The sequence below is a fragment of the Pseudomonas rossensis genome (genome assembly GCF_039888995.1).
GTDB classification, from domain to species: domain Bacteria; phylum Pseudomonadota; class Gammaproteobacteria; order Pseudomonadales; family Pseudomonadaceae; genus Aquipseudomonas; species Aquipseudomonas rossensis.
The window spans coordinates 1-51,630 of record NZ_JBBWCB010000032.1 but is presented as its reverse complement, the minus strand read 5'-3'; the positions used below and the strand labels follow the sequence as shown (position 1 = coordinate 51,630).

The 51,630-nt window shown below is 59.7% G+C and carries 54 protein-coding genes; 32 read left to right on the top strand and 22 right to left on the bottom strand.

Features of this window, described 5'->3' with window-relative positions; genetic code table 11:
* Positions 1-469: sulfite exporter TauE/SafE family protein (locus WLY71_RS11440; RefSeq protein ID WP_347803626.1), on the bottom strand; the 469-nt coding region annotated here is incomplete at its 3' end.
* Positions 470-581: 112 nt separating this feature from the next.
* On the opposite strand from WLY71_RS11440, the gene WLY71_RS11435 reads away from it, so the two are divergent.
* The 4 genes from WLY71_RS11435 to WLY71_RS11420 all read left to right on the top strand — a co-directional run bounded on the left by WLY71_RS11435 (position 582) and on the right by WLY71_RS11420 (position 3,882).
* Positions 582-1,538 carry a LysR family transcriptional regulator gene (locus WLY71_RS11435; protein ID WP_347803625.1) on the top strand — a complete coding sequence of 319 codons (957 nt, stop codon included), beginning with the start codon at positions 582-584 and terminating at the stop codon, positions 1,536-1,538.
* Positions 1,539-1,607: 69 nt separating this feature from the next.
* Positions 1,608-2,069, top strand: a complete 462-nt coding sequence (locus tag WLY71_RS11430; protein WP_347803627.1) for a MarR family winged helix-turn-helix transcriptional regulator — start codon at positions 1,608-1,610, stop codon at positions 2,067-2,069.
* A 345-nt stretch (positions 2,070-2,414) separates the two neighbouring features.
* Positions 2,415-2,834 carry an organic hydroperoxide resistance protein gene (locus tag WLY71_RS11425; RefSeq protein WP_347803624.1) on the top strand — a complete coding sequence of 140 codons (420 nt, stop codon included), beginning with the start codon at positions 2,415-2,417 and terminating at the stop codon, positions 2,832-2,834.
* 34 nt (positions 2,835-2,868) lie between these two features.
* Positions 2,869-3,882 carry an alpha/beta hydrolase gene (locus tag WLY71_RS11420; RefSeq protein ID WP_347803623.1) on the top strand — a complete coding sequence of 338 codons (1,014 nt, stop codon included), beginning with the start codon at positions 2,869-2,871 and terminating at the stop codon, positions 3,880-3,882.
* 164 nt (positions 3,883-4,046) lie between these two features.
* Here WLY71_RS11420 and WLY71_RS11415 read toward each other — a convergent pair whose 3' ends face one another.
* Positions 4,047-4,616 (bottom strand): elongation factor P, encoded by a 570-nt coding sequence (locus WLY71_RS11415; protein ID WP_028619992.1) that lies wholly within the window; start codon positions 4,614-4,616, stop codon positions 4,047-4,049.
* A gap of 48 nt (positions 4,617-4,664) precedes the next feature.
* Positions 4,665-5,807 (bottom strand): elongation factor P maturation arginine rhamnosyltransferase EarP, encoded by a 1,143-nt coding sequence (gene earP / locus WLY71_RS11410; protein ID WP_347803622.1) that lies wholly within the window; start codon positions 5,805-5,807, stop codon positions 4,665-4,667.
* Between the two features lie 124 nt (positions 5,808-5,931).
* Here earP and WLY71_RS11405 point away from each other — a divergent pair, with 124 nt between their 5' ends.
* Together WLY71_RS11405 and WLY71_RS11400 are read left to right on the top strand one after the other, a co-directional pair.
* On the top strand, positions 5,932-6,342 hold the full coding sequence (locus WLY71_RS11405; RefSeq protein WP_347803621.1) for a hypothetical protein: 411 nt from the start codon (positions 5,932-5,934) through the stop codon (positions 6,340-6,342).
* 14 nt (positions 6,343-6,356) lie between these two features.
* Positions 6,357-6,839, top strand: a complete 483-nt coding sequence (locus WLY71_RS11400) for a GreA/GreB family elongation factor (protein ID WP_347803620.1) — start codon at positions 6,357-6,359, stop codon at positions 6,837-6,839.
* A 9-nt stretch (positions 6,840-6,848) separates the two neighbouring features.
* On the opposite strand, the gene cysB is transcribed toward WLY71_RS11400, so the two are convergent.
* From cysB to WLY71_RS11375, 5 genes are all read right to left on the bottom strand, one after another.
* On the bottom strand, positions 6,849-7,823 hold the full coding sequence (gene cysB / locus WLY71_RS11395) for an HTH-type transcriptional regulator CysB (RefSeq protein ID WP_008148549.1): 975 nt from the start codon (positions 7,821-7,823) through the stop codon (positions 6,849-6,851).
* Between the two features lie 113 nt (positions 7,824-7,936).
* Positions 7,937-8,440: a universal stress protein gene (locus tag WLY71_RS11390; protein WP_129436980.1), complete on the bottom strand. Its 504-nt coding sequence runs from the start codon at positions 8,438-8,440 to the stop codon at positions 7,937-7,939.
* 94 nt (positions 8,441-8,534) lie between these two features.
* The gene (locus tag WLY71_RS11385) at positions 8,535-9,440 is read right to left on the bottom strand and encodes a 5'-nucleotidase (protein WP_008148545.1); all 906 of its coding nucleotides are present in this window, start codon (positions 9,438-9,440) and stop codon (positions 8,535-8,537) included.
* 25 nt (positions 9,441-9,465) lie between these two features.
* On the bottom strand, positions 9,466-10,422 hold the full coding sequence (locus WLY71_RS11380; RefSeq protein WP_347803619.1) for a putative 2-dehydropantoate 2-reductase: 957 nt from the start codon (positions 10,420-10,422) through the stop codon (positions 9,466-9,468).
* The gene (locus WLY71_RS11375) at positions 10,419-10,805 is read right to left on the bottom strand and encodes a thioredoxin family protein (protein ID WP_347803618.1); all 387 of its coding nucleotides are present in this window, start codon (positions 10,803-10,805) and stop codon (positions 10,419-10,421) included. The genes WLY71_RS11380 and WLY71_RS11375 overlap by 4 nt, the downstream gene beginning before the upstream one ends.
* On the opposite strand from WLY71_RS11375, the gene WLY71_RS11370 reads away from it, so the two are divergent.
* Complete coding sequence (locus WLY71_RS11370) at positions 10,804-11,247, top strand: PilZ domain-containing protein (RefSeq protein WP_347803617.1); 444 nt, start codon at positions 10,804-10,806, stop codon at positions 11,245-11,247. The genes WLY71_RS11375 and WLY71_RS11370 overlap by 2 nt on opposite strands.
* A gap of 182 nt (positions 11,248-11,429) precedes the next feature.
* Positions 11,430-12,506, top strand: coding sequence for a 3-deoxy-7-phosphoheptulonate synthase (locus tag WLY71_RS11365; protein ID WP_007899930.1), 1,077 nt, complete (start codon positions 11,430-11,432; stop codon positions 12,504-12,506).
* Positions 12,507-12,577: 71 nt separating this feature from the next.
* Here WLY71_RS11365 and WLY71_RS11360 read toward each other — a convergent pair whose 3' ends face one another.
* The gene (locus WLY71_RS11360) at positions 12,578-12,865 is read right to left on the bottom strand and encodes a GNAT family N-acetyltransferase (protein ID WP_008057026.1); all 288 of its coding nucleotides are present in this window, start codon (positions 12,863-12,865) and stop codon (positions 12,578-12,580) included.
* A 638-nt stretch (positions 12,866-13,503) separates the two neighbouring features.
* On the opposite strand from WLY71_RS11360, the gene oprI reads away from it, so the two are divergent.
* Entirely contained in the window at positions 13,504-13,755 is a 252-nt protein-coding gene (gene oprI / locus WLY71_RS11355; RefSeq protein ID WP_002553018.1) for an outer membrane lipoprotei OprI, read from the top strand.
* A 124-nt stretch (positions 13,756-13,879) separates the two neighbouring features.
* Here the strand turns inward: oprI and WLY71_RS11350 are convergent, their stop codons facing one another.
* The 3 genes from WLY71_RS11350 to WLY71_RS11340 all read right to left on the bottom strand — a co-directional run bounded on the left by WLY71_RS11350 (position 13,880) and on the right by WLY71_RS11340 (position 15,912).
* Positions 13,880-14,854, bottom strand: a complete 975-nt coding sequence (locus WLY71_RS11350) for a L,D-transpeptidase family protein (RefSeq protein ID WP_347803616.1) — start codon at positions 14,852-14,854, stop codon at positions 13,880-13,882.
* Positions 14,855-14,956: 102 nt separating this feature from the next.
* Positions 14,957-15,250, bottom strand: coding sequence for a hypothetical protein (locus WLY71_RS11345; RefSeq protein WP_123432651.1), 294 nt, complete (start codon positions 15,248-15,250; stop codon positions 14,957-14,959).
* A gap of 56 nt (positions 15,251-15,306) precedes the next feature.
* Positions 15,307-15,912 (bottom strand): arylesterase, encoded by a 606-nt coding sequence (locus tag WLY71_RS11340; protein WP_347803615.1) that lies wholly within the window; start codon positions 15,910-15,912, stop codon positions 15,307-15,309.
* Between the two features lie 10 nt (positions 15,913-15,922).
* Between WLY71_RS11340 and WLY71_RS11335 the strand changes: the two genes are divergently transcribed.
* Genes WLY71_RS11335 through greB form a run of 3 tightly spaced genes read left to right on the top strand, consistent with a single transcriptional unit; the run spans position 15,923 to position 19,642 of the window.
* Positions 15,923-16,606, top strand: coding sequence for an ABC transporter ATP-binding protein (locus tag WLY71_RS11335; RefSeq protein ID WP_033057202.1), 684 nt, complete (start codon positions 15,923-15,925; stop codon positions 16,604-16,606).
* Positions 16,606-19,110 carry an ABC transporter permease gene (locus tag WLY71_RS11330; RefSeq protein WP_347803614.1) on the top strand — a complete coding sequence of 835 codons (2,505 nt, stop codon included), beginning with the start codon at positions 16,606-16,608 and terminating at the stop codon, positions 19,108-19,110. The genes WLY71_RS11335 and WLY71_RS11330 overlap by 1 nt, the downstream gene beginning before the upstream one ends.
* Before the next feature lie 34 nt (positions 19,111-19,144).
* Positions 19,145-19,642, top strand: coding sequence for a transcription elongation factor GreB (greB, locus tag WLY71_RS11325; protein WP_347803613.1), 498 nt, complete (start codon positions 19,145-19,147; stop codon positions 19,640-19,642).
* Positions 19,643-19,660: 18 nt separating this feature from the next.
* Here greB and WLY71_RS11320 read toward each other — a convergent pair whose 3' ends face one another.
* From WLY71_RS11320 to WLY71_RS11310, 3 genes are all read right to left on the bottom strand, one after another.
* Complete coding sequence (locus tag WLY71_RS11320; protein ID WP_046056997.1) at positions 19,661-19,969, bottom strand: hypothetical protein; 309 nt, start codon at positions 19,967-19,969, stop codon at positions 19,661-19,663.
* Between the two features lie 1,004 nt (positions 19,970-20,973).
* Entirely contained in the window at positions 20,974-21,408 is a 435-nt protein-coding gene (locus WLY71_RS11315; protein WP_347803612.1) for a DoxX family protein, read from the bottom strand.
* A gap of 103 nt (positions 21,409-21,511) precedes the next feature.
* On the bottom strand, positions 21,512-22,933 hold the full coding sequence (locus WLY71_RS11310; protein ID WP_347803611.1) for an MltF family protein: 1,422 nt from the start codon (positions 22,931-22,933) through the stop codon (positions 21,512-21,514).
* 236 nt (positions 22,934-23,169) lie between these two features.
* On the opposite strand from WLY71_RS11310, the gene WLY71_RS11305 reads away from it, so the two are divergent.
* Positions 23,170-23,976, top strand: a complete 807-nt coding sequence (locus WLY71_RS11305) for a TatD family hydrolase (protein ID WP_347803610.1) — start codon at positions 23,170-23,172, stop codon at positions 23,974-23,976.
* A gap of 42 nt (positions 23,977-24,018) precedes the next feature.
* Here WLY71_RS11305 and WLY71_RS11300 read toward each other — a convergent pair whose 3' ends face one another.
* Complete coding sequence (locus WLY71_RS11300; RefSeq protein ID WP_033057213.1) at positions 24,019-25,248, bottom strand: acyl-CoA dehydrogenase; 1,230 nt, start codon at positions 25,246-25,248, stop codon at positions 24,019-24,021.
* Between the two features lie 165 nt (positions 25,249-25,413).
* Here WLY71_RS11300 and WLY71_RS11295 point away from each other — a divergent pair, with 165 nt between their 5' ends.
* The 3 genes from WLY71_RS11295 to WLY71_RS11285 all read left to right on the top strand — a co-directional run bounded on the left by WLY71_RS11295 (position 25,414) and on the right by WLY71_RS11285 (position 27,886).
* The gene (locus WLY71_RS11295; protein WP_046047541.1) at positions 25,414-26,343 is read left to right on the top strand and encodes a LysR family transcriptional regulator; all 930 of its coding nucleotides are present in this window, start codon (positions 25,414-25,416) and stop codon (positions 26,341-26,343) included.
* Positions 26,344-26,437: 94 nt separating this feature from the next.
* Positions 26,438-26,839, top strand: coding sequence for a MerR family transcriptional regulator (locus WLY71_RS11290; protein ID WP_347803609.1), 402 nt, complete (start codon positions 26,438-26,440; stop codon positions 26,837-26,839).
* 147 nt (positions 26,840-26,986) lie between these two features.
* A complete protein-coding gene (locus tag WLY71_RS11285; protein WP_347803608.1) occupies positions 26,987-27,886 on the top strand; it encodes a hydroxymethylglutaryl-CoA lyase in 900 nt (299 codons plus the stop codon).
* A 679-nt stretch (positions 27,887-28,565) separates the two neighbouring features.
* Here the strand turns inward: WLY71_RS11285 and WLY71_RS11280 are convergent.
* Entirely contained in the window at positions 28,566-30,263 is a 1,698-nt protein-coding gene (locus WLY71_RS11280; RefSeq protein ID WP_347803607.1) for an AMP-binding protein, read from the bottom strand.
* A gap of 204 nt (positions 30,264-30,467) precedes the next feature.
* On the opposite strand from WLY71_RS11280, the gene WLY71_RS11275 reads away from it, so the two are divergent.
* Genes WLY71_RS11275 through WLY71_RS11260 form a run of 4 tightly spaced genes read left to right on the top strand, consistent with a single transcriptional unit; the run spans position 30,468 to position 36,035 of the window.
* Positions 30,468-31,631, top strand: a complete 1,164-nt coding sequence (locus tag WLY71_RS11275; RefSeq protein ID WP_129436997.1) for an isovaleryl-CoA dehydrogenase — start codon at positions 30,468-30,470, stop codon at positions 31,629-31,631.
* 12 nt (positions 31,632-31,643) lie between these two features.
* Entirely contained in the window at positions 31,644-33,251 is a 1,608-nt protein-coding gene (locus tag WLY71_RS11270; RefSeq protein ID WP_347803606.1) for a carboxyl transferase domain-containing protein, read from the top strand.
* A 13-nt stretch (positions 33,252-33,264) separates the two neighbouring features.
* A complete protein-coding gene (locus WLY71_RS11265) occupies positions 33,265-34,080 on the top strand; it encodes a gamma-carboxygeranoyl-CoA hydratase (RefSeq protein WP_347803605.1) in 816 nt (271 codons plus the stop codon).
* Positions 34,080-36,035 (top strand): acetyl/propionyl/methylcrotonyl-CoA carboxylase subunit alpha, encoded by a 1,956-nt coding sequence (locus WLY71_RS11260; RefSeq protein ID WP_347803604.1) that lies wholly within the window; start codon positions 34,080-34,082, stop codon positions 36,033-36,035. The genes WLY71_RS11265 and WLY71_RS11260 overlap by 1 nt, the downstream gene beginning before the upstream one ends.
* A 39-nt stretch (positions 36,036-36,074) precedes the next feature.
* On the opposite strand, the gene WLY71_RS11255 is transcribed toward WLY71_RS11260, so the two are convergent.
* A complete protein-coding gene (locus WLY71_RS11255; RefSeq protein ID WP_149629367.1) occupies positions 36,075-36,725 on the bottom strand; it encodes a LexA family protein in 651 nt (216 codons plus the stop codon).
* A 129-nt stretch (positions 36,726-36,854) separates the two neighbouring features.
* On the opposite strand from WLY71_RS11255, the gene WLY71_RS11250 reads away from it, so the two are divergent.
* Both WLY71_RS11250 and WLY71_RS11245 read left to right on the top strand, forming a co-directional pair.
* Positions 36,855-37,196, top strand: coding sequence for a DUF6124 family protein (locus WLY71_RS11250; protein ID WP_347803603.1), 342 nt, complete (start codon positions 36,855-36,857; stop codon positions 37,194-37,196).
* Positions 37,197-37,679: 483 nt separating this feature from the next.
* Entirely contained in the window at positions 37,680-38,831 is a 1,152-nt protein-coding gene (locus tag WLY71_RS11245; RefSeq protein WP_347803602.1) for a M14 family metallopeptidase, read from the top strand.
* A 41-nt stretch (positions 38,832-38,872) separates the two neighbouring features.
* Here the strand turns inward: WLY71_RS11245 and WLY71_RS11240 are convergent, their stop codons facing one another.
* On the bottom strand, positions 38,873-39,319 hold the full coding sequence (locus WLY71_RS11240) for a winged helix-turn-helix transcriptional regulator (RefSeq protein WP_347803601.1): 447 nt from the start codon (positions 39,317-39,319) through the stop codon (positions 38,873-38,875).
* A 96-nt stretch (positions 39,320-39,415) separates the two neighbouring features.
* On the opposite strand from WLY71_RS11240, the gene WLY71_RS11235 reads away from it, so the two are divergent.
* Positions 39,416-40,618 carry an MFS transporter gene (locus tag WLY71_RS11235; protein ID WP_347803600.1) on the top strand — a complete coding sequence of 401 codons (1,203 nt, stop codon included), beginning with the start codon at positions 39,416-39,418 and terminating at the stop codon, positions 40,616-40,618.
* A gap of 1 nt (position 40,619) precedes the next feature.
* On the opposite strand, the gene WLY71_RS11230 is transcribed toward WLY71_RS11235, so the two are convergent.
* On the bottom strand, positions 40,620-41,165 hold the full coding sequence (locus WLY71_RS11230) for a cytochrome b (RefSeq protein WP_347803599.1): 546 nt from the start codon (positions 41,163-41,165) through the stop codon (positions 40,620-40,622).
* Entirely contained in the window at positions 41,162-42,250 is a 1,089-nt protein-coding gene (locus WLY71_RS11225; protein WP_347803598.1) for a catalase family peroxidase, read from the bottom strand. Before WLY71_RS11225 ends, WLY71_RS11230 begins: the two co-directional genes overlap by 4 nt.
* Positions 42,251-42,392: 142 nt before the next feature.
* Here WLY71_RS11225 and WLY71_RS11220 point away from each other — a divergent pair, with 142 nt between their 5' ends.
* A complete protein-coding gene (locus tag WLY71_RS11220) occupies positions 42,393-42,899 on the top strand; it encodes an RNA polymerase sigma factor (RefSeq protein WP_347803597.1) in 507 nt (168 codons plus the stop codon).
* Positions 42,896-43,648 carry an anti-sigma factor family protein gene (locus WLY71_RS11215; RefSeq protein WP_347803596.1) on the top strand — a complete coding sequence of 251 codons (753 nt, stop codon included), beginning with the start codon at positions 42,896-42,898 and terminating at the stop codon, positions 43,646-43,648. Before WLY71_RS11220 ends, WLY71_RS11215 begins: the two co-directional genes overlap by 4 nt.
* Before the next feature lie 82 nt (positions 43,649-43,730).
* Here the strand turns inward: WLY71_RS11215 and WLY71_RS11210 are convergent, their stop codons facing one another.
* Positions 43,731-44,567 carry an IclR family transcriptional regulator gene (locus WLY71_RS11210; protein ID WP_008148459.1) on the bottom strand — a complete coding sequence of 279 codons (837 nt, stop codon included), beginning with the start codon at positions 44,565-44,567 and terminating at the stop codon, positions 43,731-43,733.
* A gap of 244 nt (positions 44,568-44,811) precedes the next feature.
* Here WLY71_RS11210 and WLY71_RS11205 point away from each other — a divergent pair, with 244 nt between their 5' ends.
* The 7 genes from WLY71_RS11205 to WLY71_RS11175 all read left to right on the top strand — a co-directional run bounded on the left by WLY71_RS11205 (position 44,812) and on the right by WLY71_RS11175 (position 51,471).
* A complete protein-coding gene (locus WLY71_RS11205) occupies positions 44,812-45,837 on the top strand; it encodes an ABC transporter ATP-binding protein (RefSeq protein WP_347803595.1) in 1,026 nt (341 codons plus the stop codon).
* Positions 45,834-46,703, top strand: a complete 870-nt coding sequence (locus WLY71_RS11200; protein ID WP_347803594.1) for an ABC transporter permease — start codon at positions 45,834-45,836, stop codon at positions 46,701-46,703. Before WLY71_RS11205 ends, WLY71_RS11200 begins: the two co-directional genes overlap by 4 nt.
* Before the next feature lie 6 nt (positions 46,704-46,709).
* Positions 46,710-47,504 carry an ABC transporter permease gene (locus WLY71_RS11195; protein WP_008148452.1) on the top strand — a complete coding sequence of 265 codons (795 nt, stop codon included), beginning with the start codon at positions 46,710-46,712 and terminating at the stop codon, positions 47,502-47,504.
* Positions 47,505-47,511: 7 nt separating this feature from the next.
* On the top strand, positions 47,512-47,802 hold the full coding sequence (locus WLY71_RS11190) for a (2Fe-2S)-binding protein (RefSeq protein ID WP_347803593.1): 291 nt from the start codon (positions 47,512-47,514) through the stop codon (positions 47,800-47,802).
* A 121-nt stretch (positions 47,803-47,923) separates the two neighbouring features.
* Positions 47,924-49,279, top strand: coding sequence for an FAD/NAD(P)-dependent oxidoreductase (locus WLY71_RS11185; protein WP_347803592.1), 1,356 nt, complete (start codon positions 47,924-47,926; stop codon positions 49,277-49,279).
* Entirely contained in the window at positions 49,276-50,391 is a 1,116-nt protein-coding gene (locus WLY71_RS11180; protein WP_347803591.1) for an NAD(P)/FAD-dependent oxidoreductase, read from the top strand. The genes WLY71_RS11185 and WLY71_RS11180 overlap by 4 nt, the downstream gene beginning before the upstream one ends.
* Before the next feature lie 18 nt (positions 50,392-50,409).
* A complete protein-coding gene (locus WLY71_RS11175) occupies positions 50,410-51,471 on the top strand; it encodes an ABC transporter substrate-binding protein (protein ID WP_347803590.1) in 1,062 nt (353 codons plus the stop codon).
* Positions 51,472-51,630 lie beyond the last annotated feature (159 nt).

Here is a 51,630-nt window from a genome sequence, read left to right as displayed (position 1 = left end):
CCGCCCCGCCCACGCCAAACAACCCGCCCATGGTGCCGGAGGCGGCGCCGAGCACGCCCAGCCATGGCCATGAGTAATTCATCTGCGCAGACACTGGCGCGTTGGCGCAGAACATTCGCACCAGGTTGTAGGCCGACAGGGCAATCAGGAACGCGACAAATCCGACGCGCATGGTTTGCGCATCAATGCCCACCGCCCAGATCGAACCGATCCAGGCGAAACAGAACCCCATCGAGGCCAATGGCAGCGCGTGGCGCAATTCAATGCGATTACGCTGGTGGTAACGCCACAGCGCCAGCATCACGTTGGGCACCACCATCACCAGCGCCGTGCCTTGGGCAATCTGCTGATCGAGGCCGAACAACACGCCCAGCAGCGGGATCGCGATCAAACCACCGCCAATGCCGAATAACCCACCGAGGGTGCCCAAGGCAGCGCCAAACACCAGATACATTAAAAACTCAATCACAGGCGATTTTCCCTTCACGTCAGGCTATTCATCCTACGCAGTCGGCGCTGGCGGGGAAACGCACAGCAACGCACAATGGCTGTGCCAACTTCGCACAAGCGCAGACGACACCATGAACCCCAATCAATTGACCGAACAACTGGGTCTGTTCCTCGACGTGCTGGAAACCGGCAGTTTTTCCGCCGCGTCCCGCCGCCACCCGCTGACCCCTTCGGCGGTGGCGCGACGCATCGACAGCCTGGAAAGCGCCGTCGGCAGCCAGTTGTTCATTCGCAGCACCCACGCAGTGCGCGCTACGCCGGCGGGTTTGGCGTTTGCCGAGCGCGCGCGGCGGATCGTTGCTGAACTGCGGCTGGCTCGGGCTGAGGCGGTATCCTTGAGCAGCGCACCCGAAGGCTTGATTCGGATCGATGCACCGGCAGCGTTCGGGCGGCGACACCTGGCGCCGGTGATTGCCGACTTTCTGATGCTCTACCCCGGTCTCGATGTGCAGTTGCACTTGATCGACAGTTTCGTCGACATGCAGGGTTTGAATCTGGGTAAGGTCGATCTGGTGCTGCGTGCCGGGCAAATGGCCGATACCCGGCTGGTGGCCACGCCGCTGGCGAGCATGGTGCGCATCGCCTGCGCCAGCCCCGGGTATTTGCAACGACGTGGTGTACCAACCGATCCGGCGCAGTTGATTGAACACGACGGGCTCGACTGGGATGGCCTGGCACCGCCGTTCGCCTGGCGTTTCGAGCGGGACGGGCAGATGCACTTGCACCGCCCGGCGCGCATCCGCATGAGTGCCAACAATGCAGAGGCGTTGGTTTGCGGCGCATTGGCCGGGCTGGGTATCGCGCACTTGCCGACCTGGTTGACCAGCGAATACCTGTTACGCGGTGAACTGCTTCCGCTGTTCTGCGAACACGGCCTGCCACCACCGGAAACGACCGGTATTTATGCCTTGCGCCTTGAGCAACAACCCAATCCCCGCAGCCGCTTATTGCTGGAATACCTGAAAACCCGCTTCAGCCCGATCCCGCCGTGGGATCTGGTCCTGCAAAGTACCCTCGACCGGCACTAGGCTAGAATTGTCTGGTGCATTAAAGATTCGCCCGCTAGATTTATGACGATCACTGATCAAGGCTTCGAAATGACCACCGAGTGCAACACCCCGGATAACTGCGACGACCTGCTGCTGGACAATCAGGCCTGCTTCGCCCTGCATTCCACCTCGCTGCTGATGACCAAGGTCTATAAGCCGCTGTTGCAAGCGCTGGGCCTGACCTATCCGCAATACCTGGCGATGATGGTGTTATGGGAACAGGACGGTTTGACCGTAGGCGAAATCAGCACGCGCTTGCTGACCGATCCCGGTTCACTGACGCCACTGCTCAAACGCCTGGAAGTCGAAGGCTTGCTCAGCCGCACCCGCAGCCGTGAGGACGAGCGGGTGGTGATTGTCGAACTGACTGAACAGGGCCGCGCCTTGCGGGACAAGGCTCGGGACGTTCCCCAGTGCATCCTCGGCGCTAGCGGTATGACGCTGGAGCGCCTGCAGAAACTTCAAGCGGAGCTGCAAGCGCTGCGCAGTAATCTGCAGGACAGTCTCTAATCTCCAAACCATCACGAATCCCCTGTGGGAGCGAGCTTGCTCGCGATAGCGATCTGACATTCAACATTGATGTTGACTGACTCACCGCCATCGCGAGCAAGCTCGCTCCCACATTTGCTTTGTGGTGTCCCTCCGACCTCGCTCCCCCCCGTCAGAAAAATCCCCGCTGAAAATCCTGACGCAACAGCTCTAACTCAACACATCCATTCAGCCCCTGCCTCTCAAACCAAAACTTCTTCAAAAATTTATATTGCGCGCTAAATATTCACGAGCTACATTTATTTCGCACTTACTTAGCGCACAAACATTTAGCGCGAAACAACCAAACTCGAATGAGGCTTACACATGCAAACTCTCTACACCGCTATCGCAACTTCCACCGGTGGCCGTGACGGTCGTGCGGTTTCCAGCGACAACATCCTCGACGTCAAACTCGCCACACCCAAAGAACTCGGTGGTGCTGGCGGTGCAGCGACCAACCCTGAGCAACTGTTCGCAGCCGGCTACTCCGCCTGCTTCATCGGCGCGCTGAAATTCGTGGCCAGCCAGACCAAACGCAAAATCCCGGACGACGCTTCGATCACCGCCCATGTCGGCATCGGCCAGATCCCTGGCGGTTTCGGCCTCGACATCGACCTGCACATCAGCTTGCCGGGTTTTGAACACGCCGATGCACAAAGCCTGGTCGACGCTGCACACCAGGTCTGCCCGTACTCCAACGCCACCCGTGGCAACGTCGATGTGCGCCTGCACGTTACCGTCTAACCGCTGATTCCCAGGCCCGAACCAGGAAACGAACATGAGCACTTTCAGTAAAGTCTTGACCGGTCCCCTTCTCGCCTTGTCCATTAACAGCGCGTTCGCGGGTGAAGGTGTTGAACACAACACCCAGGGGTTCCTCGACGTTCTGAATGCCGGTACCGGTAAACCGATGGAACAACTCACCCCTAAAGAAGCCCGCGCCGTGCTGGTCGGCGCGCAGGCCGGGGTGAAACTGACGCTGCCAAAAGCCGATGTCAGCGAGAAGACCATTCAAGTCGACGGCCAACCGCTCAACCTGACCATCGTCCGGCCGGCCGGGGTCAAAGGTCCGCTGCCCGTGTTCATGTTCTTTCACGGCGGTGGCTGGGTGCTGGGGGATTTCCCGACCCATGAACGTCTGGTTCGGGACTTGGTTACCGGTTCGGGGGCGGCGGCAGTGTTCGTCAATTACACCCCGTCGCCGGAAGCGCATTACCCGGTGGCGATCAACCAGGCTTACGCCGCAACCAAATGGGTGGCCGAGCACGGTAAAGAGATCAACGTCGACGGCAAACGTCTGGCCGTGGCCGGCAACAGCGTCGGCGGCAACATGGCGGCAGTGGTTGCGCTGATGGCCAAAGACAAAGGCACGCCAGCGATCAGGTTCCAGGTGCTGCTGTGGCCGGTGACTGACGCCAGCTTCGAGACGGCGTCCTACAACCAGTTTGCCGAGGGGCACTTCCTCACCAAAAACATGATGAAGTGGTTCTGGGACAACTACACCACAGATGCCAAACAGCGTAACGAGATCTATGCCTCGCCGTTGCGGGCAACCACCGCGCAACTCAAGGGCCTGCCACCTGCCCTGGTGCAGACCGCCGGCGCCGACGTGCTGCGCGATGAAGGCGAAGCCTACGCCCGCAAACTCGACGAGGCTGGGGTGCCGGTCACGGCGGTGCGCTACAACGGCATGATCCACGACTATGGTTTGCTTAACGTGGTGAGCCAGGTGCCAGCGGTGCGTTCGGCGATGCTTCAAGCCTCTGAAGAGCTCAAGCAACACCTGAAATAAAGCAAAAGATCGCAGCCTCGTTGCACTCGACAGCTCCTACATTGGTTTTGTATTCCCCTGTAGGAGCTGTCGAGTGCAACGAGGCTGCGATCTTTTGATCTTGATCTTCGGCCACAAAAAAAGCCCGACTCGATGGTCGGGCTTTTTCATTCCTGAAGCAGTGCTTATTTAGCACGGCCTTTGTAGGAACCGCCTTCGCGGGTATCGATCTCGATCTTGTCACCGATTTCGATAAAGTCAGCAACTTGCAGCTCAGTACCGTTGCTCAGCTTGGCAGGCTTCATCACCTTGCCGGAAGTGTCGCCGCGAGCCGAACCTTCGGTGTAGTCAACTACACGCACGATGGTGGTCGGCAGCTCTACGGAAACCAGACGCTCTTCGAAGAAGATCGCTTCGCAAACATCGGTCATGCCTTCTTCAACGAAAGGCAGAACGGCTTCGATGTCTTCAGCGTTCAGCTCGTACATGGTGTAGTCGGTGGTATCCATGAACGTGTAGGTGTCGCCGCTGATGAAGGACAGGGTCGCTTCTTTGCGGTCGAGGATTACGTCGTCCAGCTTGTCGTCGGCGCTGTAAACGATCTCGGTCTTGTAACCGGTCAGCAGGTTTTTCAGCTTGGTCTTCATGATCGCGCTGTTACGACCAGACTTGGTGAATTCAGCTTTCTGAACCAGCCAAGGATCGTTTTCGAGACGGATCACGGTACCGGGTTTCAGTTCTTTACCAGTTTTCATTGCGAATATCCGAATTTGGATGGGATTTACAAAAATCTAGGCCGCGTATCATATCCAATTTACATAAAACTGTACCAGCGCTGCGGCAAGATCTGCCTGCAAAGCCTGTTCCAGACACCACGCTTCGGCGTGTTTTTGCAGTTCTGGCCAGTGTTTTCGGGTCGATTGCCAGTGCCCGGTAATATTGTCACCCGCATTCCACGCCCGCCAAAGACCGCTGATCGCCTCGCGGGCAGGCTCCGACAGGCCGTGGGTGTACAGCGCGAGGAAGGCGTCGAGCTTGTCCAGATGGATGTCTTCGTCCTGCTGATAGATGTGCCAGAGCAGCGGCCGGCCCGCCCATTGGGCGCGGACAAAGGAATCTTCGCCGCGCACGGCATTGAAATCGCAGCACCAGAGCAGGTGATCGTATTGATCCTGCCGGACGAACGGCAGCACTTGCACGGTCAATTCACCGCGCACATGCAGCGCGCCGGCCACCAGACCGTCCACACCGAGCCAACGTTCGACATCCCCAAGAATCCGACCTTCGGGCACTAGCAGATGCGTGGGCGTAGAGTCGGCAGCCATTGCCTCGAGCCAACTGGCCAGCCCGTTATTTTCGTAGGCAAATAGCGAGATCAACTGCGCACCTTGCGCGCGATCAATCCCTAAACCTTGCAGGAATTCTCGCTGGGCCTCGGGGTTTTGCTGAAACTGCTGACGACGCTCAAGCAATCCGCTTTCCCGCAGCAAGCCACCGGTGCCCTTCTGAAACCCCGGGAAGAAAAAGAATTTTTGTACGCTCTTATATTTCACCGACGGCAAGCCGTGGCAGCCGACGATCCAGTCCTCGGCACTCAGATAGTCGAGATTCATCCATAGCGGCGGTTTTTCCCGCTCGGCCATGGCCTCCATGTAAGCACTCGGCAATTGGCAGGCGAACGCGGCGATCACCACATCAGCGGCTTCAGTCGGCTGCCAGTCGGTCGTCCACTGACACACTTCGACGCCCTGCTGCCATTGCTGTGAGGCGTTGATGTCGATTTCCGGACACAAGCGTTCGAAGGCCCGCAGATCATCGACCCACAAACGCACCGCCACCGAATGTTCGGCCACCAGCTGTCGGGCCAGACGCCAGGTCACGCCGATGTCGCCAAAGTTGTCGACCACCGCGCAGAAAATATCCCAGCGGGCTTTCATTTCAGGCATTCCAGGCTCCCGTTGGCAAAGGCGCCGATTGTCCTCATAAATTACCCCGTGCAGAAGAGCCGACGGCGATTAATCTTCATGCGACAATCGCCACTCGCCCGCAACCACCCGCCAGGAGGCAGCCATGCCCTACCGTCCCAACCCGCGCCGCCCGTTGCCAATCCAGCTAAACGCCTTGCAACTGACCGGCAGCATTGCCCTGGGTGTGTGGCTGGGGTTTATCGCGATCGCGCTGACGTGCTGGCTCACCTCCCGACTGTTGTTCAACGAGCAACTGGCGCCTGTGGCGGCAGCGGTCGAGCAACTGGCCAAACCACCGGTGGTGGTGCAACCGGTGCCGGATATTCCGCCTCAGAGCCCGTTGTTCGAACAGTACGAAGAGAACCTGCGCAAGAACGAGCAGCAGCAAAGGCTTGATCAGGCCCGCAGCAACAACCGCAATCTATCGAACCCCAAATGCCAGTTCTGGTTACAACAGGACCAGACTGCACCGAGCGAAAAAAGCCGCGCCAACGTCCAGCAATTCTGCGATTGATCATGAATCTCTCTATGCACAAGCCGACCGTCCACCAACTGATTCTCGACAAGCTGCGGATCGACCTCGACATCGCCGAACGCGCCGCACAAACCGCTTACGAAACCGCGACCCACGAAGAAAACATCGCCGAGAACAAGTACGACACGCTCGGTCTGGAGGCGTCTTATCTGGCAGCCGGGCAGGCCAAACGGGTGGAAGAAATCAGGCACTCACTGACGCTTTGCCAGAACCAGGCGCTGCGCCCTTATGATGATCAGCGCGGCATCGAAGTCGGTGCCCTGCTCGGTCTGAAAGACGAAAAGGGTCGTGAGCAATGGTTGTTTCTGGCCCCCGACGCGGCGGGCTTGAAGGTCGACCTGGTGGGGCAATGGATTACCGTCATCACCCCCCGCTCACCGCTGGGTAAAAGCCTGCTGGGCAAGTTCGAAGGGGACGAGGTGGAGATTCAGGTGGCGGGTGCTCGGCAACAGTTTTCTGTTACCGAGGTGGTCTAACGCGGGAGATTAATGCACCGGCAGTTCGACACCGTCGAACAGCTCTTCCAGTTCCTGCTTGTTGTGGCACTGGATGGCCTTGGCCATGACTTCGCGGGTCAGGTGCGGGGCGAACTTCTCGATGAAGTCGCACATGAAGCCACGCAAGAACGTGCCGCGACGGAAACCGATTTTAGTAATGCTGGATTCGAACAAGTCGCTGGCATCAAGCATGACCAGGTCGCTATCGAGTTTGGCATCGACCGCCATTTTCGCCACGATACCCACGCCCAGACCCAGGCGAACGTACGTCTTGATCACGTCGGCGTCGGCGGCGGTGAACACCACTTTCGGCGTCAGGCCGCGATGACTGAACGCTTCGTCGAGTTTCGAGCGGCCTGTGAAACCGAATACGTACGTCACGATCGGGTATTCAGCCAGGGCTTCCAGGGTCAGCTTCGACAGCTTGGTCAGCGGGTGGCCCTGAGGCACGACCACGCAGCGGTTCCAGCGATAGCACGGCATCATCACCAGATCACCGAACAGCTCCAGCGCTTCGGTGGCGATGGCGAAATCCACGGTGCCGTCAGCGGCCATTTCAGCGATCTGCATCGGCGAACCCTGGTGCATGTGCAGGGCAACGTCCGGGTATTGCTTGATGAAATTGCTGATCACCGGTGGCAACGCATAACGCGCCTGGGTGTGCGTGGTGGCGATCGACAGGGTGCCTTTCTTCTCGTTGGAGAATTCCTGGGCGATCTGCTTGATGCTTTCAACCTTGCGCAGGATCTCGCCAGCGGTGGTGATAATGCGCTCGCCGGCCGGGGTGACGCGGGTCAGGTGCTTGCCGCTGCGAGCGAAAACCTCAACCCCCAATTCGTCTTCCAGCAGACGGATCTGCTTACTGATGCCCGGTTGTGACGTGTAAAGGCTTTGGGCTGTAGCGGAAACGTTGAGGTCGTGGTGCGCCACTTCCCAGATGTAGCGCAATTGTTGAAGCTTCATATGAATCCCTCAAAGCAGGTAGACGCCACGGGCATCAGCGACGGTATATAACTATATTAATGGTTTGACGAATAAATCTAGAACTTTTTTATCAAACTGCCACTATTGGTGCTCTAACGATCCCCTTGGCGCCGACGCTCCACCAGCGGCACCAGATAGACCGGTACCCGAGACAGTTGCAGCACACGCGCTGCAGTCCGGCCCAAAGGCGTTTCCGCGCCAGCACCATGGCTATGACTACCTACGATCAACAAATCCACGGAGAGTTTCTGCGCCTGGTCGAGAATCACCTGTGACGGATCGCCTTGAAGCACCCGCACTGCTTTGATCCGCTCCAGGTCCTGCGACCCTTCATCCCCCAATTCTTCACGAAAGCTGTCGAGTACCCGCTGCTCGATGTTGGCAATCACCGTGTTCAAGCCTTGGCTGTGAAACTCATTCAACGCCTGCTCATCGAGGTAACTCTGAAGCACCGACTCGGCAAACAGCCCCATCGGTTCAACGGCGTGCACCACGTAGAGATCGGCATTGAATGTTCGCGCTAGCGCCAAGGCATGCTGCATCACCAAAGGTGCGTACAGGCCGAGGTCAGTGGCGTACAGCATCGAATGAATCATATGACCTCCTTGAGTGCCAACATGGCGGAGATTGATTCAGCTTAGCAGTGCCTTGGCGAGTACGACGTTTCGCGTAACGCGTTGAACCGTGGGCTTAAACCTTTTGCTCGTTGCTTATGCCGTGCGGCACGTGGCCAGTGGCGACCACCTCGCGGGCCAACTCGCAATGACCGGCCTGATCGTCGAAAAACACGTCGGCGGCAAAGGCTTCGAGAAACGCCGACTTGGTCAGGCCGCCGAGAAACAGCGACTCGTCCAGACGAATGTCCCATTCGCGCAAGGTCCGGATCACTCGCTCGTGGGCGGGCGCCGATCGCGCCGTCACCAAGGCGGTGCGAATCGGACAAGCGTCTTCCGGGAATTCCCGTTGCAACAGATTGAGGGCGGCAAGGAAGCCTTTGAACGGCCCACCGCGCAATGGCTCGCGGGCGGCTTCACGCTCGCTGGCCTGAAACGCTTCCAGACCACCGGACTGATAGACGCGCTCCGACTCATCGGAAAACAGCACCGCGTCACCATCGAAGGCAATGCGCAATTCATCACTGGCCGCACGGCTGGCGCCACCCGACAGAATGGTCGCCGCGGCGAACCCGGCATCCAGTGCACTGCGCACGTCTTCGGCATGCGTCGAGAGAAACAGGTCGCAGCCAAACGCCTTCAGGTACGGATAAGGACTGCGTCCGCCGACAAACGCCGCGCGGGAAATCGCCAGGCCATAGTGGTGGATCGAATTGAACACCCGCAGGCCGGTGTCGGCACTGTTGCGCGACACCAGGATCACCTCGACCCGGGCGCGGCCCAGACTGGTATTGAGGTTGAGGAGTTTCTGCACCAACGGAAATGCATCACCGGGCTCGAGGATTTCGTCTTCGTGTTCGATCTGATATTGCCGATAGGCTTCGACGCCGCTCGACAGATAGACCTTGTGGCTTTCGCTCAGGTCGAACAGCGCACGCGAAGAAATCGCCAGCACCAGTTTGTCGTCGATAGTCTTTGCCATGCCCTTCCCCCTCAGGATGATCGACTCAGGTGTTACGTCGATCGATAAAACTCAAACTGCGATACAAGGCTTCGATTCGCGGCAACTCGCATCCTGCAGCCTTGGCTGCCGCCAGTGGCCGGGCGTAAATCGCATCCAGCTCAAGTGGTCGTTTGTGCAGAAAATCGTGGTACATGCTCGGCCAATAGTCCGGCATCTTCTCGGTCACCATGAACAGATGATCGGCATAACCGGCCGGTACGTCGTGACCGCAGGCGATTGCTCCCTGAACCACTTCAGCCATCAAAGCCTTGATCAGTTCCCGACTGTCGGCATCGGCCATCAACGGCGTGGTGCTTGCCCCGAGCAGAACCGACAGACCGTTGTAGGGGATATTCCAGACCAGTTTTTGCCAGCGTGCCTGATGCAGGTTCGCCATGGCCTGGGAATCGATGCCGGCGGCGCGGAACAGCCCGGCGCCCTCCTCGACAATCGCCATGCGCACCTGCTCATCAGCTGCAGGGCCACTGTGATAGCCAACATTCACCGCGCCGAGCGCCTGATGGGTGATGACGCCTGGTCCGTCGCGATGAACGCAGAAATAGCAGAGCCCACCGAGCACGTGCAGCGAATCAGGGAGCAACGCTCGCAGACTGTCTTCAACGTCCAGGCCATTTTGCATCAGCAGCACTTTCGCATCGGGGGCGGCGGCTTGAATGATCGTCGGTGCCAGCTGCGCGTTACTGGTGGTTTTCGCGCCCACCAGCAACCAGTCACAGGGCGGCATGTCTTCGGCCGTCGAATACGCCTGAACCGGATTCAACGTCAGCGCGCCGTGAACCGCACTGTCGACCTGCAACCCGCGCTCGGCCACCGCCGAAAACTCACTGCGCAACAGAAAATGCACATCGAAACCGGCACGCGCCAGCATCAACCCGTAGAAACCGCCGATCGCGCCGGTTCCTATAATACCGATTGTCGGTTTGGTCACTGCCCCCATCATGGCAACTCCTCTGCAATTCGACTCAACGCCTGACCCACGGTTTCATTGAGCTCGGTGCGGGTCAGGCGCGATTTTAGTGCCCCGAAGAATTCACCGTCGCGCACCACAAACAGCGCCGGCAAGTAAAAAACCTGATAACGCTCGACCACCCCGCCATTGTTCCCGGCATCAATCCAGCACAGCCGATCGACGTCCAGATCGAGTCGTGGCAATTGCTCACGGGCAAAACGGCAACTGGCGCAGCCGACGCTGGTGAAAATAACCAGCGACACACCGCTCATCGCCAGCAGCCGTTGGTCGGCGTCGAAATCAGTCAGTTCCAATTCGACCACTATACTGGGTGAAACAATGTCAGATGGCCGACACATGGAGTCCGTGTTCATGGGACGTTTTATTCCTCACCCTGACGATGTGCCCGTCGAATTAACGTTGCTCAAACCTGAGTGTATTTCACGGCAACAGCTGCACACTATCAGCCTCGGGGGCATGGCTTGCAATTATCACCGGGCGTGGCGCCACGGTACGGCGCTGGAAATTCGCATGCCGACCTTGAACCCCGACATGCGTTTTCTGGGCTATGTAGCCTGGTGCCTGCGACGCAAACGCGGTTATCTGGTAGGCATTGCCTTCGTTGACGAACAGATGATGTTCAGTGCCCGGATGGGCGAGCAGGTGTGCCAGATCGAACGTTACTGCCGCCTGCATGACGCGCATGACGATCTGCAGGAAACTCAGGCCCTGGCCCTCGAATGGGTCCAGGAGCATGCGGACGAGTTCTCTCACGACACGGTTCGCAGGGCATTTGCACAGGTTGTGCTGGATTAGGAGGGGCATTCTCAATGGGTTTCCCCGCGGAAACTAATTCAGAATGCCCCTTAAACCGGTGTCTGCCCATTGTCGAGCCACGGTGTAACGCGCTAAGGTTCTGCTCCCCGACGCGCTTAATTTGCTGTGCTCCGCCGCGCGGGTTCGCTGGCGGCCGGCACCCGTGACCTGACGAGTAAACGATGGCTGATTTACCGATCAACGACCTAAACGTCGCCTCCAACGAGACGCTGATCACTCCCGATCAGCTCAAGCGTGATATCCCTCTGAGCGACGCTGCCCTGCGCACTGTCACCAAGGGCCGCGAAGTCATTCGCAACATTCTTGATGGCACCGACCACCGCCTGTTTGTTGTCATCGGGCCTTGCTCAATCCACGACATCAAGGCTGCCCACGAATACGCCGAGCGCCTGAAGGCGCTTGCGGCCGAAGTGTCCGATACCCTGTATCTGGTCATGCGCGTGTATTTCGAGAAGCCACGCACCACCGTCGGCTGGAAAGGTTTGATCAACGATCCGTACCTGGACGACTCCTTCAAGATTCAGGACGGTCTGCACATCGGTCGTCAATTGTTGCTGGACCTGGCCGAGATGGGCCTGCCGACCGCAACTGAAGCCCTCGACCCGATCTCCCCGCAGTACCTGCAGGACCTGATCAGCTGGTCGGCCATCGGTGCGCGCACAACCGAATCCCAGACTCACCGTGAAATGGCCTCCGGCCTGTCCTCGGCAGTGGGCTTCAAGAACGGCACCGACGGCGGCCTGACGGTCGCTATCAACGCCCTGCAATCGGTTTCCAGCCCTCACCGCTTCCTGGGTATCAACCAGGAAGGTGGCGTGTCGATCGTCACCACCAAGGGCAATGCCTACGGTCACGTGGTACTGCGCGGTGGCAACGGCAAGCCGAACTACGATTCGGTCAGCGTCGCGCTCTGCGAGCAAGCGCTGAACAAAGCGAAGATCAAGCCGAACATCATGGTCGATTGCAGCCACGCCAACTCCAACAAGGACCCGGCCCTGCAACCGCTGGTGATGGAGAACGTCGCCAACCAGATCCTCGAAGGCAACCAGTCGATCATCGGCCTGATGGTCGAAAGTCACCTGAACTGGGGCTGCCAGGCAATCCCGAAAGACCTCGCCGACCTGCAATACGGCGTGTCGATCACCGATGCCTGCATCGACTGGACCGCCACCGAAAATACCTTGCGCAGCATGCATGCCAAGCTCAAGGACGTGCTGCCGAAACGCGATCGCAGCTGATCACTTTTCGCCGCACAAAAAAACGCCGGGCTTGACCCGGCGTTTTTTTATGCGTTCGATTCTTTGAAAGGTTACTGGCTCAGCTTGGCCGCATGCCGCTGGTGACGTTCCATGTAGCGCTCCACGTAGGAACACGATGGAATGACGGTGTAGCCCATTTCCTCAGCGTACTCCAGCGCCTTCTCGGTCAAGGCTGCCGCAATGCCGCGACCACGCAGTGCATTGGGCACAAAGGTGCGATAGATATCCAGGGTCTGTTTCCCCAGATCCATATAGGTCAGGTAGGCACGATGACCGTCCACATTGGTCTCGAACTGATGACCAGCCTGGTCATGGTGGATGGACAACGCCTCGCTCATCACTACTCCTCGCGGGTCTGGAATTCTGACCCCTACCTTACCGATGTTTTTCCGGCGAAGGAACATCTACGCCACCCCGTGCCTGAATGGACACCGAGAAGAGCCGCACCAATCTCGCGCAACCGAGCACGTATCAAATAGTAGGCGCCATTGGCAGAAATGCTCAAGATACGCTCGTCATCACGCGGGTTGGCGGGTGCTGCTCCGTAATACGCAGAGATGGCTCGACCGAATATCTCTGAAGGTCGATAGCCTGAACATTGCCGGATATTGAGACTTAAGACGAGCGCCCTTTGTTAAAGTCACCTCAACATGGAGAAAGATATGAGAGGCGCCACGCAAATTCCGAACAAAAGTGTAGACGAATCCATCTAGACAGACTTTAGCCGAGACTCGGAAAAGAGCTGTGAGCGAGCGAAACTTTTTTTCGGCGCCTCGCTCAGCTCGGGCCTCCCAGCTGGATACTTTTTAAACAATGCAGTTAAAAGTTGCTCGAAAAAGAATCAACGCCTACAATTTTTTTTGCTTCTTGCTATACGTCAGTTTACTTACGACAAGTAATGGGTAGTATGTACGCCGGCTATTTCCTCACTCTGAGGAGACAGCTACTTAATAGAAAGTCCTTGAAGGGGAACACGATGAACAACGTTCTGAAATTCTCTGCTCTGGCTCTGGCCGCAGTTCTGGCTACCGGTTGCAGCAGCGTATCGAAAGAAACCGAAGCACGTCTGACAGCTACTGAAGACGCAGCTGCTCGCTCCCAGGCTCGTGCAGACGAAGCTTACCGTAAAGCTGATGAAGCTCTGGCTGCTGCTCAAAAAGCACAACAGACTGCTGACGAAGCTAACGAGCGTGCTCTGCGCATGCTGGACAAAGCTAGCCGCAAGTAATAATCCTTCGGGATTGTTATCAAGCCGACCCATTTTTTGGGTCGGCTTTTTTATTGCCCGGGGTTTTGTCCAGGCCATAAAAAACCCGCCGGCGCAGTCAGCGTCGGCGGGTTCTGTTCAAGCATTACTGCAGCGGGTCGATCGGTGCACTCGTCACCATCGGCGCGGAAGCACTATTCGGCACTCCGATTTCCACCGGCAGGCCATCTTCAGCGGCAACCACGTCGCGCACTACATCCCAGTTCATGCGCAGGTTGTTGGTGATGTCCTCACGCTTGAGCATCGCATTGATCACCGCGGTGTGCTTGTCGACTACAGAGGGGTTGCCCTTGTCGTCCAGCGGTGTGTGCGCTTCCAGATACACTTTGCCGCCACTGACGCCGAATTTGTACGGATCGCTGACGATGCGTACCGACGTACCTACCGGCACCATGCCCGCCATCTCCAGCACGTTGTTGTTGAACATGCGGAAGCAACCGTGGCTGGTGCGCATGCCGATGCCGAACTTCTTGTTCGAACCGTGGATCAGGTAGCCCGGCGTGCCCAGCGTGAATTTGAACGGCCCCAACGGGTTGTCCGGGCCTGCCGGCACCACATTCGGCAGCGGATCTCCATCGGCAAGGTGCTCGGCCTTGATCGACGCTGGAGGGGTCCAAGTCGGGTTCGGCGTCTTGGCGATGATGCTGGTATGGGCAATCGGCGAGCCCCAGCCTTCACGGCCGATACCCAGCGGGAAGGTGTACACCACGTTCCGGCCTTTCGGGAAGTAATAGAGGCGGTATTCAGCCAGGTTGATGACGATGCCTTCACGCGGACCCGGCGGCAGGATGAAGCGCGTCGGCAGCACCACTTCGGTGCCAGCGCCCGGCAACCATGGATCGACGCCAGGGTTGGCCGCGACCATTTCCGAATAGCCCAGATCGTAGGTGGTGCCAAGGTCGGCGAAGGTGTCTTCGTACTTGGCCTGGATCACCTGGACCTGACCGATGATGTCTTCACCGGGCGGTGGCAGGGGCAGCTCCAATGCTGCTACGGGACCCGCCACACAAAGGGCGGCGAGAGACAGGTAGCGGGTGACGGCAGGAAAGCGCGGCAACATCCGGAAAATCCTTCGCATGATCGACAAGGGTGTAAAAACGAGATTGTACACCGGCGCCTGGAAAATCGGGGAGTTGACCGATAGCAAGCACTGTATCGGGTTCTAAAGCTCGAAACGCAGCTCTGGCCAGATCGGCGATGTACCGCGTTTTTGCGATTCCAGAATGGCCCGGCACAGCGAACACAGGCGCTGGTCCTGGAACACTCGGCGTTCGACGCTTGACCAGCGCGGTTGTGCTGGCAGCAGGCTGCCGCACAAGGTCCGGTCCGCCGAGCCGCCCAGCTCCAGCTGACGGGTCACCAGATGTACCCGCACTTCCTGGCAGGCGAACAGATCCAGCTGTTCGTCAGGCTCGATCAGTTGGTAGGCAAAAAGTGACCAGGCGGGACGCGGCATCGGGGGCTCCAAATCGGGGGCGCCACCTTAGCCGAAACACCGCCGCTAGAAAAGCGTCAAAGCAGCGGTTTCAGTGTAGGCCAGACATTTTCCAGTAACTTGTCCTGAGCCCCGGCAGCCGGGTGCAGCCCGTCGGCTTGCATCAAGTCTGGATGACCGCCCACGCCGTCGAGAAAAAACGGCACCAGCGGGATCTGTTTTTCCTCCGCCAGGGTGCTGTAGACCTTCGCGAAGGCCTCGGTATACCGAACGCCGTAGTTGGGTGGCAACTGCATGCCGAGCAAAAGCACCTTGGCGCCACTGTCCCTGGAACTGTCGATCATCGATGCAAGGTTTTGTTGCAAATTAGCTGGGGGCATTCCGCGCAGCCCGTCGTTGCCGCCCAACTCGAGGATTACCAACTCAGGCTTATGCTCTGCAAGCAGCGCGGGCAGGCGCGCCTGGCCTCCGGCACTGGTGTCGCCGCTGATGGACGCATTGACCACCTTATCGTCGAAACCTTCGCGCTTGAGCCGTTGCTCGAGCAGGGAGACCCACCCCAACCGGGTATCCAGCCCGAAACCCGCGCTGATACTATCGCCAACGATCAGGACTGTACCCGCCGCTGCGTTCTGGGCCATGCACATCAAGGCCAGGCCAGCACTCAAAAACCACACACGCATCGGATTCTCCATGGGCGCAAGCATTCTCACCGCGAAGAACCTCAGCAAAGTGGTTCCCAGCGCGGAAGGTGAACTGACTATCCTGCACGAACTCAGCCTGGAACTGAACAAGGGCGACAGCCTGGCCATCGTTGGCGCCTCCGGTTCCGGCAAGTCCACCCTCCTCGGCTTGCTCGCTGGCCTCGACCTGCCGAGCAGCGGCGACGTCACCCTCGCAGGGCAAGCCCTGAGCAATCTCGATGAAGACCAACGCGCACGTATCCGGGCCGAGCATGTTGGGTTTGTGTTTCAGTCCTTTCAACTGCTCGACAGTCTCAACGCCCTGGAAAACGTCATGCTGCCGCTGGAACTCGATGGCCGTAAAGACGCCCGTGAACGCGCCACCGAGCTGCTGCAACGGGTCGGCCTGGGCCAGCGGCTGACCCATTCGCCACGCCAGCTTTCGGGTGGCGAACAGCAGCGCGTGGCGATTGCCCGTGCGTTTGCCGCAGAACCCGATGTGCTGTTCGCCGACGAACCCACCGGCAACCTCGACAGCCACACCGGCGAGCGCATCAGCGATCTGCTGTTCGAACTCAACCAGGAACGCGGTACAACCCTGGTGCTGGTGACCCACGACGAACGCCTGGCACATCGCTGCCGGCGTCTGATCCGCCTTGAAGCCGGCCTGCTGGTCGCCCCTCTGGAGCCTTGATGGCACGCCTGCCGCTGTTGCGCCTGTTCAGTCTTGCCATCCGCCAACTGCTGCGCGACGCCCGCGCCGGTGAATTGCGTGTGTTGTTTTTTGCCTTGCTGGTGGCCGTTGCGGCAAGTACCGCGATCGGCTACTTCGGCGCCCGCCTGAACGGCGCCATGATGCTGCGCGCCACCGAGTTTCTCGCTGCCGACTTGCTGCTTGAAGGCAGCTCTCCCGCGCGACCCGAACAGATTAAAAGCGGCACGGAGCTGGGCCTCGAACACGCTCAAGTGGTGGAGTTTTCCAGCGTCATCGCCACTGACAATGGCATTCAGTTGTCCAGCATCAAAGCTGCCGACGACGTCTACCCACTGCGAGGCGAACTGAAAAGTGCCCCGGCGCCCTTCGCCCCGGAAGAACCCGGTGGCGGACCGAAACCCGGTGAAGCCTGGGTTGAAGCACGACTGCTGACCGCGCTGGACCTGAAGATCGGCGACAGCATCGACGTCGGCATTCGAACCCTCAAACTGGCGCGAGTGCTGACCTACGAACCGGACCGCGCCGGCAATTTCTACAGCCTGACGCCGCGGGTGCTGATCAACCTCAGCGACCTCGCGGCGACCGGCGTGGTGCAACCCGGCAGCCGGGTCAGTTACCGCGAACTCTGGCGCGGTAAAGCCGAGGCGCTGGAAACCTATCGTCAATTGATCAAACCCGGCCTGGCCGCCAACCAGCGTCTTCAGGATGCCCGCGATGGCAACCGACAGATCGGCGGCGCCCTGGGCAAGGCCGAGCGTTACTTGAACATGGCCAGTCTGGTGGCGGTTCTGCTGTCCGGTGTGGCGGTGGCGCTGTCGGCGACGCGCTTCGCCACCCGCCGATTCGATGCCAGTGCATTGCTGCGTTGCCTGGGGCTGTCCCGACGCGAAACCATGGTGCTGTTCAGTTTGCAGCTGACGGTGCTCGGACTGCTCGCCAGTATCAGCGGCGCGCTGATCGGCTGGTTCGCGCAGCTGGGTCTGTTCGCGCTGCTGCATGATTTATTACCGACCGACGTTCCACCGGGCGGTCTGTTTCCTGCCATTGCCGGGATCGGTACCGGATTGGTGGCGTTGGCCGGTTTTGCCTTGCCGCCACTGGCGGCACTGGGCCGGGTTCCGCCATTGCGGGTATTGCGTCGGGACATGCTGCCAATTCCCTCTAGCACCTGGATGGTTTACGGCGCGGCATTGGGCGCCCTCGGGCTGATCATGTGGCGTCTGAGCCTGGATCTGGTGTTGACCTTCGCCCTGCTCGGTGGCGGTGTAATCGCAGCATTGGTGCTTGGCGGCTTGCTGTTGCTGCTTCTGAAGAGTCTGCGCCGAATGCTGGCGCGCGCCTCTTTGCCGTGGCGCCTCGGGCTGGGCCAATTGCTGCGTCATCCACTGGCGGCCGCGGGGCAATCCCTGGCCTTCGGTTTGATTCTGCTGTCCATGGCGCTGATTGCATTGCTGCGCGGCGAGTTGCTGGACACCTGGCAGAACCAGCTACCGAAAAACGCGCCCAACTATTTCGCGCTTAACATTCTGCCGGCGGACAAACAGGCGTTCATCGATCGCCTGATCAAATTGTCGGCGCAATCGGCGCCGCTATACCCGGTGGTACCTGGACGGCTGATCAGCGTCAACGGCGAGCCGGTACAGGAAATCGTCAGCAAGGATTCGGCCGGTGACCGAGCGATCCAGCGCGACCTGAGCCTGACCTGGGCGGCGGATTTGCCGGCGGGCAACAAACTCACGGCGGGCAACTGGTGGGCCGAACAGACACCGGACGAAATACCCGGCGTATCGGTAGAAGGTAAAGTCGCCGAAAGCCTGAAGCTCAAGCTCGGCGATCACATGGTGTTTACCGTGGGCGGCGTCAATCGCGAAGCGAAAGTCACCAGCCTGCGAGAGATCAACTGGGACAACTTCCAGCCTAACTTCTTCATGATCTTCCAGCCCGGCACACTGAAGGATCTGCCGGCGACCTACCTGACCAGTTTTTATCTGGCGGCCGGTCATGACCAGCAGATTGTGGATCTGTCGCGGGCATTCCCGGCGGTGACCATCTTGCAGGTCGAAGCCTTGCTCGAGCAGCTGCGCAGCATCCTCGCCCAAGTGACCCTGGCGGTGGAATACGTGCTGTTGTTCGTGTTGGCGGCGGGGATGGCGGTGTTGTTTTCAGGCTTGCAGGCGACGCTCGATGAACGCATTCGCCAAGGCGCCTTGTTGCGAGCGCTAGGGGCCGAGCGGCAACTGTTGGTCAAGGCCCGGCGGATTGAGTTCGGTTTGCTTGGAGCGGTCAGCGGCTTGTTGGCAGCACTGGGTTCGGAACTGGTGAGTATGGTGCTCTACCGCTACGCCTTCGACCTGCCGTGGCACCCGCATCCGTGGTTGCTGGTATTGCCGCTGATCGGCGCGGTGCTGATCGGGGGAGCCGGTGTGTTTGGTACGCGCCGTGCTCTGAACGCCAGTCCCCTGACAGTCTTGCGCGAGGGTTGATAGACTCAAGCTCTCTCTACCACAAGAAGTTGCCATGAGCCGTTATCGCCCTCCCCGCACCGCTGGCACCGCGCTGATCACCCCCGAAGGTGAAGCGCGGATGCGGGCCGAGTTTCATGAGCTCTGGCATGTTCGGCGGCCGCAGGTCACACAGTCGGTCAGCGAGGCCGCGGCTCAGGGCGATCGCTCGGAAAACGCCGAATACACCTACGGCAAAAAGATGCTGCGCGAGATCGACAGTCGCGTACGTTTTCTCACCAAGCGGCTGGAAGCGCTCAAAGTCGTCAGCGAAAAACCGAGCGATCCGAACAAGGTCTATTTTGGCGCCTGGGTCACGATCGAAGACGAGGACGGCAAAGAATCGCGCTACCGCATTGTCGGGCCGGATGAACTGGACTTGAAACAGGGCCTGATCAGCATCGACTCACCGCTGGCCCGCGCCCTGATCGGCAAGGCGCTGGACGCCGAGGTTCGGGTCCAGACACCGACTGGTGAGCAATGCGTGTTTATCGTGGCGATCGACTATCCTTGAGTCGCAGTGCTCTAAACCTCAACGGCGGGTAATCAGCCCCTGTCGGGCAACGCGAGTCAATTGCTTGATCACTTCGGGGGCGTCCTCGAGGCTGGGCGATTGAATCACCGCCAGATCGAAACTGTCGCTGGCAAATCGAGCCAGCGATTCGCCCTCTTCGACAAACTGGATCAGGAAGGCCGCAGGCCCACCGGTGCGACGTGGCCAGCCATCGAGATAACGTAAAAGTGTCGGCTGATGTTTGCCGCCAAGCAGGATTTTTGGATTGCGCTGGGTGAGGTGTGCCGTGATCGGCGCGGGGCGTATAACGGGGCTTAGTGCATTCATTGTGTCGTGTCTCTGCCTCAAAAGTCTGCATGGCAGGTGAGAGGCAACACCGAACCAGCGCTTTAGCGGTATTTCGAAGCCTGTTTCAAGCTTCTATCGGTAACTGAATGAGTCACCTGGCGCCCCGCAAGTAGCTGTTTAAATCGGCGCATGGGCAGCATCCTAGAGAAGCTGACCGGACAGTGTCAAGAATGAGCAACAAAAGGCCCGCGCAATGCGTAATGCTGTTCACTTAAGAAAAGTTTGGGATGGGATGGGGTACATATCCATTTCTGCGGTAGCGGCTGCTGGCGGTTTCGCTTTTACAGCGAGTCACTTGGAAATACGGAATGCCGCCCAACCCCAAGTAACCAAGGGCTCTTGCCCCGCCATTCGGTGCCTCGCCTAGGCTCGGCATGCCGTAACGAAGGCATTGCTCCGGGGGCCCGCCGCCATCGGCCATCCATGGCCGGGGGCGACTACCGCGGCATCCTTGCCGCGGTGCCCCCTGCGCAACGCCTGCGTTCGGCCTCTGGGAAAGGGGCGGCAGATCTGGAGCAAAAGCAAAGCAACGGCAACAGCAACGACAACGGCAAGATCAAAAGATCGCAGCCTCGCTTCGCTCGACAGCGCCTACAGGGAAATGCGTTCATTTGAAGCCAGGTCGGCCGGTAGGCCGCCTCGCTTTGGCGTTTGCGGTGCACGCCCCCTCGAGAGGCCGAGTGGAGGTTCTGCGCAGTGGGCAACCCGGCATGGCCGGGTTAGCCGCCCCCGGCCATGGATGGCCGATGGCGGCGGGCCCACGGAGCAGGACCGGAGCGAGGGCATGCCGAGCCTAGGCGAGGCACCGAACGAAAGGGGCAAGAGCGTTTGGTTACTTGGGGTTGGGCGGCATTCCGTATTTCAAAGTGACCCGCCATAAGGGCGGAACCCTAGGTCGCCGTTACCGCAGAAACGGATATGTACCCCAGCCTTAAGTGAACAGCATTACGCGCAATGCGGGCCTTTTCATTGAACCAGAGCGGTCAGCCAGCGATAGCGCGGTCAGCCGAGAGCTTGCCGGCGCCTTCGATCTGCACCGCGATGCTGCCGCCGAGCAGGGCCAGGGCGAATTCATAACCGTTGTTGGCCATGAACAGACCGTTAGGAAGATGCACCGAAAAGATTGCCACCAGCGAAAGGAAGGTCAGGCCGAGGGCTGCCGGGCGAACCAGCAAGCCAATGATCAATGCCAGACCGGCGAAGAACTCAGTACCACCGGCCAGCGTCGCCATCAGATAGCCCGGTGCCAGGCCGATGCTTTCCATGTACTGCGCAGTGCCCGCCAGACCGTAACCACCGAACGCCCCGAAAAGTTTTTGCGAGCCGTGGGCAGCGAAGATGATGCCGACGAAAATCCGCAAGACAGTCAGGCCGTAGCCGGCGCGGGTAAACAGTACCTTGTTGATCAGTGTGCTCATGCTGTGTCATCCGTTGTCAGTGTGTGTTGGTTGGCCGCTATATTAATCAGTAAATCTCATGTTAAAAGCGCAATAAATTCGCCATAACAATCAGTTTATTCGATTATTTACGTGAGGCAACTTTTTGCCCCTGGGGCTCCAACGACTCCCGCTCCCGATCGAACGCCAGGTAATACTTGTTCACGCTATTAACATAGCTGACGGCGCCCATTCCCACCTGCTCCATGGCGATGCGTTCGACCTGGAAAAACCACTGATTGGGATTCAAACCGCGCCGACGAGCCTCGGCACGCATGCCCTGAACCCGCTCCGGCCCCATGTTGTAGGCCGCCAGCACGAACGCCATGCGCTCGCGCTCGTTGAGTTTGGGGCTGGCAAAGAACTTGCGGCGGATCATCGCCAGGTACTTGGCCCCAGCCTGCACATTGGCGTCGAGATTCTGAATGTTGTTGACCCCCACTCGCTGGGCGGCGGACGGGGTGATCTGCATCAGGCCGGTAGGGCCGCTGCCACTGCGGGCATTGGGTTGCAGGGCCGATTCCTTGAACGCCAGGGCCGCCAGATTCAACCAGTCCATGCCTTGGGCTTCAGCGTGCTTCTGCAGCACAGGCCGAAGTTTCTCGAGGCGCTGCCGATCAGCCTTGGCCAATGGATAGTGCACTTGATACAGGCGTCGATAGATCCGCAGGAACGCGGCATCCTGATCCGATGGTTTTTTGTAACCGGTCAGGAAGCGATCAATGCTCGCGCGCAACATTGAGGCGTCGCGGCGCACGAACCAGAATTCTTCGCCCGGTTCACTGATGAGCACCTGCCGATCGAAACGCAATTTGGGCAGAATCTTTCCCCAGCGCTCGGCAATGGGTTGTTCGACGATCGTCAGGTGAAAGATTCCGCCCTGGACCATCTCCAGCACATCCTCGACCGCCAGACTGGGATCGACCCACTCGATTGTCACCGGTGGCAGTTTAAGCAGCGCGAGCTTTTGATTGATCTGACTGACCGCGTCCCCGGCGGCACTGCCGGTGGGCAACGCCAAGGTTTTGCCAGAGAGTTGTTCGAGACGGGTGTAACGTCGCTCGCCTTTGATCCCGACCAATATCAACGGGATGTTGCTGGCAATCGGTTCACTGGTGCTGACCGCGTGGCCCGGTTGCAGGTCCAGCAATTCCCCCGGTGCAACCAGATCACCCTCGCCGCGCTGCAAAGCGCCGATCAGTTGATCCTTGCCCTTGGGAATGATCTTGAGGGTAATTTCCTGACCTTCACGGGCGTGACCGTTGAGGTACTGCTCGAAGGCACGCAAGCGGTGGTATTCAACCCCGATGGCCTGGCCCTGGACTTCGCCGGAGCTGTTGCGGCTCTGGTTGACCAGCACCCGCAGCACACGACTGCTGCGGATTTCCGCCAAGTCGCGCACTTTGGCCGAAGGCACGGCTTGCAGCGGCCCGGCCAGACGCGCAACCGCCGGCATCGGCAGCAGCAACGAACAACACAGCAGTAGCAAAACCGAGGGGCGTGTCATCCACTCTCCAGAAAGAATACTGGGCCGATCTCAAGAATTTTCATGAAATCGAACGACAGAAACAGAGCGCCTTGTGCGCTGGCAAAGTGCGAAAGACTGGCACAGTGATGGCACCTTTAGCCACCCTGACCTGTCTCGCGGCATCAAGAGACAGCTATAACTCATTGTAGTTCTTGGCTTTTCTTATAAATCTACAGCTCTGATATGCTTTCCGGCCTTTGGTCCGAGGTAGCACCATGCAACTCATCGATATCGGCGTCAACCTGACCAACCCCAGTTTTGCCGACAAACACCAGGCTGTACTCGACCGCGCCTACGCTGCCGGGGTCTGCCAACTGGTGCTCACCGGCACCAGTGTCGAGGGCAGCGAGCAGGCGCTGGAACTGTGCCGGCAACTGGACGAAACGGCTCAACGGCTGTTCGCCACCGCCGGCATTCATCCCCACTGCGCCAGCGACTGGAACGCCGACAGCGCCCAGCGTCTGCGCAGTTTGCTCAAGGAGCCAAACGTCGTGGCGGTGGGTGAATGCGGGCTGGATTTCAATCGTGATTTCTCGCCGCGCCCGCAGCAGGAAAAAGTCCTCGAAGAGCATCTGGCGATGGCGGTCGAGTTGCAATTGCCGGTGTTCCTCCACGAGCGCGATGCCAGCCAGCGCTTGCTGGAAATCCTTCGCGATTACCGTGATCAATTGCCGGCCGCCGTGGTGCATTGCTTCACGGGCGAAAAGAAGGCGCTGTTCAGCTACCTCGATCTGGATTTGCACATCGGCATCACCGGCTGGATCTGCGATGAGCGCCGGGGCACGCACCTGCATCCGCTGGTGAAAGAGATCAAGCGGGGACGGTTAATGCTGGAGAGCGATGCGCCGTATCTGTTGCCGCGCAGTCTGCGACCCAAGCCGAAGAATGGTCGCAACGAACCGGCGTATCTGACCGAAGTGTTGCGGGAAGTGGCGTTGCATCGCGGGGAGAGCGAGGAAGATCTGGCCGCTCACAGCACGGCGTGTGCGCGAGCATTCTACGGGTTGCCAATGGTCGACTGACGAACCGAACCTGTGGGAGCGAGCTTGCTCGCTCCCACATTATCAGTGACTGCTGCGCATCATCTCTTTAGGCACGTACTTGCCGATCTCGAACTTGCCGATCGCCGCGCGGTGCACTTCGTCCGGGCCGTCGGCCAGGCGCAGGGTGCGTTGCATCGCATACATGTAGGCCAGTGGGAAATCGTTGGACACCCCTGCCCCGCCATGGATCTGGATCGCCCGGTCGATCACCCGCAAGGCCACGTTCGGTGCGACAACCTTGATCTGAGCGATTTCGCTTTTCGCAATCTTGTTGCCGACGGTGTCCATCATGTACGCCGCTTTCAACGTCAGCAGGCGTGCCATGTCGATTTCCATGCGCGAGTCGGCGATCTTGTCGATGTTGCCGCCCAGACGCGCCAAAGGTTTACCGAACGCAGTACGGGTTACCGCCCGCTTGCACATCAGTTCCAATGCACGTTCGGCCATGCCGATTGAACGCATGCAGTGGTGAATCCGACCCGGGCCAAGGCGACCCTGAGCGATTTCAAAGCCGCGTCCTTCGCCCAACAGGACGTTTTCGTACGGCACACGGACGTTTTCGAACAGCACTTCGGCATGGCCATGAGGTGCATCGTCGTAACCGAACACTGGCAGCGGACGAACGATCTTCACACCCGGGGCATCCACCGGCACCAGAATCATCGAGTGCTGCGCATGACGCGGCGCGTCAGGATCGCTCAGGCCCATGAAGATCAGAATCTTGCAGCGTGGATCGCAAGCGCCTGAGGTCCACCATTTTTTGCCGTTGATCACCCACTCATCACCATCACGCACGGCGCGGGCGGCCATGTTGGTGGCGTCGGACGAGGCCACGTCCGGTTCAGTCATGGCGAACGCCGAGCGGATCTCGCCGCGCAGCAACGGTTCGAGCCAGCGTTGCTTCTGCTCTTCGTTGGCGTAACGCACCAGCACTTCCATGTTCCCGGTGTCTGGCGCGGAGCAGTTGAACGGCTCGGGGCCCAGCAGCGAACGGCCCATGATTTCTGCCAACGGCGCGTATTCGAGGTTGGTCAGGCCGGCGCCGAGTTCGGACTCAGGCAGAAACAAATTCCACAAACCTTCAGCCTTGGCCTTGAGTTTGAGCTCCTCCATGATTGCGGTCGGCTGCCAGCGATCGCCCTCGGCGACCTGGCGCTCGAACACCGCTTCGGCGGGATAAACGTAGGTGTCCATGAACGCGGTCACGCGCTCACGCAGTTCTTGCACCTTGGGCGAATAAGCGAAATCCATGGGCAGCTCTACCTTTTAACTGAGGGTTTTGATGAGTTGTTCAGGTCATGCAATCGATGCTAGAACAGCTACGAAAATTTACCTAGCCTATTCTCGGCGTGTATTAACATTCATCACCGATATATGATCGGCTGATCGAGAGCCCAACAATAAGAGTGCAGCGCAATGAATCTGAGCAAGGTCGACCTCAACCTTTTCATCGTCTTCGACGCGATCTACACCGAAGCCAACCTGACCCGCGCCGGGCAGATTGTCGGCATTACTCAACCGGCGGTCTCGAACGCTCTGGCCCGTCTGCGCGAGACCTTCAACGACCCGTTGTTCGTGCGTACCGCTCAGGGCATGGTCCCGACGCCCATGGCGCAGAACATTATCGGGCCGGTGCGTAACGCCCTCTCCTTGCTGCGGGTGTCGGTCCAGGAAAGCCGTATTTTCAACCCGTTGCAGGCGGTCAAGACCTACCGCATCAGCATGACCGACCTCACCGAAGCGGTGATCCTGCCGGCACTGTTTCAGCGCCTGCGGCGCCTGGCGCCGACGGTGATCATCGAAAGCTTTCTGTCCAAGCGCCGCGAAACAACCAAGGAGCTGGCGGCCGGGCGTCTCGATTTCGCTGTCGACGCGCCACTTAACACTGACCCGCAAGTGCGCCACGTCAAGTTGATGGAAGACCGTTACGTGTGCGCCATGCGCAAGGGCCATCCGCTGGCGGGCAAAGAGAAATTCACCCTTGATGATTATCTGTCGCTGACCCATATCCATATTTCCAGCCGTCGTAGTGGTCTGGGCCATGTCGACCTGGCCTTGGGCAAAATGGGCATCCAGCGCAAGATCGCCCTGCGATCCCAGCATTACTTGATGGCATCCCAGGTGTTGCAGCAGACCGACATGGTGATGACCGTGCCGGAACGCTTTGCCCGTCGCCATGACCTGTACTCGGTGAACCTGCCGGTCAACGATGTGCCGCCGGTGGAAACCCACCTCTACTGGCACGAAAGCACCGACCAGGACCCGGCCAACCGCTGGATGCGCGAGCAGATGATCGAGTTGTGCCAGCAGGTGACGGCACATGAGAAGAAGCTCGATAAGGTGTAGGAAACACCTGATAGACGAAGGATCAGGGCGCGATGCTTGACGTAAACGTCAACCTGCCATTAGCTTAGCGCCATGACCTTTTTCGAGCGCTTCCATGAGCAGCCAGACCTATAGCATTTCCGACCTCGCCCGCGAGCTCGACATCACCACCCGGGCCATTCGCTTTTATGAAGAGCAAGGCCTGCTCAGCCCCGAGCGACGCGGTCAGGAACGCATCTACTCGCCCCGTGACAAAGTCAGCCTGAAGCTGATCCTGCGGGGCAAGCGCATTGGTTTCTCCCTGGCCGAATGCCGCGAGCTGATCGAACTCTACGATCCCACCGGCGGCAATCAGATACAGCTGCAAACCATGCTGACCAAAATCGCCGAACGCCGCGAACAGCTGGAGCAGCAAATGCTCGACATCGAACAGATGAAGCTGGAACTGGACACCGCGCAGGAGCGTTGCACCCAGGCGCTGGAACAGACCATCAAAAACCAGCAGACCGTTCAGTAGGTCAACACAATCCCCTGTGGGAGCGAGCTTGCTCGCGATAGCGTCAGGTCAGTCGACATCCGTGTTGAATGTGCTACCACCATCGCGAGCAAGCTCGCTCCCACAGGGTTCTCCGAATATTCAGACAATCAGCCCAGGTCGAATCCCATGTCCCTACCCACTCACGTACGCCTGGTCGAAGTCGGCCCACGCGACGGTCTGCAAAACGAAGCCCAACCCATCAGCGTTGCGGACAAGGTGCAACTGGTCGACGCGCTGACCGCCGCCGGTCTCGGCTATATAGAAGTCGGCAGTTTTGTGTCGCCCAAATGGGTACCGCAAATGGCCGGTTCCGCCGACGTCTTCGCGCAAATCCAGCGCAAACCGGGCGTGACCTATGGTGCACTCGCCCCCAACCTGCGCGGGTTTGAAGACGCCATTGCGGCCGGGGTCAAGGAAGTCGCGGTCTTCGCCGCCGCGTCGGAATCGTTTTCCCAGCGCAACATCAATTGCTCGATCAGCGAAAGCCTGGAGCGCTTCGTGCCGATCATGGACGCCGCCAGGCAACACGGGGTCAGCGTGCGCGGTTACGTGTCCTGCGTGCTGGGCTGCCCTTACGAAGGTAATGTTGCGCCGGAACAAGTCGCTCGGGTCGCTCGCGAGCTCTACGCGATGGGCTGCTATGAAGTTTCCCTCGGCGACACCATCGGCACCGGCACCGCTGGCGCGACCCGCCAGATGTTCGACGTGGTGTCGGCCGACGTACCCCGTGAAAAACTGGCCGGGCACTTCCACGACACTTATGGCCAGGCCATGGCCAACATCTACGCCAGTCTGCTGGAAGGCATCTCGGTGTTTGACAGCTCCATCGCCGGCCTCGGTGGCTGCCCGTACGCCAAGGGCGCCAGCGGTAACGTTGCCACTGAAGACGTGGTTTACCTGCTCAACGGCCTGGGTATCGAAACCGGTATCGACCTGGACGCCTTGATTCTGGCCGGTCAGCAGATTTGCGCGGTGCTGGGGCGAGCGACCGGTTCGCGCGTCGCCAAGGCTCGTAGCGCACAGTGAGTGCGCGGATGTGTCCGGGTGTTACCGCTGCGCCTGAAACGTGGGGCGCAAGCGAGTAACACGGAAACAGATTGTCGGGTTTTGACTGACGGAAAAATCCGATAAAAATACAAACAATTGATTTTAAAGGCTTTTAGAAAGTTGGCACGGCTTCTGCTATCTCTACTGCATAACAAGAACAAAAAAAGCGGCAAACCTAATAAAAATAAGACGTAACGACTCTGACATAACAAAAACAACACGGCAGAGACGCAGCTAACAGATTTTTTTGGAGAGGATGTGCTTTTCAGGGTGCTTTTCGGAGTAACCCGCAACCGGGCAGAGAACAATAAAACTACCTTCAGGTAGCTCCCGAACTGGTTGGATCGCTTAGCGAAAAAGTAGATCAGCGCTCAAAAAAATACGTTTGCTCTTGATCCCGGATGGGGATCGACAAAAACAGCGGTAAAGGGTCACGGTTTCCAAAAACAACAACAGACCGCCCCTCAATAATAAAAAAAGAGCACGCGCAACGACAAAATTAAAGGGGAGCTTCGGCTCCCCTTTGTGCTTTCTGGCATTCGTGTTTTCCACCGCCCCCTGTGGGAGCGAGCTTGCTCGCGATGGCGGTGGGTCAGTCAACATCTATGTTGGATGTGCTGCCGCCATCGCGAGCAAGCTCGCTCCCACAGGGAATGTGTCAGGCTTTGTTGATGTGTAATTCCTCGATACTGATCTCTCGCATCCGAAACTTCTGGATCTTCCCGGTTACGGTCATCGGAAACTCATCGACGAACTTAAAGTAACGCGGTGTCTTGAAGTGCGCGATGCGTTCCTTGCACCACGTTTGCAGCTCCTGCTCGGTAGCACTGTGGCCCGGATGGAACTTGATCCACGCGACAATCTCTTCGCCATACCGCGAGCACGGAATCCCGATCACTTGCACATCCGCGACTGCCGGATGGGTGAAGAAGAACTCTTCCAACTCCCGCGGGTAAATATTCTCACCGCCGCGGATGATCATGTCCTTGTTACGTCCGGCAATGCATACGTAGCCTTCGTCGTTCATGCTCGCCAGATCACCGGTGTGCATCCAGCCGGCTTGGTCGATGGCTTCCGCGGTGCCTTGCGGGTTGTTCCAGTAACCGAGCATCACGCTGTAGCCGCGGGTGCACAGCTCACCGATAGTGCCGCGCGGCACCAGGTTGCCCGCCTCGTCGATGATCTTGCTTTCCAGTTGTGGCTGGGTGCGACCGACGGTGGTGACGCGCAATTCCAGTTCGTCTGACGGACCGGTCTGCAACGACACCGGACTTGTTTCCGTCATGCCGTAGGCAATCTGCACTTCGCTCATGTGCATTTCACTGATGACCCGACGCATCACTTCGATCGGACAGGTCGCCCCGGCCATGATCCCGGTGCGCAGGCTCGATAGATCGAATTCCGCACGTTTGGGCTGATCGAGCATGGCAATGAACATGGTCGGAACACCATAAAGCGCGGTGGCCTTTTCTTCGGCGACGGTGGTCAATGTCAGCAGTGGATCGAACGCATCGTTGGGGTAAATCATGGTGCTGCCGTGGGTCATGCAGCCGAGGTTGCCCATGACCATGCCGAAGCAGTGATACAGCGGCACCGGGATGACCAGACGGTCACTCGCGGTCAGGCCAAGGCTTTCGCCAACCATGTAACCGTTGTTGAGAATGTTGTAATGACTGAGGGTCGCGCCTTTCGGGAAACCGGTGGTGCCGGAGGTGTACTGGATGTTCACCGCCTGGTCGAAATGCAGGCTGTGTTGACGCTCGCTCAACTGTTCTGCCGACACGCTCCCCGCCAGATCAGTCAATTGCGACCAAGGCAGGAAGCCCGATGGCGGCTGAGCATCAAGGCTGATGACTCCGCGCAGCTCCGGCAGTCGTTCGCTCTGCAGTTTTCCGATGGATTGCTCAGCCAGCTCGGGAACGAGGCCTTGCAGCATACCGTGATAGTCGGAGGTCTTGAAGGCACCGGCGCAGACTAGCCATTGGCAACCGGATTGCTTCAACACATATTCAAGTTCGGAGCTGCGGTAGGCCGGATTGATGTTGACCAGAATCACGCCAATTTTCGCGCTGGCGAACTGGCTGATACACCATTGGGCGCAGTTCGGCGCCCAGATACCCAGACGATCACCGGTCTGCAAACCCAGCGCCAACAGCGCTTTGGCATGCAGATCCACGGCTTCGGCCAGTTGCTGCCAGGTGTAACGCAACTGTTGATGGCGCACGACCAGCGCCTCCCCGGTCGGGTACTGCGCGACGGTGTTATCGAACGCCTGGCCGATGGTCATCGCCAGCAAGGCTTTGTCCTGGGAACCACGGGTGTAACTGCGCTGCGGGCTTGCACTGGGTTGATCCATGACGACCCCTATTGTCTTTATTAGTGGGTTGTTGGAACGAGGCATATGGCTAGCCCCGATCTTTCAGAACTGGCTCTACTCTCGCTCAAGTTGACGTTAACGTAAAGGGAGATTGACAGCCATTCGTCACAGGCTTACGTTAACGTAAAGGTGAGAGCCACATCACTGCCCTCCCTACCCTACAAAAAAGCCAAAAGGTGACCCATGAGCTACCCATCCCTGAACTTTGCCCTCGGTGAAACCATCGACATGCTGCGCGATCAGGTTCAGTCCTTCGTCGCCAAAGAGATCGCACCACGCGCCGCTCAAATCGACATCGACAACCTGTTCCCCGCCGACCTGTGGCGCAAATTCGGCGACATGGGCCTGCTGGGCGTGACCGTCCCGGAAGAATACGGCGGCGCTGGCTTGGGTTACCTGGCCCACGTGGTGATCATGGAAGAAATCAGCCGTGGTTCGGCGTCGGTCGCCCTGTCCTATGGCGCGCACTCCAACCTTTGCGTCAACCAGATCAACCGCAACGGTAATCACGAACAGAAAACCAAATATCTGCCGAAGCTGATCAGCGGCGAACACATCGGCGCCCTGGCCATGAGCGAACCGAATGCCGGTTCTGACGTGGTGTCGATGAAACTGCGCGCCGACAAGCGCGGCGATCACTACGTCCTGAACGGCAGCAAGACTTGGATCACCAACGGTCCGGACGCCAACACCTACGTGATCTACGCCAAGACCGACCTGGAAAAAGGCCCTCACGGCATCACCGCGTTCATCGTAGAGCGTGATTCCAAAGGCTTCAGCCGCAGCAACAAATTCGACAAGCTCGGCATGCGCGGTTCCAACACCTGCGAGCTGTTCTTCGACGACGTCGAAGTACCGGAAGAAAACATCCTCGGCGTGCTCAACGGTGGCGTGAAAGTGCTGATGAGCGGCCTCGATTACGAACGCGTTGTCCTGTCCGGCGGCCCGACCGGGATCATGCAGGCCTGCATGGACTTGATCGTGCCGTACATCCACGACCGCAAGCAGTTCGGCCAAAGCATCGGCGAATTCCAGCTGATCCAGGGCAAGGTCGCCGACATGTACACCCAACTCAACGCCAGCCGCGCCTACCTCTATGCGGTAGCGCAAGCGTGCGAACGCGGCGAAACCACCCGCAAGGATGCCGCCGGGGTGATCCTTTACAGCGCCGAACGCGCCACACAAATGGCCCTCGACGCGATCCAGATTCTCGGTGGCAATGGTTACATCAACGAATTCCCGGCCGGTCGTCTGCTGCGTGACGCCAAGCTGTACGAAATCGGTGCCGGCACCAGTGAGATCCGTCGCATGCTGATCGGTCGCGAACTGTTCAACGAAACCCGCTAAACGGAGCTGTCCATGGCTATCCTGCATACCCAGCTCAACCCCCGTTCGGCGGAGTTCGCGGCCAACAGCGCGGCGATGCTCAAACAGGTCGACGACCTGCACACCCTGCTCGCTAAAGTTCAGCAAGGTGGCGGCCCGAAGGCGCAAGAGCGCCACACTTCGCGGGGCAAACTGCTGCCTCGTGAACGGATCAATCGCCTGCTCGATCCGGGTTCACCGTTTCTCGAGATCAGCCAATTGGCGGCCTACGAGGTGTATGGCGAAGACGTTCCGGCCGCTGGCGTGATTGCCGGGATCGGTCGTGTGGAAGGCGTCGAATGCATGATCGTCGCCAACGACGCCACCGTAAAAGGTGGCTCGTATTACCCGCTGACCGTGAAAAAACACCTGCGCGCCCAAACCATCGCCCAGCAGAATCGCTTGCCGTGCATCTATCTGGTGGACTCTGGCGGCGCCAACCTGCCACGTCAGGATGAAGTGTTCCCGGACCGTGAGCACTTCGGACGGATCTTCTTCAACCAGGCCAACATGAGCGCGATGGGCATCCCGCAAATCGCGGTGGTCATGGGTTCCTGCACCGCCGGTGGCGCGTACGTGCCGGCCATGGCCGACGAAGCAATCATGGTGCGTGAACAAGCGACAATTTTCCTCGCCGGGCCACCGCTGGTGAAAGCCGCGACCGGTGAAGTGGTCAGCGCCGAAGACCTCGGCGGGGCCGATGTGCACTGCAAGATTTCCGGGGTGGCCGACCATTACGCCGAGAGCGATGAACACGCCTTGGCCATTGCGCGACGCAGCATCGCCAACCTCAACTGGCGCAAACTCGGTGAGCTGCAACAGCGCACACCAATCGCCCCGCTCTACAACAGCGATGAGTTGTACGGCGTGGTGTCGGCGGATGCCAAGCAGCCGTTCGACGTGCGCGAAGTGATCGCGCGGTTGGTGGATGGTTCGGTGTTCGACGAATTCAAAGCGTTGTTCGGGACGACCCTGGTGTGCGGCTTTGCCCACTTGCACGGTTACCCAATCGCGATCCTCGCCAACAACGGCATTCTGTTCGCCGAAGCCGCGCAGAAAGGCGCGCACTTCATCGAACTGGCCTGTCAGCGCGGCATTCCGCTGCTGTTCCTGCAAAACATCACCGGTTTCATGGTCGGCCAGAAGTACGAGGCCGGCGGCATCGCCAAGCATGGCGCGAAACTGGTGACCGCCGTGGCGTGCGCCAAGGTACCGAAATTTACCGTGATCATCGGCGGCAGTTTCGGTGCCGGTAACTACGGCATGTGCGGCCGGGCTTACGATCCACGTTTCCTGTGGATGTGGCCGAACGCACGCATCGGCGTGATGGGCGCCGAGCAGGCGGCTGGTGTTTTGGTGCAGGTGAAACGCGAGCAGGCCGAACGCAGTGGTCACGGTTTCAGCGCCGAGCAGGAAGCCGAGATCAAGCAACCGATCCTCGACCAGTATGAAGAACAGGGTCATCCCTACTACTCCAGCGCCCGGTTGTGGGACGACGGCGTCATCGACCCGGCGCAAACCCGCGATGTATTGGCCCTGGCCTTGTCGGCATCGCTGAATGCGCCTGTCGAACAGAGCCGCTTCGGCGTGTTCCGGATGTGATCGGGAGAAAATCATGAGCGACTTCAACACCCTCGAACTGCTGACCGACCCACGTGGTTTCGCGACCCTGTGGCTCAGCCGTGAAGAAAAGAACAACGCGTTCAACGCCGAAATGATCCGCGAACTGATCCTCGCCCTGGACAAAGTGTCGAGCGATGCCAGTCTGCGTTTCCTGTTAGTGCGTGGACGCGGCAAGCATTTCAGCGCCGGCGCGGATCTGGCCTGGATGCAGCAATCGGCCGAACTCGATTACCACACCAACCTCGACGATGCCCGGGAACTGGCGGAGTTGATGTACAACCTCGCCAAGCTGAAAGTCCCGACGCTGGCGGTGGTGCAAGGCGCTGCATTCGGTGGTGCGCTGGGCCTGATCAGTTGCTGTGACATGGCCATCGGCGCCGATGACGCGCAGTTCTGCCTGTCGGAAGTGCGTATCGGCCTGGCCCCGGCGGTGATCAGTCCGTTCGTGGTGCAAGCCATCGGCGAACGCGCGGCACGTCGCTACGCGCTGACTGCCGAGCGTTTCGGCGGACAACGAGCGCGGGAAATCGGCTTGTTGTCGGAGAGTTATCCGATCGTTGAACTGGAACAGAAAGTCGAACAGTGGATCGACAACCTGTTGCTCAACAGCCCGGCCGCCATGCGTGCCAGCAAGGACTTGCTGCGCGAAGTCGGCCACGGCGCGCTGACCCCGGCACTACGCCGCTACACCGAAAACGCCATCGCCCGCATCCGCGTCAGCCCCGAAGGTCAGGAAGGCCTGCGGGCCTTTCTGCAAAAGCGTCCGCCGAGCTGGCAAGCCGAAACCACCACCAAGGAGCCGCGTTGATGAGCGCACCTGTTCTCACCACCCTGCTGGTGGCCAACCGCGGCGAAATCGCTTGCCGGGTGATGCGCACCGCCAAAGCCCTGGGCCTGACTACCGTGGCCGTTCATAGCGCCACTGACCGTGAAGCCCGACACAGCCGCGAAGCGGATATCCGCGTCGACCTCGGTGGCAGCAAAGCCGCTGACAGTTACCTGAAAATCGACAAACTGATCGCCGCCGCCAAGGCCAGCGGCGCTCAGGCGATTCATCCGGGTTATGGCTTTCTTTCCGAGAACGCCGGGTTCGCCCGCGCGATCGAAGAAGCCGGCCTGATTTTCCTCGGCCCGCCCGCCTCGGCCATCGATGCGATGGGCAGCAAATCCGCGGCCAAAGCCTTGATGGAAACCGCCGGCGTGCCATTGGTTCCGGGCTATCACGGCGAAGCTCAGGACCTCGACACTTTCCGCGACGCCTGCGAACGCATCGGTTATCCGGTGCTACTCAAGGCCACCGCTGGGGGCGGCGGCAAAGGCATGAAAGTGGTCGAGGATGTCAGCCAGTTGGCCGAAGCCTTGGCCTCGGCCCAGCGTGAAGCGAAATCCTCGTTCGGCGATTCGCGGATGCTGGTGGAGAAGTACCTGCTCAAACCGCGCCACGTGGAAATCCAGGTCTTCGCCGACCAGCATGGCAACTGCCTGTACCTCAACGAACGTGATTGCTCGATCCAGCGTCGGCACCAAAAAGTCGTTGAAGAAGCACCCGCTCCAGGCTTGAGCCCGGAACTGCGTCGCGCCATGGGTGAGGCCGCCGTGCGATCGGCACAGGCCATCGGTTATGTCGGCGCCGGCACCGTGGAGTTTCTGTTGGATTCGCGGGGTGAGTTCTTCTTCATGGAGATGAACACACGCCTGCAAGTCGAACACCCGGTCACCGAAGCCATCACCGGCCTCGATCTGGTGGCCTGGCAGATTCGTGTGGCCCGCGGCGAAGCGCTGCCGATGACTCAAGCCGAGGTTCCGCTGATCGGCCATGCCATCGAAGTGCGGTTGTATGCCGAAGACCCGGGCAATGATTTCCTGCCGGCTACCGGTCGACTGGAGCTGTATCGTGAATCCGCGCAAGGTCCGGGACGGCGGGTGGACAGTGGCGTCGAAGAAGGCGATGAGATCTCGCCATTCTACGACCCGATGCTCGGCAAACTGATTGCCTGGGGTGAAGATCGTGAACAGGCGCGACTGCGGCTGCTGAGCATGCTCGATGAGTTCGCCATTGGCGGGCTCAAGACCAACATCAACTTCCTGCGCCGGATCGTCGGCCATCCGGCGTTTGCTGCGGCCGAACTGGATACCGGATTCATTCCGCGTTATCAGGAAGAACTGCTGCCAGTCACCTCGGACCTCAGTGACGAGTTCTGGCAAGCCGCTGCCCAGGCGTTTGCCCAAAGTCAGCCGAGTACGACCCGTGCCGATGATCCGGTTTCGCCTTGGGCCAACAGCAACGGTTTCCGTGCCGGACTGCCGACAGAAATCACCTTGCATTTGAGTTGTGAAGGCCAGGATCGCGCGCTGACGTTGGGCGACGCTGATGCCCACACCGCTCAACTCAAGGGGGAGCAACTGCTGACCGAGCACAACGGCCTGCGCCGCCAGCATCGGGCAATTCGCCATGGCGACGTTGTGTATCTGCAATGGGAAGGTGAATTGCGCCGCATCGAGTCCTACGACCCGATCAGCGCCGTCGAGGCCAGTCACAGCCATCACGGCGGGCTGACCGCGCCCATGAATGGCAGCATCGTGCGGGTGCTGGTGGAAGCCGGGCAAACGGTCGAAGCCGGGGCGCAGCTGGTGGTGCTGGAGGCGATGAAGATGGAGCACAGCATTCGTGCGCCACACGCCGGGGTGATCAAGGCGCTGTATTGCCAGGAAGGCGAAATGGTCAGTGAAGGCAGTGCGTTGGTCGAGTTTGAAGAAGCATGAAATGAAGATCGGTCCTACGCCTTGCGAGGACCGATCTGATTAGAATTTGGCGGTTGCCTGAACCACTACGCCGATAATTCGGCACTCGTCGGTGAAGATAGCCTTCGGATAGGTCGGATTGAGCGGGACCAGATAACGCTGCCCGCCCTCTTCGATCAACTTGCGAAAGGTCGCCTCGGCGCTGTCCGGCCACTGGGCGATCACCAGTTTTCCGGGTTCCGGCACGATGGCCGGGTCCACCAGGATCATCATGCCCTCGGCAATGCTGATACCCGTGGGCGCGGTCATCGCATCGCCCACCACACTCAGCCAGAAGGCCGGGCCCTGGGCGTGGTAGTCGGTCAGCTCGAAGCGTTCCTCCTTGCGATACACCGTCAGCTCACCATCGCGCAGCTGCGCCGGCTCCTTCCAGTCACTGACCGGGTAGCGGAAGTACGGGTTGTACTTCAGCGCCAGAGGCATCTCCTCCTCTTCCAAGATGAGTGGTTCGCGGATCACCAGCGCCACTTCGAGAAAATCCATGCCCAGCGCCTTCAACACACGGTTCATGTTGACGACGCCGGGGTCGCGGCGTTTGTTCAGCCAGTGGCCGACGCCGCCCTGGGACATCCCGAGGCGATCTGCGAGTTCTTCTTGAGTGACTTTGAGTTCACTCATCTTGGCCTTGACCAATTCAATCCATTTATCCATGTGCGGCACGATACGTGGGCGCCTCCGGCCATCAAAACACAAATTGTAGTATTTAATCTCTCGTCATAAATACAGTACGTACTAGGATTGGTTCACGGATCTGAATCTATCACGGAGTTTGCCATCGCCATGTCCATCCCCTGCAACGACCTGCCTGACATGCAAATCGACACTTCCCTCACCTCGCCCAAAGGCTCTGCCGCCGCGCAACGAGCGCTGGACTATTACTTGAAACCAGCTGTTTCAGAGGAAGTGGTCGAAGAACGTTTCTTTGACGTAAACCGCAACATCAGCTGCGAAGAGGCGCTGGTCCATGCCACGGATTTGCTACGTTGTGCCGCCGCCATCGCGTACGAGTCAGCCAGCAATTTGCAGGGCGCAAGTCGGGACCTGGCGTTTTCGGCGGTGCACATGATCGACATGGCCAAGGCGATGGTGGATCGATCCCTGGAGGACGATCAGAACGGGTGAGACACGGGTGCTGACTAGGAGGACGGGAAAGAATTTTCCAATCGCGCAGATAAAAACATTTGACTTGCAAACGAGAATGATTATTATTGCATGCAGCTGGTCGCGAGATCAGTCGATTGTCCAAGTGACCTTAGGTCGGTCTCCTGGACTATCTCCTCATCAGGCTAATCACGGTTTTTGACCCGGCTTATTGCCGGGTCTTTTTTTTGCCAGTTATTCTGGCTTTACCTTCAGGCTAATGAAGTCTTTAGGTGCTGCAAATTCGAATGGCGCGGATGATATCAAAAGAATGTCCGTTGGCAAGAGAAGCCCGGCTTCATTGGCCCAAACTAATCAAAAATAGCGCTTGAGAATCAATCGCACAGTCTCTAAGCTGCGTCGGCGTCAAGGAGGACGCCCCCGCTTAACCCCAGAATTTCCCCCGGTTTTTCCCTTCCCAGCGTGTAAAGTAACAGCCATAAAAATCATATTCAGGAATCGACTATGACCGTGGCTAAATCCTCTTTCGACATCAGTGCCAACTTCGACAGTGGCAACATTGAAGTGCTGGACATCAGCAATCCGTTGCAAGCCCTGCTGGCTATCAAGCCAGACACCCGCAGCCAGCACTTTCAGTGGTTCCACTTCAAGGCCAGCGGTCTGCACGTCGGTCAGGAACACTGGTTTCGTCTGAACAATGCCAGCAAGTCCTCCTACAACAAAGCCTGGGATGGTTATCAGGCGGTGGCGTCCTACGACCACGTCAACTGGTTCCGGGTGCCGACCATTTTCGAAGGTGACTGCCTGCGCTTCAGCCTTGAAGCCACCGCCACCCACGCCTGGTTTGCTTACTTCGAACCCTACAGCCGCGGTCGCCATGACTGGTTGATCGAGCAGGCGTTGTCCAAGGCCGGCACCGAACTGCTGGCCACCGGCAAAAGCGTCGAAGGTCGAGACATCCAACTGCTGCGTAAAGGCACGGGCGCCGAAGCTCAACGCAAGGTCTGGATCATCGCCCAGCAACACCCCGGCGAACACATGGCCGAATGGTTCATGGAAGGCGTGATCGAACGTCTCGAAAAACACGACGATCCGATATTGAACAAACTGCTGACTAGCGCCGATCTATATTTGGTTCCGAACATGAACCCGGACGGCGCTTTCCACGGTCACCTGCGCACCAACGCCATGGGCCAGGACCTGAACCGCGCCTGGCAGAGCGCCAGCCAGGAAATCAGCCCGGAAGTGCTGTTCGTTCAGCAGCAGATGGAAAAGTACGGCGTGGACCTGTTCCTCGACATCCATGGCGACGAAGAAATCCCCTACGTGTTCACCGCCGGCTGCGAAGGCAACCCGGGCTACACGCCACGAATCGAAAAACTCGAAGAGCATTTCCGCAGTCATCTGAAGCACCTGACCAAGGACTTCCAGACCAAGCACGGCTACACCCACGACGAGCCGGGCAAAGCCAACATGACCCTGGCGTGCAACAGCGTTGGCGAGAAATTCGACTGCCTGTCGCTGACCCTCGAAATGCCCTTCAAGGACAACAACGATGCGCCGAATGCGCTGACCGGCTGGTCTGGCAAACGCTCGAAGCAATTGGGCAAGGATGTGATGACGACCGTGGCTGACATGGTCGATACCTTGCGCTGATCACGCTCGATGGCTGCATGCCCGGCATGCAGCCATGCCTCTCACTCGGCAGCAATCCGCACGCAATCCTCAGGGCCCAGCAAGCGCCCATCCTCGGCACGTAATTCCAGCGTCTGCACCGGTCGGCCGTTCTCTCGGTCAACAACCCGCGAATGCGCCTCCCCTGCCTCATAGAAAAACGCCTCGCCCCATTGGCGCAATCCGATAATCAACGGGAACAGGCCTTTGCCCTTTTCGGTCAACACATACTCCTGATACGCACTGCCGTCCGATGCCGGCACCAGGTCGAAAATGCCGTGGGCCACCAGGGTGCGCAGCCGCGCAGACAAAATATTCTTGGCCATGCCCAAATTGCGCTGAAACTCCCCGAACCGGCGTATGCCGTCAAATGCATCGCGCACGATCAGCAACGACCACCCATCACCAATGGCATCCAGGGAACGGGCAACCGGGCATTCGGCGTTTTCCATGCTTGTACGTTTAGCCATGAGCGCGCTCACCTCCATCAAATGTAGTTGCAATATAAAACCAGCTTCCTTACCGTACAACTGGTTTCACTTTGAAACCACACAAGGAAGCCCGTCATGAAACCTGAACATCCATTGAGCGGCGCCGTGGTGCTGCTGTTTGCCATCGCCTGCGGCCTGGCCGTCGGCAATGTTTACTACGCACAACCGCTGCTCGATGCCATGGCCGAGGCCTTCGCCATTGACCCCGCAACCGTCGGCATCGTCGTCACGCTGACTCAAGTCGGTTACGGCGCAGGCTTGGTGTTGCTGGTGCCGCTGGGTGACCTGCTCAATCGCCGGCGCCTGATCGTTACGCAAACTGTGCTGTCGGCGCTGGCCTTGCTCATGATCGCACTGGCGCCTGACAACATCTGGCTGCTGATCGGCATGACATTGACCGGGTTATTGGCTGTCGTGACCCAAGTGTTGGTGGCCTACGCCGCGACATTGGCCATCCCGGAACAGCGAGGGCGTGTGGTCGGTGTGGTCACCAGCGGCATCGTCGTCGGTATTCTGCTCGCCCGGACAGTGGCCGGCGGCATGGCTGACCTCGCCGGTTGGCGTTCGATTTATCTGTTGTCAGCGGGTTTGACGCTGGTGATGGCGTTGCTGCTGTTTCGTGTGTTGCCCAAGCATGAAGATGCGCAACCCGCCAGTTCCTACGGCGCCTTACTGGGCTCGGTATTCACGCTGTTCAAGGAAGAACCGGTGCTGCGCCAGCGGGCGGTGCTTGCGCTACTGACCTTCGCCAGCGCCATGGTGTTGTGGACGCCCATGGTGCTACCGCTGAGCGCTCCGCCGATGTCGTTGTCCCACACACAAATCGGATTATTCGGACTGGCAGGTGCCGCCGGTGCACTGGCCGCCGCTCGCGCCGGGCATCTGGCTGATCGTGGCCTGGGACAATGGACCAGCGGTTTGTCACTCCTGTTGATGCTGGTTTCCTGGCTGCCGATCGCCTTCACCCAGTCCTCATTGTGGGCATTGCTGCTTGGCGTGATTACCTTGGATCTGGGTTTGCAGGCCGTGCACGTCACCAGCCAGAGCATGATCTACAGCGTGCGCCCCGAAGCCCAAAGCCGACTCACCGCCGGCTACATGCTGTTCTATTCAGTTGGCAGCGCCTTGGGGTCGATCGGTTCGACGGCGATGTACGCATGGGCCGGGTGGCTCGGCGTATGCCTGCTGGGCGCAGGCATCAATGCTGTGGCGTTGCTCTATTGGTGGCGAACGCTGTCCATGAAAGCCCCCTCGCCACAGTGCCTCGCCAGCCTTTAGGTCATCCGCGATCCTTCCCCCGCAACATGCTGTCCAGCACCTCATCGCGACGCACCCAGCCGTGAAACAACGCCGCCGCCAAATGCAGCAGCACCGTCAAGAACAGCAGATACGCCAAATACCCGTGAGCCTTGCGCAGGAACGCAAACACCTGCGCATTCGCGGGCAGGATCGATGGCAACTGCAATGAGCTGCTGAGCATCACCGGATCCCCCGCCGCCGAAATCATCGCCCAACCCAGCAGTGGCAGAATCAGCATCAAGGCGTACAGCAAAACATGTGAAGCCCTGGCCGCTAGCGCTTGCCAACCCGGCAGATCCGCTGGCAGCGGTGGCTGTTGAGTGGAAAAGCGCACGGCCAGGCGCACGATCACCAGCAGCAGAATCGCGACGCCCAAGGGTTTGTGCAGATGAATCAGCCACTCATAACGCTCGGACACCGAAGCGGCCATGCCCGCGCCGATAAACAGCATGGCAATGATCATCAGCGCCATCAGCCAGTGCAGCAATCGCGCTAAAGGCGCGAAGTGGTTCGGTTGAGCGCTCATTGACGAGACTCCTGTTTATTAGCAGCGGGCAACTGGCTGACTTCGCTGGTACGACGCAAGTAGGAAGTGGCGTACCCCGCTGAACGAGCGGCGAGCAATGGGTCGTCGGAACTTTCTATACCGGCGGGCAGTACCAGCGGGTCGTAGTTGATGTCACGGCATTCGCCATTGAGTTGCGGCTGGGTGCTTTCGAGCACCAGGGTGCCGGCGTTCAACACTTTGCGACCCTCGGGCCAGGCCTTGCTGGCGTCGTTGACCGGATCGCCAGGGTTGGCCAGCGTGATGTTCAGTTGCCAACGCAGCGGCCCTGCGGAGATCCGCTGAACCAGGTCCTTTTCCAGGAATTCACCCCCTTCAGGCGCCGTAGCACCCGCTGCATCCTGAGCGACGGGCACCATGCTCCAGCGCACCGCCTGCCGCTGACCGGCCGCGTTCACCAGGTAAAACGCATTGACGCTGTTGTAGGTTTCCGTCACGTAACTGGCCGACGGCTTGGCCGTTTTGATCCAGGCCAGGAACGGTGCCGCTTCCGGATGCGAACCGAAGAACGCTGGCACGGCAGCAGGATTCGGTTTGCCCGTGGCCGGGTCCGGTGACTGGGCTTGTTGCAATTGGTAGAACGCTTCGGGCGTGCCCACCGGGAACACCGGCATGCTGTTCATCCCGGTGCGCCACTGCTGGCCGTTGGCCTGGGTGAATCGCAAGGCCAGGCTGCGGATCGGCACGCTGTTGTCTGGCGCATAAGGATTACCGGCCGGTAATGCGAAACGCCCGACCACCGGGGTCCTCGCTTCATTGAACACCTGAGCACTGGAATAACTGCGCGCCTCGCCGCTGCTCTCGAAATGTCCGATCACGCACACGCCTTTGGAATGATTACGCCGGAAGCCCGGGTGCACCCCGTTGTTGGTTTCCAGCACATTGATCAGCTTTTTCGGCGTCAGACGCTGTGGGTCAAAGGTGCCGTTGACGTAGGCAAAAGCCCCGGCCAGGACGGCAACCACCACAGCGATACCGGCCAGACGTAATGTCAGGCTCGCGGCACTCAAGGGTGGCCGGGTTGGCGGTGATGAGCGATCTACCATGAAAGACTCCAGGGCCATCGGCCACAAGTGAGAAGGATCAAGCAGACGAACCCCACGGCGGTTTATTCCATCGCGCGGTATTTATTTTTTCAGGCGTGGAATGGTCTCTCTAGTCCACAGCGTAGTGACTAGTCAGAACTTCATGAACGATATCGACGAACGACTGAGAGAAATCCTTCCCAGATTGCGCCGGTTTGCCGTGTCGTTGACGCGCAATCCCAGCGGCGCCGACGACCTGGTGCAGTCTTGCCTTGAGCGCGCGCTGTCGAGTTGGGGCGACAAACGCCCCGAGGGCGACTTGCGCGCCTGGTTGTTTTCGATTCTGTATCGACAGTTTCTCGATGCTCACCGGCGCTCCCGGCGTTATGCACGGATGCTCGAATTCTTCACCGGGCGTGACGATACACAACCGTCGGTGGAGCGCACCGTGATCGCCCAATCGACCCTGAAAGCCTTTGACCAGCTCACCACCGAACAACGCGCCCTGCTGCTCTGGGTCTCGGTCGAAGGCTTGAGTTATAAAGAGGTCGCCGAGATTCTCGACGTCCCCACCGGCACCGTGATGTCCCGCCTGTCCCGCGCCCGCCAGGCCCTGCGCCAACTCAGCGACGGCGAAATCACCCGCCCTTCTCTGCGGAGACTCAAATGATCAGCCTGCCCCCAAGCGAGCGTGACCTGCACGCCTATGTCGACCAGCAACTCAGCGATGCCGACCGACGTCTGGTGGAAACTTTTCTGGCCAGCAACGCTGAAGTGGCTGCCAAAGTGCGTGCCTGGCAGCAGGACGCCCAGCAATTGCGCGCGGCATTGAGCGGCGCCCTGCAGCAACCGGCCAACCCGGACCTCGACCCGGCGCTGATTCGCCAACGCCTCAAACGACAATCTCGCCGTCACCTGGCCAGCGCCGCCGTGTTGCTGATCGCGGTCAGCGTCGGCGGATTCAGCGGTTGGCAAGCCCGGGAGATGACGCTCATCAGTGCCACACCGCCGATGACCGATGCCCTGCAGGCCTATCGTCTGATTGCCCAGCAAGGCATCCTGCCGGCCGATTACAAAGTCAGTGACGACGGTGATATGCAGGGTTGGCTCGACCGCTATTTCACTCAGGCCAATCGCTTGCCTGACCTCTCGGGCGCCGGTTTCAAACCGGTCAGCGGACGCTTGCTAAGCACCGAGCAAGGGCCAGCGGCGATGGTGGTCTACGAGGATCAAAGCGGCCATAAAGTCAGCTTCTACGTCCGCCCACCGGGTCCGAAAAACTACCTGTTGCCGAGGGGCAGTCGCAGCGATGGCGAGTTGCAGGCCGAGTACTGGTCGGGGGGCGGGTATAACTACGCGATGGTCAGCCCGAGCGATACGCCGGCGGCGCAGATGCTCAAGCAGACGGTACGGTTTTAAAAGATCAAAAGATCGCAGCCTTCGGCAGCTCCTACAGGGGAACTCAAAATCTGTGTAGGAGCTGGCGCAGGCTGCGATCTTTTCAACCCTGCCCGAACACTTGCGAAGGCCTACGCAGCAACGGGTCGAACGGATTGATCCGCGGTCCGATCAGTGCCGCTTCGCGCTTGAGCATTTCCACCACCGTCGGCAAGCGATCCGGCCCCAGCCGATCACTGACGGTGGCCACACTCAATGCCGCGACCGCCCGCCCTTCACGATCCAGAATCGGCACTGCCACCCCGGCCATGCCCTGCAACACGCCGGTGTTGCGCCCGGCATAACCCAGTTTGCGCACATTCTCGACTTCCGAGCGCAGGAACACCTCGTCGTACAGGTGGAAATCCTTGAGCCTCGGCAAGTTGTAGTGAATCACCGTGTCGCGCTCTTCTTCCGGCAGGAACGCCAGAATCGCCAGGCTGCCCTGCCCCACCCCCAGTGCTACGCGCCCGCCGATGTCACCGGTAAAGGTGCGGATCGGAAACGGCCCTTCGCTGCGGTCCAGGCAGATCGCATCAAAACCACTGCGCGCCAGCAAGAACAACGAATCCCCCAACGATGCCGACAGCCGCAGCAACGCCGGCCGCACCAGTTCGCGCAGGTTTCCGGTGTTCCCGGCGCGGGCCGCCAGCGCAAAGAACTCCAGGCTCAGGCGATAGCGTTTGCTGCGCGCATCCTGCTCGACCATCCCCTCATCCATCAAACTTCGCAGCAATCGGTGCGTGGTCGGTTGCGACAAACCGATGCGCTGGGCCAGTTGCGTCACCCGCTCCCCGCCCTCGACGGTGTCACCCAGGCTGCGCAGCACGGCAAACAGTCTGGAGACCGCACCAACACCGACATCACTTTTACTTTCATTCCGCTCAATGGAATCTGTCATGGGTTTTCTCGAGTATTAATTTACTCACCGAATGAAACTGAAAATAGTCATCGCTTCAGTGAAATAGGCCATTGAGCCCATCCTATTCTTCGTCCTACTCTGCGTCCAGACAGGGGCGATTCGAACAACAGCGGCAGCCGACTGAAATCGAGCGCCAACGCACCCAGCAAGACCTTTTCGTATCTGCCCATACAAAAAAGCGCGCCTTCGGGCGACGCATAACAATCTCAGGTGGAGCGCAGTTATGGCTTTTGTGCAACTTGAAGGACTCGGCAAACGTTACGGCGAGATCGACGCCGTCGTTGCGACCAACCTCTCGGTCGAGAAAGGCGAGTTCGTCTCGCTGCTCGGCCCCTCTGGATGCGGCAAAACCACCACCTTGCAAATGATCGCCGGCTTCGTCGAAGTCAGCAGCGGACGCATTGTGCTGGACGGTCGCGACATCACCCACGCCAAACCCGCCAGCCGTGGTCTGGGCGTGGTGTTCCAGAGCTACGCGCTGTTCCCGCACATGACCGTGAAGGACAACGTCGCCTTCGGCCTGCGCATGCGCAAAGTGGCCAACGGCGAGTTGCAGCAGCGGGTGGACCGGGTGCTGAAACTGGTGCGCCTGAACCAGCATGCCGAGCGTTACCCCCGGGAACTCTCCGGTGGCCAGCGTCAACGCGTTGCCCTCGCTCGGGCCCTGGTGATCGAGCCGCCGGTGCTGCTGCTTGATGAGCCGCTGTCCAACCTCGACGCCAACCTGCGCGAAGAGATGCAATTCGAGATCCGCCGCATCCAGCGCGAAGTCGGGATCACCACGCTGATGGTCACCCATGATCAGTCCGAAGCGCTGTCCATCAGCGACCGGGTGGTGGTGATGCAGGCCGGGCGCATCACCCAGATCGACGCGCCTTACACCCTCTACGAACACCCGCGCACCGAATTCATTTCCGGTTTCGTCGGCAAGGCCAATCTGCTGCCGGGCGAGCGTGATAGCACTGGTGTCGTTCAGGTGTGCAGCCGTGGCGACGGCGAACTGACCTTGAGCCTGCGTCCGGAAAAAATCGATCTGCGGGACAAAGGTCAGGGCCGTCTGCAAGGCAACATCGTCAGCCGCTTCTTTCTCGGCAGCCAATGGCTGTACGGCGTATCGACGACCCTGGGAGAACTCAGCGTGGTGCGCCGCAACGACGGTTCGGCACCGCTGACCGAAGGCACGGCGGTCGGCCTTGATTGGGATGCAACGTTGCTGCGGGTACTGAGTGTCGACGAGGTGCCGGCATGAGTACGCTTGTCGCCATTCGCCAGGGACGCCAGGGTTACTGGCTGTCGGCACCGGCCCTGGCCTTATACCTCAGCCTGCTGGTTATCCCGCTGCTGCTGACCTTGGTGCTGTCATTCAACGTCTTCGACTACAGCTCTGGGATCAACGGCGATGCCTACACCCTCGACCACTACATCAGCCTGCTGGGCGACCCGTACTTCTACGAGATCTTTTTGCGCACGATGTGGATCAGCGCCCTGACCACCCTGATCTGCGTGGTGATCGGCGTGCCCGAGGCCTACATCCTCAGCCGCATGGGCACGCCGTGGCGCTCGATTTTCCTGATTCTGATCCTCACCCCGTTGCTGATTTCGGTGGTGGTGCGCGCCTTCGGCTGGAGCCTGTTGCTGGGTGCCGACGGCCTGGTCAACCAGACCCTGCAAGCCTTCGGCGGCTCGCCGATGAAACTGCTCTACACGCCGTTCGCGGTGGTGATTGCGCTGGTTCACGTGATGCTGCCGTTCATGATCATCCCGGTCTGGACCTCGCTGCAGAAACTCGACCCCGCTGCCGAGCAGGCCGCGATGTCCCTCGGTGCCAGCCACTTCACCGTGATGCGCCAGGTGGTGCTGCCACAGATCATGCCCGGCGTACTCTCGGGCACGTTGATCGTGTTCGGCCTGGCCGCCAGTTCGTTCGCCATCCCCGGTCTGCTCGGCGGACGCCGGATTAAAATGGTCGCCACGCTGATCTATGACCAATACCTGTCGGAACTCAACTGGCCGATGGGCGCGGCCATCGCCGTGGCCCTGCTGTTGCTCAACCTGCTGATCATGCTGTCGTGGAACCGGATGATCGAAGGCCGCTATAAGAAGTCATTGGGATAACTCGTCATGTCCAAGAACGGTCCTTTCGCCCTGCTGTTCCATACCCTCGTGGTGCTGTTCATGCTGGCGCCGCTGGTGGTGGTTTGCCTTGTGGCCTTCACCCCGGAAAACACCCTGAGCCTGCCAACCACGGAGTTTTCCCTGCGCTGGTTCCGCGCGGTGTTCGAGCGTGCTGACTTTGTCGATGCGTTCTACAACAGCCTGATCCTGGCCTTTTGCGCGGCCAGTCTGGCGACACTGATTGCGGTGCCGGCGGCGTTGGCGATTACGCGCTTCGAGTTCCCCGGACGCGACTTTTTAAACGGCCTGTTCCTGTCGCCGATCATCATTCCGCACCTGGTGCTGGGTGTTGCGTTGCTGCGATTGTTTGCGCTGATGGGCGTGAATGGCAGCTTCGCCTGGCTGATCTTCGCCCACGTGCTGGTGATCACACCGTACGTGCTGCGGCTGGTGCTGGCGTCGGCCATCGGCCTGGATCGCAGCGCCGAACACGCCGCGCAATCGCTCGGTGCCGGGCGCTTCACGCTGTTCAGGGAAATCACCTTGCCGATGATTCTGCCGGGGGTGGCCGGTGGCTGGCTGCTGGCGTTCATCAACAGTTTCGATGAGGTCACGCTGTCGATTTTCGTCACCTCGCCGGCCACGCAAACCCTGCCGGTGCGGATGTACGTGTACGCCACCGAATCCATCGATCCGATGATGGCGGCGGTGTCGGCACTGGTGATTGGGTTGACCGCGCTGACGATGATTTTGCTTGATCGGGTCTACGGTCTCGATCGGGTTCTGGTGGGCAAACAATGAGGGCGCCATGGCTCTGCTGAAACGACTGGCCGAAGGCGACCGCCCGGCCCTGGACTTTACCCTCGACGGCCAACCGGCCACTGGCCTGCTCGGCGACACCTTGCTGACGGCGGTGCTGACCTGCAGCGAACACTTGCGCGGCAGCGATTTCAGCGCCGAACCCCGCGCCGGGTTTTGCATGATGGGTGCCTGTCAGGACTGCTGGGTTCGACTGGGCGATGGTCGACGCGTGCGTGCCTGCTCGACGTTGCTCGAAGCCGGGCAGCAGGTCAGCCGCGAACCGGGACGCAGCGTATGACAGTCATTTATCCGGTGCGCCCAAAAGATCGCAGCCTTCGGCAGCTCCTACGCCGAACGCGGTCTCCTGTAGGAGCTGGCGAAGCCTGCGATCTTTTGATCTTGAACTTCATGGGGTCTATATGAATTCAGTGATCATCATCGGCGCCGGTCCGGCCGGCATTCGTGCAGCACAAACCCTGGTCGCCCACGGCGTTCGCCCGGTGCTGCTGGACGAAGCCGCACGCGGTGGCGGGCAGATTTATCGTCGCCAACCGGCAAACTTCAAGCGCTCGCCGGTCAAGTTATATGGCTTCGAAGCCGGTAAGGCCAACGCGCTGCATCAGACGATTGACGCGCTGCGCGAGCAACTCGATTACCGTCCCGAGACGTTGGTATGGAACGCCGAGGACGGCGCGCTCGACACCTTGCATGAGGGCCGCGCCGCGCGGCTGGCGTTCTCCCGAGTGATCGTCGCCACGGGCGCAACCGACCGGATTCTGCCGGTACCGGGCTGGACCCTTCCGGGGGTTTACAGCCTCGGCGCAGCGCAGATCGCCCTCAAGTTTCAAGGCTGCGCCATCGGTGAACGCGTGGTGTTCGCCGGCAGTGGGCCGCTGCTGTACCTGGTGGCGTATCAATACGCCAAGGCCGGCGCCAAGGTGGTCGCGGTGCTCGACAGTTCGCCCTTCAGCGCTCAGGCCCGCGCCCTGCCCGGCCTGCTCTCGCAACCGGCCACCCTGGCCAAAGGCATCTACTACCGCAGTTGGTTGACTGCCCACGGCATCCCGGTGCATCAGGGTGCCAGCCTCACAGGCATCGATGGCGATCAGCGTGTGCAATCACTGACCTGGCGCAACGCCAAGGGCAATCAGCGTCTGGATTGCGACGCGGTCGCCTTCGCCCACGGCCTGCGCAGTGAAACCCAACTCGCCGATTTGCTCGGCTGTGAGTTCACCTGGAACCCGATCAACCGCGCCTGGCTGCCGCAACGTGACAGCGCCGGTCGCAGTAGTATCGCCGAGGTTTACCTGGCCGGGGACGGCGCCGGCATCATGGGCGCCGATGCTGCGGAAATGGCCGGCGAACGCGCAGCTCTGGCGTTGCTCGAAGACATCGGTTACCTGATACCGCCGCAACGTGGGGCGCACTTGGAGCAAGCGCTGGGACGGATCGATACCTTCCGCCAAGGTCTGGAACGGGCCTTCATCTTTCCCGAGAATTGGGCCGCCGATGCCCCGAATGACGTGATGATCTGCCGCTGCGAAGAAGTGCGGGCCGGCGACATTCGTCAAGTCGTGCGCGAGGGCCATTGGGAGATCAACCGGGTCAAGGCCCATTGCCGGGTCGGCATGGGGCGCTGTCAGGGACGGATGTGTGGCGCCGCCGCCGCGGAAATCATTGCCTGCGAAAGTCAGCGCTGCGTGTCCGACATCGGCAGGCTTCGGGCTCAGGCCCCCATCAAACCCCTGCCGTTTGGTCTTGAGGTCGAGTCATGATCGAAGTCGATGCCGTCATCATTGGCGGCGGAATTGTTGGCGCCTCCGCCGCGCTGTTTCTGAGCAAGGCCGGGCGTCGCGTCGCACTGCTGGAGCGGGACTTCTGTGGCTCGCATTCCAGCGGCGTGAACTACGGCGGCGTGCGGCGTCAGGGGCGACCGTTGTCGCAACTGCCGTTGTCGCAGCGAGCCCACGACATCTGGGGGCAACTGCCGCAGCTGATTGGCATTGACGGTGAGTATCAGCGCAGCGGCCATCTGAAACTGGCCCGCAGCCTCAACGATCTGCACGCCTTGCAAGACTATGCCGCCAACAGTCGGGGCTTTGGCCTCGATTTGCAGGTGCTTGAGCGCAGTGAATTACGCGCACGTTTTCCGTGGGTCGGCGAGGTGGCGGTCGGTGCCTCGTTTTGCCCCGATGACGGTCACGCCAACCCGCGACTGGTCTCCCCGGCGTTTGCCCGGGCGGCGCGGCGGCATGGCGCGCAGGTCCATGAACAATGCCCGGTGACGGCGGTGGAACACGACGGTCAACGCTTTCGCGTCAGCACGCAAACCAGTCTGGAGCTGCAGGCGCCCTGGCTGTTGAATTGCGCCGGAGCCTGGGCCGGCACCCTGGCAGATCACTTCGGTGAGGCGGTGCCGATGCACGCCGGGCACCCGGCGATGCTGGTCACCGAGCCGTTGCCGCTGGTGATGAATGCCAGCACCGGGGTCGAGGGCGGCGGTATCTATGCCCGTCAGGTCGCTCGCGGCAATTGTGTGTTGGGTGGCGGCCAGGGTTTTGCCCTCGACGACGCTCGCGCCCGGCCCGGTCAACACGCTGTGATCGAGATCCTGCGTCAGGCCGTCGAGCTTTATCCGTTTCTTGAAGGCGCCCAGGCGATTCGCACCTGGAGCGGCACCGAAGGTTACCTGCCCGATCGCCAACCGGTGATCGGCCACAGTGGCACTCAACCCGGTCTGCTGCACGCGTTCGGCTTTGCCGGTGCGGGCTTTCAGATCGGCCCCGCGGTGGGCCAGGCGCTCACCGAAATCATCTGCAGCGGCGCTTCAAAAACGTCGCTGGATGCGTTTTCCATCACCCGGTTTCACTCCATCTCCGTTGCTTGATAGAGGAAGGTCGCGCCAATGAATAACGTCAAACGCACTGCACTGCTCGGTTTCTCCTGGCTTAGTTTTTCTGGCTTAGGCGCCCTGCTCCCGGTCAGCCAGGCCCAGGCCGAACCGACGCTTTACCTGGGCATGAACGGTGGGACTATGGAGCGGCTCTACGCCGACAAGGTGCTGCCGGTTTTCGAGAAGGCCAACAACGTCAAAGTGGTGATTGTGCCCGGCACCTCCGCCGATATTCTGGCCAAGGTCCAGGCCAGCAAAGGCAACCCGCAGATGCACGTGATGTTCCTCGACGACGGCATCATGTACCGCGCCATCGCCATGGGGCTGTGCGACAAACTCGAAGACAGCGCACCGCTGGCGCAGATTCCGGCCAAGGGCCGCATCAAGGATCAAGCGGTGGCCGTCAGCCTCGGCGTGACCGGGCTGGCGTACAACACGCGTCTGTTCAAGGAGAAAGGCTGGACCGCGCCGACCTCGTGGATGGACATGGCCGACCCGCGTTTCAAGGACAAACTGGTGTTCCAGTCGATGGCCTCCTCGACCTTCGGCCTGCACGGTTTCCTCATGTTCAACCGGATCCAGGGCGGCAGCGAAACCGACGTCGAGCCGGGCTTCAAGGCGTGGCCGAATACAGTCGGGCGCAACGTGCTGGAGTACATTCCGAGCTCGGCGAAGATTTCCGAAATGCTTCAGACCGACGAAGCCGCGCTGTTCCCGCTCACGCCGACCCAGGTCACCGCCCTGAAACTCAAGGGCATGCCGGTGGAGTATGCGCAACCGAAGGAAGGCGCCGTGGTGCTCAACGTGGCCGAATGTGCCATCGCCAACAACACTCAGCCGGAACTGGCGCAGAAACTCGCCGCTTTCTTGCTGACGCCGGAAGCTCAGGCTGCCGCGCTTGAAGATGGCGACCAGATCCCGTCCAACCCTAATACCCCGACCACCGACAAAACCCGCGGTCAGGTCGAGGCGATGAAGCAGTATCTGAGCACTGCCATTGCGATCGATTGGGATCAGGTCAACGAACAGCGCCCGGCATGGAATGCGCGGTGGAATCGCAGTATCGAGCGCTAACTGACAAACACCCCATAACTTTCAGCAGGAACGCAATCGATGTAATTGGATGGACTCGCCCAAGCCGAGGCGTCAATGCGCCACGGTGGCAGTCTAATCAGCCAACGACAGCGAGGGCGAGTCCATGAAAAAGCATACTTCGATTGATCAATCCCTGTC

Excerpts from the sequence above, each read along its gene's own strand:
- WLY71_RS11195 (WP_008148452.1), top strand. The coding sequence starts at position 46,710 with ATGTCCAAGAACGGTCCTTTCGCCCTGCTGTTCCATACCCTCGTGGTG.
- WLY71_RS11390 (WP_129436980.1), bottom strand. The coding sequence starts at position 8,440 with ATGATTCATTCGATGCTGTACGCCACTGACCTCGGCCTGTACGCACCT.
- WLY71_RS11340 (WP_347803615.1), bottom strand. The coding sequence starts at position 15,912 with ATGCGTGTGTGGTTTTTGAGTGCTGGCCTGGCCTTGATGTGCATGGCC.
- WLY71_RS11370 (WP_347803617.1), top strand. The coding sequence starts at position 10,804 with ATGGGACGTTTTATTCCTCACCCTGACGATGTGCCCGTCGAATTAACG.
- WLY71_RS11345 (WP_123432651.1), bottom strand. The coding sequence starts at position 15,250 with ATGCCGCGTCCCGCCTGGTCACTTTTTGCCTACCAACTGATCGAGCCT.
- WLY71_RS11420 (WP_347803623.1), top strand. The coding sequence starts at position 2,869 with ATGAGCACTTTCAGTAAAGTCTTGACCGGTCCCCTTCTCGCCTTGTCC.
- WLY71_RS11300 (WP_033057213.1), bottom strand. The coding sequence starts at position 25,248 with ATGGATTTCGCTTATTCGCCCAAGGTGCAAGAACTGCGTGAGCGCGTG.
- WLY71_RS11295 (WP_046047541.1), top strand. The coding sequence starts at position 25,414 with ATGAATCTGAGCAAGGTCGACCTCAACCTTTTCATCGTCTTCGACGCG.
- WLY71_RS11220 (WP_347803597.1), top strand. The coding sequence starts at position 42,393 with ATGAACGATATCGACGAACGACTGAGAGAAATCCTTCCCAGATTGCGC.
- WLY71_RS11240 (WP_347803601.1), bottom strand. The coding sequence starts at position 39,319 with ATGGCTAAACGTACAAGCATGGAAAACGCCGAATGCCCGGTTGCCCGT.
- WLY71_RS11320 (WP_046056997.1), bottom strand. The coding sequence starts at position 19,969 with ATGAATGCACTAAGCCCCGTTATACGCCCCGCGCCGATCACGGCACAC.
- WLY71_RS11425 (WP_347803624.1), top strand. The coding sequence starts at position 2,415 with ATGCAAACTCTCTACACCGCTATCGCAACTTCCACCGGTGGCCGTGAC.
- WLY71_RS11270 (WP_347803606.1), top strand. The coding sequence starts at position 31,644 with ATGGCTATCCTGCATACCCAGCTCAACCCCCGTTCGGCGGAGTTCGCG.
- WLY71_RS11180 (WP_347803591.1), top strand. The coding sequence starts at position 49,276 with ATGATCGAAGTCGATGCCGTCATCATTGGCGGCGGAATTGTTGGCGCC.
- WLY71_RS11360 (WP_008057026.1), bottom strand. The coding sequence starts at position 12,865 with ATGAGCGAGGCGTTGTCCATCCACCATGACCAGGCTGGTCATCAGTTC.
- WLY71_RS11285 (WP_347803608.1), top strand. The coding sequence starts at position 26,987 with ATGTCCCTACCCACTCACGTACGCCTGGTCGAAGTCGGCCCACGCGAC.
- WLY71_RS11400 (WP_347803620.1), top strand. The coding sequence starts at position 6,357 with ATGCACAAGCCGACCGTCCACCAACTGATTCTCGACAAGCTGCGGATC.
- WLY71_RS11385 (WP_008148545.1), bottom strand. The coding sequence starts at position 9,440 with ATGGCAAAGACTATCGACGACAAACTGGTGCTGGCGATTTCTTCGCGT.
- WLY71_RS11250 (WP_347803603.1), top strand. The coding sequence starts at position 36,855 with ATGTCCATCCCCTGCAACGACCTGCCTGACATGCAAATCGACACTTCC.
- WLY71_RS11310 (WP_347803611.1), bottom strand. The coding sequence starts at position 22,933 with ATGACACGCCCCTCGGTTTTGCTACTGCTGTGTTGTTCGTTGCTGCTG.
- WLY71_RS11215 (WP_347803596.1), top strand. The coding sequence starts at position 42,896 with ATGATCAGCCTGCCCCCAAGCGAGCGTGACCTGCACGCCTATGTCGAC.
- WLY71_RS11290 (WP_347803609.1), top strand. The coding sequence starts at position 26,438 with ATGAGCAGCCAGACCTATAGCATTTCCGACCTCGCCCGCGAGCTCGAC.
- WLY71_RS11230 (WP_347803599.1), bottom strand. The coding sequence starts at position 41,165 with ATGAGCGCTCAACCGAACCACTTCGCGCCTTTAGCGCGATTGCTGCAC.
- WLY71_RS11200 (WP_347803594.1), top strand. The coding sequence starts at position 45,834 with ATGAGTACGCTTGTCGCCATTCGCCAGGGACGCCAGGGTTACTGGCTG.
- WLY71_RS11260 (WP_347803604.1), top strand. The coding sequence starts at position 34,080 with ATGAGCGCACCTGTTCTCACCACCCTGCTGGTGGCCAACCGCGGCGAA.
- greB (WP_347803613.1), top strand. The coding sequence starts at position 19,145 with ATGAGCCGTTATCGCCCTCCCCGCACCGCTGGCACCGCGCTGATCACC.
- WLY71_RS11245 (WP_347803602.1), top strand. The coding sequence starts at position 37,680 with ATGACCGTGGCTAAATCCTCTTTCGACATCAGTGCCAACTTCGACAGT.
- WLY71_RS11380 (WP_347803619.1), bottom strand. The coding sequence starts at position 10,422 with ATGATGGGGGCAGTGACCAAACCGACAATCGGTATTATAGGAACCGGC.
- WLY71_RS11430 (WP_347803627.1), top strand. The coding sequence starts at position 1,608 with ATGACCACCGAGTGCAACACCCCGGATAACTGCGACGACCTGCTGCTG.
- WLY71_RS11235 (WP_347803600.1), top strand. The coding sequence starts at position 39,416 with ATGAAACCTGAACATCCATTGAGCGGCGCCGTGGTGCTGCTGTTTGCC.
- cysB (WP_008148549.1), bottom strand. The coding sequence starts at position 7,823 with ATGAAGCTTCAACAATTGCGCTACATCTGGGAAGTGGCGCACCACGAC.
- WLY71_RS11280 (WP_347803607.1), bottom strand. The coding sequence starts at position 30,263 with ATGGATCAACCCAGTGCAAGCCCGCAGCGCAGTTACACCCGTGGTTCC.
- earP (WP_347803622.1), bottom strand. The coding sequence starts at position 5,807 with ATGCCTGAAATGAAAGCCCGCTGGGATATTTTCTGCGCGGTGGTCGAC.
- oprI (WP_002553018.1), top strand. The coding sequence starts at position 13,504 with ATGAACAACGTTCTGAAATTCTCTGCTCTGGCTCTGGCCGCAGTTCTG.
- WLY71_RS11315 (WP_347803612.1), bottom strand. The coding sequence starts at position 21,408 with ATGAGCACACTGATCAACAAGGTACTGTTTACCCGCGCCGGCTACGGC.
- WLY71_RS11330 (WP_347803614.1), top strand. The coding sequence starts at position 16,606 with ATGGCACGCCTGCCGCTGTTGCGCCTGTTCAGTCTTGCCATCCGCCAA.
- WLY71_RS11225 (WP_347803598.1), bottom strand. The coding sequence starts at position 42,250 with ATGGTAGATCGCTCATCACCGCCAACCCGGCCACCCTTGAGTGCCGCG.
- WLY71_RS11335 (WP_033057202.1), top strand. The coding sequence starts at position 15,923 with ATGGGCGCAAGCATTCTCACCGCGAAGAACCTCAGCAAAGTGGTTCCC.
- WLY71_RS11415 (WP_028619992.1), bottom strand. The coding sequence starts at position 4,616 with ATGAAAACTGGTAAAGAACTGAAACCCGGTACCGTGATCCGTCTCGAA.
- WLY71_RS11190 (WP_347803593.1), top strand. The coding sequence starts at position 47,512 with ATGGCTCTGCTGAAACGACTGGCCGAAGGCGACCGCCCGGCCCTGGAC.
- WLY71_RS11205 (WP_347803595.1), top strand. The coding sequence starts at position 44,812 with ATGGCTTTTGTGCAACTTGAAGGACTCGGCAAACGTTACGGCGAGATC.
- WLY71_RS11255 (WP_149629367.1), bottom strand. The coding sequence starts at position 36,725 with ATGGATAAATGGATTGAATTGGTCAAGGCCAAGATGAGTGAACTCAAA.
- WLY71_RS11305 (WP_347803610.1), top strand. The coding sequence starts at position 23,170 with ATGCAACTCATCGATATCGGCGTCAACCTGACCAACCCCAGTTTTGCC.
- WLY71_RS11350 (WP_347803616.1), bottom strand. The coding sequence starts at position 14,854 with ATGTTGCCGCGCTTTCCTGCCGTCACCCGCTACCTGTCTCTCGCCGCC.
- WLY71_RS11375 (WP_347803618.1), bottom strand. The coding sequence starts at position 10,805 with ATGAACACGGACTCCATGTGTCGGCCATCTGACATTGTTTCACCCAGT.
- WLY71_RS11265 (WP_347803605.1), top strand. The coding sequence starts at position 33,265 with ATGAGCGACTTCAACACCCTCGAACTGCTGACCGACCCACGTGGTTTC.
- WLY71_RS11275 (WP_129436997.1), top strand. The coding sequence starts at position 30,468 with ATGAGCTACCCATCCCTGAACTTTGCCCTCGGTGAAACCATCGACATG.
- WLY71_RS11175 (WP_347803590.1), top strand. The coding sequence starts at position 50,410 with ATGAATAACGTCAAACGCACTGCACTGCTCGGTTTCTCCTGGCTTAGT.
- WLY71_RS11405 (WP_347803621.1), top strand. The coding sequence starts at position 5,932 with ATGCCCTACCGTCCCAACCCGCGCCGCCCGTTGCCAATCCAGCTAAAC.
- WLY71_RS11185 (WP_347803592.1), top strand. The coding sequence starts at position 47,924 with ATGAATTCAGTGATCATCATCGGCGCCGGTCCGGCCGGCATTCGTGCA.
- WLY71_RS11435 (WP_347803625.1), top strand. The coding sequence starts at position 582 with ATGAACCCCAATCAATTGACCGAACAACTGGGTCTGTTCCTCGACGTG.
- WLY71_RS11210 (WP_008148459.1), bottom strand. The coding sequence starts at position 44,567 with ATGACAGATTCCATTGAGCGGAATGAAAGTAAAAGTGATGTCGGTGTT.
- WLY71_RS11365 (WP_007899930.1), top strand. The coding sequence starts at position 11,430 with ATGGCTGATTTACCGATCAACGACCTAAACGTCGCCTCCAACGAGACG.